53 protein-coding genes (1 of these 53 only partly in view) are annotated in these 57,294 nt (G+C 60.3%); 35 read left to right on the forward strand and 18 right to left on the reverse strand.

Features of this window, described 5'->3' with window-relative positions:
* A partial coding sequence (locus WC392_10770) for a DUF294 nucleotidyltransferase-like domain-containing protein (protein MFA5242842.1) occupies positions 1-1,061 on the forward strand: 1,061 nt, incomplete at its 5' end.
* A 72-nt stretch (positions 1,062-1,133) separates the two neighbouring features.
* Here the strand turns inward: WC392_10770 and WC392_10775 are convergent.
* Together WC392_10775 and WC392_10780 are read right to left on the reverse strand one after the other, a co-directional pair.
* On the reverse strand, positions 1,134-2,522 hold the full coding sequence (locus WC392_10775) for a sensor histidine kinase N-terminal domain-containing protein (GenBank protein MFA5242843.1): 1,389 nt from the start codon (positions 2,520-2,522) through the stop codon (positions 1,134-1,136).
* 52 nt (positions 2,523-2,574) lie between these two features.
* Positions 2,575-3,249 (reverse strand): response regulator transcription factor, encoded by a 675-nt coding sequence (locus WC392_10780; protein ID MFA5242844.1) that lies wholly within the window; start codon positions 3,247-3,249, stop codon positions 2,575-2,577.
* 108 nt (positions 3,250-3,357) lie between these two features.
* Here WC392_10780 and WC392_10785 point away from each other — a divergent pair, with 108 nt between their 5' ends.
* The 3 genes from WC392_10785 to WC392_10795 all read left to right on the forward strand — a co-directional run bounded on the left by WC392_10785 (position 3,358) and on the right by WC392_10795 (position 7,498).
* Entirely contained in the window at positions 3,358-3,678 is a 321-nt protein-coding gene (locus tag WC392_10785; protein ID MFA5242845.1) for a DUF485 domain-containing protein, read from the forward strand.
* A 1-nt stretch (position 3,679) separates the two neighbouring features.
* Positions 3,680-5,710, forward strand: a complete 2,031-nt coding sequence (locus WC392_10790; GenBank protein MFA5242846.1) for a cation acetate symporter — start codon at positions 3,680-3,682, stop codon at positions 5,708-5,710.
* A gap of 171 nt (positions 5,711-5,881) precedes the next feature.
* Positions 5,882-7,498 (forward strand): diguanylate cyclase, encoded by a 1,617-nt coding sequence (locus WC392_10795; protein ID MFA5242847.1) that lies wholly within the window; start codon positions 5,882-5,884, stop codon positions 7,496-7,498.
* A 40-nt stretch (positions 7,499-7,538) separates the two neighbouring features.
* On the opposite strand, the gene WC392_10800 is transcribed toward WC392_10795, so the two are convergent.
* Together WC392_10800 and dbpA are read right to left on the reverse strand one after the other, a co-directional pair.
* Positions 7,539-8,060 carry a TIGR00645 family protein gene (locus tag WC392_10800; GenBank protein MFA5242848.1) on the reverse strand — a complete coding sequence of 174 codons (522 nt, stop codon included), beginning with the start codon at positions 8,058-8,060 and terminating at the stop codon, positions 7,539-7,541.
* A 124-nt stretch (positions 8,061-8,184) separates the two neighbouring features.
* Positions 8,185-9,612, reverse strand: a complete 1,428-nt coding sequence (gene dbpA, locus WC392_10805) for an ATP-dependent RNA helicase DbpA (GenBank protein MFA5242849.1) — start codon at positions 9,610-9,612, stop codon at positions 8,185-8,187.
* A 109-nt stretch (positions 9,613-9,721) separates the two neighbouring features.
* Between dbpA and WC392_10810 the strand changes: the two genes are divergently transcribed.
* The 5 genes from WC392_10810 (at position 9,722) to WC392_10830 (ending at position 14,354) form a co-directional block, all read left to right on the forward strand.
* Positions 9,722-10,216 (forward strand): hypothetical protein, encoded by a 495-nt coding sequence (locus tag WC392_10810; protein MFA5242850.1) that lies wholly within the window; start codon positions 9,722-9,724, stop codon positions 10,214-10,216.
* Positions 10,217-10,279: 63 nt separating this feature from the next.
* Positions 10,280-11,104, forward strand: a complete 825-nt coding sequence (locus tag WC392_10815; GenBank protein ID MFA5242851.1) for an RMD1 family protein — start codon at positions 10,280-10,282, stop codon at positions 11,102-11,104.
* 51 nt (positions 11,105-11,155) lie between these two features.
* Complete coding sequence (locus WC392_10820) at positions 11,156-12,079, forward strand: DUF3616 domain-containing protein (protein MFA5242852.1); 924 nt, start codon at positions 11,156-11,158, stop codon at positions 12,077-12,079.
* Between the two features lie 48 nt (positions 12,080-12,127).
* Positions 12,128-13,723, forward strand: coding sequence for an MASE1 domain-containing protein (locus WC392_10825; protein ID MFA5242853.1), 1,596 nt, complete (start codon positions 12,128-12,130; stop codon positions 13,721-13,723).
* Complete coding sequence (locus WC392_10830) at positions 13,710-14,354, forward strand: response regulator (protein ID MFA5242854.1); 645 nt, start codon at positions 13,710-13,712, stop codon at positions 14,352-14,354. The genes WC392_10825 and WC392_10830 overlap by 14 nt, the downstream gene beginning before the upstream one ends.
* On the opposite strand, the gene WC392_10835 is transcribed toward WC392_10830, so the two are convergent.
* On the reverse strand, positions 14,326-16,413 hold the full coding sequence (locus WC392_10835) for a sodium:proton antiporter (GenBank protein ID MFA5242855.1): 2,088 nt from the start codon (positions 16,411-16,413) through the stop codon (positions 14,326-14,328). The genes WC392_10830 and WC392_10835 overlap by 29 nt on opposite strands.
* A 266-nt stretch (positions 16,414-16,679) precedes the next feature.
* Here WC392_10835 and WC392_10840 point away from each other — a divergent pair, with 266 nt between their 5' ends.
* The 9 genes from WC392_10840 (at position 16,680) to WC392_10880 (ending at position 26,278) form a co-directional block, all read left to right on the forward strand.
* Positions 16,680-17,072, forward strand: coding sequence for a hypothetical protein (locus tag WC392_10840; protein ID MFA5242856.1), 393 nt, complete (start codon positions 16,680-16,682; stop codon positions 17,070-17,072).
* Positions 17,073-17,101: 29 nt separating this feature from the next.
* Positions 17,102-17,557, forward strand: coding sequence for a CBS domain-containing protein (locus tag WC392_10845; GenBank protein ID MFA5242857.1), 456 nt, complete (start codon positions 17,102-17,104; stop codon positions 17,555-17,557).
* Position 17,558: 1 nt separating this feature from the next.
* Complete coding sequence (locus WC392_10850; protein MFA5242858.1) at positions 17,559-18,899, forward strand: ArsB/NhaD family transporter; 1,341 nt, start codon at positions 17,559-17,561, stop codon at positions 18,897-18,899.
* 14 nt (positions 18,900-18,913) lie between these two features.
* Positions 18,914-19,540 carry a pentapeptide repeat-containing protein gene (locus WC392_10855; protein MFA5242859.1) on the forward strand — a complete coding sequence of 209 codons (627 nt, stop codon included), beginning with the start codon at positions 18,914-18,916 and terminating at the stop codon, positions 19,538-19,540.
* 121 nt (positions 19,541-19,661) lie between these two features.
* Positions 19,662-20,915, forward strand: coding sequence for a sodium:proton antiporter (locus WC392_10860; protein MFA5242860.1), 1,254 nt, complete (start codon positions 19,662-19,664; stop codon positions 20,913-20,915).
* Positions 20,916-20,928: 13 nt separating this feature from the next.
* Positions 20,929-22,830 carry a DUF294 nucleotidyltransferase-like domain-containing protein gene (locus WC392_10865; GenBank protein MFA5242861.1) on the forward strand — a complete coding sequence of 634 codons (1,902 nt, stop codon included), beginning with the start codon at positions 20,929-20,931 and terminating at the stop codon, positions 22,828-22,830.
* A 170-nt stretch (positions 22,831-23,000) separates the two neighbouring features.
* The gene (locus WC392_10870; GenBank protein MFA5242862.1) at positions 23,001-23,705 is read left to right on the forward strand and encodes a 3'-5' exonuclease; all 705 of its coding nucleotides are present in this window, start codon (positions 23,001-23,003) and stop codon (positions 23,703-23,705) included.
* Positions 23,706-23,855: 150 nt separating this feature from the next.
* Positions 23,856-24,119: a DUF4212 domain-containing protein gene (locus WC392_10875; protein ID MFA5242863.1), complete on the forward strand. Its 264-nt coding sequence runs from the start codon at positions 23,856-23,858 to the stop codon at positions 24,117-24,119.
* A 2-nt stretch (positions 24,120-24,121) separates the two neighbouring features.
* Complete coding sequence (locus tag WC392_10880; GenBank protein ID MFA5242864.1) at positions 24,122-26,278, forward strand: sodium:solute symporter family protein; 2,157 nt, start codon at positions 24,122-24,124, stop codon at positions 26,276-26,278.
* Positions 26,279-26,345: 67 nt separating this feature from the next.
* On the opposite strand, the gene WC392_10885 is transcribed toward WC392_10880, so the two are convergent.
* Positions 26,346-26,936 carry a tetratricopeptide repeat protein gene (locus WC392_10885; protein MFA5242865.1) on the reverse strand — a complete coding sequence of 197 codons (591 nt, stop codon included), beginning with the start codon at positions 26,934-26,936 and terminating at the stop codon, positions 26,346-26,348.
* A gap of 59 nt (positions 26,937-26,995) precedes the next feature.
* On the opposite strand from WC392_10885, the gene WC392_10890 reads away from it, so the two are divergent.
* On the forward strand, positions 26,996-27,298 hold the full coding sequence (locus WC392_10890) for a hypothetical protein (GenBank protein ID MFA5242866.1): 303 nt from the start codon (positions 26,996-26,998) through the stop codon (positions 27,296-27,298).
* Here the strand turns inward: WC392_10890 and WC392_10895 are convergent.
* Positions 27,295-28,209: a TauD/TfdA family dioxygenase gene (locus tag WC392_10895; GenBank protein MFA5242867.1), complete on the reverse strand. Its 915-nt coding sequence runs from the start codon at positions 28,207-28,209 to the stop codon at positions 27,295-27,297. The two genes, WC392_10890 and WC392_10895, sit on opposite strands and share 4 nt — an antisense overlap.
* 190 nt (positions 28,210-28,399) lie before the next feature.
* On the opposite strand from WC392_10895, the gene WC392_10900 reads away from it, so the two are divergent.
* The gene (locus WC392_10900; protein MFA5242868.1) at positions 28,400-30,118 is read left to right on the forward strand and encodes a hypothetical protein; all 1,719 of its coding nucleotides are present in this window, start codon (positions 28,400-28,402) and stop codon (positions 30,116-30,118) included.
* Positions 30,119-30,273: 155 nt separating this feature from the next.
* On the opposite strand, the gene WC392_10905 is transcribed toward WC392_10900, so the two are convergent.
* From WC392_10905 to WC392_10940, 8 genes are all read right to left on the reverse strand, one after another.
* Positions 30,274-30,912 (reverse strand): response regulator transcription factor, encoded by a 639-nt coding sequence (locus tag WC392_10905; GenBank protein ID MFA5242869.1) that lies wholly within the window; start codon positions 30,910-30,912, stop codon positions 30,274-30,276.
* Between the two features lie 24 nt (positions 30,913-30,936).
* Positions 30,937-31,593 carry a thiol:disulfide interchange protein DsbA/DsbL gene (locus tag WC392_10910; GenBank protein ID MFA5242870.1) on the reverse strand — a complete coding sequence of 219 codons (657 nt, stop codon included), beginning with the start codon at positions 31,591-31,593 and terminating at the stop codon, positions 30,937-30,939.
* 34 nt (positions 31,594-31,627) lie between these two features.
* A complete protein-coding gene (locus WC392_10915) occupies positions 31,628-32,224 on the reverse strand; it encodes an SPOR domain-containing protein (GenBank protein MFA5242871.1) in 597 nt (198 codons plus the stop codon).
* A complete protein-coding gene (gene argS, locus WC392_10920; GenBank protein ID MFA5242872.1) occupies positions 32,224-33,972 on the reverse strand; it encodes an arginine--tRNA ligase in 1,749 nt (582 codons plus the stop codon). The genes WC392_10915 and argS overlap by 1 nt, the downstream gene beginning before the upstream one ends.
* Before the next feature lie 71 nt (positions 33,973-34,043).
* Positions 34,044-36,239 (reverse strand): primosomal protein N', encoded by a 2,196-nt coding sequence (locus tag WC392_10925; GenBank protein ID MFA5242873.1) that lies wholly within the window; start codon positions 36,237-36,239, stop codon positions 34,044-34,046.
* 312 nt (positions 36,240-36,551) lie between these two features.
* Positions 36,552-37,619 (reverse strand): uroporphyrinogen decarboxylase, encoded by a 1,068-nt coding sequence (gene hemE / locus WC392_10930; protein MFA5242874.1) that lies wholly within the window; start codon positions 37,617-37,619, stop codon positions 36,552-36,554.
* A 57-nt stretch (positions 37,620-37,676) separates the two neighbouring features.
* On the reverse strand, positions 37,677-39,113 hold the full coding sequence (locus WC392_10935) for a glutamate synthase subunit beta (protein MFA5242875.1): 1,437 nt from the start codon (positions 39,111-39,113) through the stop codon (positions 37,677-37,679).
* On the reverse strand, positions 39,114-43,796 hold the full coding sequence (locus tag WC392_10940) for a glutamate synthase-related protein (GenBank protein ID MFA5242876.1): 4,683 nt from the start codon (positions 43,794-43,796) through the stop codon (positions 39,114-39,116).
* A gap of 195 nt (positions 43,797-43,991) precedes the next feature.
* Between WC392_10940 and WC392_10945 the strand changes: the two genes are divergently transcribed.
* The 5 genes from WC392_10945 (at position 43,992) to WC392_10965 (ending at position 48,880) form a co-directional block, all read left to right on the forward strand.
* The gene (locus WC392_10945) at positions 43,992-44,447 is read left to right on the forward strand and encodes a DUF971 domain-containing protein (protein MFA5242877.1); all 456 of its coding nucleotides are present in this window, start codon (positions 43,992-43,994) and stop codon (positions 44,445-44,447) included.
* Between the two features lie 39 nt (positions 44,448-44,486).
* Complete coding sequence (gene ubiE / locus WC392_10950) at positions 44,487-45,224, forward strand: bifunctional demethylmenaquinone methyltransferase/2-methoxy-6-polyprenyl-1,4-benzoquinol methylase UbiE (protein ID MFA5242878.1); 738 nt, start codon at positions 44,487-44,489, stop codon at positions 45,222-45,224.
* A 62-nt stretch (positions 45,225-45,286) separates the two neighbouring features.
* On the forward strand, positions 45,287-45,829 hold the full coding sequence (locus WC392_10955) for an SCP2 sterol-binding domain-containing protein (GenBank protein ID MFA5242879.1): 543 nt from the start codon (positions 45,287-45,289) through the stop codon (positions 45,827-45,829).
* Position 45,830: 1 nt separating this feature from the next.
* Complete coding sequence (gene ubiB, locus WC392_10960) at positions 45,831-47,363, forward strand: ubiquinone biosynthesis regulatory protein kinase UbiB (protein MFA5242880.1); 1,533 nt, start codon at positions 45,831-45,833, stop codon at positions 47,361-47,363.
* A gap of 11 nt (positions 47,364-47,374) precedes the next feature.
* Positions 47,375-48,880, forward strand: a complete 1,506-nt coding sequence (locus tag WC392_10965) for a sodium:solute symporter family protein (GenBank protein ID MFA5242881.1) — start codon at positions 47,375-47,377, stop codon at positions 48,878-48,880.
* Between the two features lie 46 nt (positions 48,881-48,926).
* On the opposite strand, the gene WC392_10970 is transcribed toward WC392_10965, so the two are convergent.
* A complete protein-coding gene (locus tag WC392_10970) occupies positions 48,927-49,901 on the reverse strand; it encodes a DHH family phosphoesterase (GenBank protein MFA5242882.1) in 975 nt (324 codons plus the stop codon).
* A gap of 8 nt (positions 49,902-49,909) precedes the next feature.
* On the opposite strand from WC392_10970, the gene WC392_10975 reads away from it, so the two are divergent.
* The 7 genes from WC392_10975 to WC392_11005 all read left to right on the forward strand — a co-directional run bounded on the left by WC392_10975 (position 49,910) and on the right by WC392_11005 (position 54,714).
* Entirely contained in the window at positions 49,910-50,260 is a 351-nt protein-coding gene (locus tag WC392_10975) for a nucleotide pyrophosphohydrolase (protein ID MFA5242883.1), read from the forward strand.
* A 161-nt stretch (positions 50,261-50,421) separates the two neighbouring features.
* Entirely contained in the window at positions 50,422-50,730 is a 309-nt protein-coding gene (locus WC392_10980) for a (2Fe-2S) ferredoxin domain-containing protein (GenBank protein MFA5242884.1), read from the forward strand.
* 76 nt (positions 50,731-50,806) lie between these two features.
* The gene (locus WC392_10985) at positions 50,807-51,052 is read left to right on the forward strand and encodes a type II toxin-antitoxin system prevent-host-death family antitoxin (GenBank protein MFA5242885.1); all 246 of its coding nucleotides are present in this window, start codon (positions 50,807-50,809) and stop codon (positions 51,050-51,052) included.
* Positions 51,049-51,435 carry a type II toxin-antitoxin system VapC family toxin gene (locus WC392_10990; GenBank protein MFA5242886.1) on the forward strand — a complete coding sequence of 129 codons (387 nt, stop codon included), beginning with the start codon at positions 51,049-51,051 and terminating at the stop codon, positions 51,433-51,435. The genes WC392_10985 and WC392_10990 overlap by 4 nt, the downstream gene beginning before the upstream one ends.
* Positions 51,436-51,479: 44 nt before the next feature.
* Entirely contained in the window at positions 51,480-52,373 is an 894-nt protein-coding gene (locus tag WC392_10995; protein MFA5242887.1) for an ATP-binding cassette domain-containing protein, read from the forward strand.
* A complete protein-coding gene (locus WC392_11000) occupies positions 52,370-53,158 on the forward strand; it encodes an ABC transporter permease (protein MFA5242888.1) in 789 nt (262 codons plus the stop codon). Before WC392_10995 ends, WC392_11000 begins: the two co-directional genes overlap by 4 nt.
* A 218-nt stretch (positions 53,159-53,376) precedes the next feature.
* Complete coding sequence (locus tag WC392_11005) at positions 53,377-54,714, forward strand: DEAD/DEAH box helicase (GenBank protein MFA5242889.1); 1,338 nt, start codon at positions 53,377-53,379, stop codon at positions 54,712-54,714.
* A 44-nt stretch (positions 54,715-54,758) separates the two neighbouring features.
* On the opposite strand, the gene WC392_11010 is transcribed toward WC392_11005, so the two are convergent.
* Positions 54,759-55,142 (reverse strand): DUF2784 domain-containing protein, encoded by a 384-nt coding sequence (locus WC392_11010; GenBank protein MFA5242890.1) that lies wholly within the window; start codon positions 55,140-55,142, stop codon positions 54,759-54,761.
* 30 nt (positions 55,143-55,172) lie between these two features.
* Positions 55,173-55,850 carry a YceH family protein gene (locus WC392_11015; GenBank protein ID MFA5242891.1) on the reverse strand — a complete coding sequence of 226 codons (678 nt, stop codon included), beginning with the start codon at positions 55,848-55,850 and terminating at the stop codon, positions 55,173-55,175.
* Positions 55,851-55,972: 122 nt separating this feature from the next.
* Here WC392_11015 and WC392_11020 point away from each other — a divergent pair, with 122 nt between their 5' ends.
* The 3 genes in view from WC392_11020 to dapF are tightly spaced (at most 1 nt apart) and all read left to right on the forward strand, a layout consistent with a single transcriptional unit that may run on beyond the window.
* A complete protein-coding gene (locus tag WC392_11020) occupies positions 55,973-56,653 on the forward strand; it encodes a class I SAM-dependent methyltransferase (protein MFA5242892.1) in 681 nt (226 codons plus the stop codon).
* Positions 56,646-57,059, forward strand: coding sequence for a CoA-binding protein (locus WC392_11025; protein MFA5242893.1), 414 nt, complete (start codon positions 56,646-56,648; stop codon positions 57,057-57,059). The genes WC392_11020 and WC392_11025 overlap by 8 nt, the downstream gene beginning before the upstream one ends.
* Position 57,060: 1 nt before the next feature.
* Positions 57,061-57,294: the 5' portion of a diaminopimelate epimerase gene (gene dapF / locus WC392_11030; GenBank protein MFA5242894.1), read on the forward strand. 597 nt of this gene lie beyond the right edge of the window; the window shows 234 of its 831 coding nt (coding positions 1-234); its start codon is at positions 57,061-57,063; its stop codon lies off the right edge, out of view.

Genomic DNA, 57,294 nt, shown 5'->3' on the forward strand with positions numbered 1-57,294 from the left:
ACCTCTTCACCCTGCAACGGGTCGGCCTGAGACAAATCAGCAGCGCCATCCGCAACAGCCAGAACCACGACCAGCTCAAACAAAGCGCCCGGGACATCCGCCAGCTCGCCCACAACATGCTCGCCCAAGGGGTTGCCGCCGAACAGCTCACCCAATTCATCTCCACCCTCAACGACCTGCTCACCCAGCGGCTCATCGAACTCGAATGCCAGGCGCAAGGCATCAGCCACAGCGAGCTGTGCGAACTCGGCGTCTGCTGGCTCGCCCTCGGCAGCGAAGGGCGCTACGAACAGACCCTCAACACCGACCAGGATAACGGCATCATCTTCACGGTACCGGAGGGCAAGACGGCGGAGGAGATCAGAGCCACCCTGCTGCCGCTGGCGCAACGCATCAACGCCGCGCTGGACGCCTGCGGCTTCCCGCTGTGCAAGGGCGGGATCATGGCCTCCAATCCGAAGTGGTGCCTGAGTCTGGAAGAGTGGAAGGGGACGTTTGCGGAGTGGATACACCGCGGCGATACGCCGGTGTTGCTGAATGCCACCATATTTTTTGATTTCCGCCCCTTGTGGGGCAATCACGAGCTGGCGCACGAGTTGCGCGCGTGGCTCAATACCCGGATCAAGGATAACCGCCTGTTTCTCAGGCACATGGTGCAGAACGCCCTGGGCAACCGTCCGCCGCTGGGGCTGCTGCGCGACTTCGTGGTGGACGGCGGCACGCTGGACCTGAAGCTCAACGGCGTCTCGCCCTTCGTCGATGCGGCGCGCATCTTCAGCCTCGCCGCAGGCTGCGGAGAAACCTCGACCATCCGCCGCCTGCGCGCCGCTTGCGAAGCATGGAACATGAACAAAGGGGATGTGGAGGGCTGGATCGAGGCCTTTCTTTACCTCCAGCTGTTGCGCCTGCGCCTGCAGCACGAGCAGTGCGAGGCGGGCGCGGCATTGTCCAACCGGGTCAATCCGGATACCCTGAACAGCCTGGATCGGCGCATTCTCAAGGAAGCCTTCCGTCAGGCGCGCAAGCTGCAAGGGGTGATGGAGAAGTATTTCAGTTTTTGAATGGGGCGGGATTTGCCGGTTTCACGTGAAACACATGAAGCTGGGCTGGCGGTTGCGGCGGGTGTGGCCCATTTAAGTTCCGTGATGGGGAAAGCGAACCGTGATCAGCGTGCCTTTTCCGTCACACCCCTCATCCAGGCTGATGGTGGCGCCGTGGCGTTTCGCCACCTCCGCCACGATGGCGAGACCCAGCCCGCTGCCGCTCTGGCCGCTGCCGAGCACCCGGTAAAAGCGCTCGAACACCCGCTCGCGGTGCTCCGGCGTGATGCCGGGGCCGTTGTCTTCCACCCGCAGCACCGCCCCGCCGTGCTGGTAATCCACCCCGACGGTGATGTGCCCGCTGGGCTGGGTATAGCGAATGGCATTATCGAGCAGGTTGTTGAGCATTTCGGCGAGGCTGGCCGCATCGCCGCGCAGCGGCGCCAGCCGCGGAATATCCTCGAAACCCAGGTCGATGTTCTTTTCCAGCGCCTGGGGCACCCAGCGCAGGGTGCATTCCTGCGCCAGGCGGTTGAGGTCGAGCGGTGAGAAGCTTTCCACGCCCTGGCCGCCCGGCTCGTTGCGCGCCAGGGCCAGCAACTGGTTCACCAGATGGCTGCCGCGTTCGGCGCTGGTGAGAATTTGCGTCAGGGCATGCTGCTTGCGTTCCGCTTCCGTCTCGCGCAGCGCCAGCTCGGCCTGGGTGGTCAGCCCGGCGAAGGGGGTGCGCAACTGGTGGGCGGCGTCGGCAATGAAGCGCTGCTGGGCCAGCATCACCTGCTTGAGGCGCGCCAGCAGATCGTTGACGGCACGGATCAGGGGCCTGACTTCTTCCGGCGCCCGGGCTTCATCCAGTTCGCTCAGGTCGTCGCGCTGGCGGCGCGCCACCTCCCGGCGCAGGCGCTCGAGCGGCAACAAGCCCTGTTTCAGGGCGTACCACACTGCTGCCACGGCAATCACGATCAGCAGCAGCTGGGGGATCACGATGTTGGCGAAAATGCCGCGAATCAGCGCCTGGCGCTGGTGTATGGTCTCTGACATGTGGATCTGCAAGGGGCGGTCAGGAGTGGCGCCGGGATAAAGCAGGCTCACCATGCGGGTTTTTTCACCCCCCCGCTCGGTATTGCTGAATAGCGGTCCGCTTTTCCCTCCCCGGTGGGCGAGGGGGCGCCCGAGATCGGCGTTGCCGGCGAGCTGTTTGCCGTCCGCATCGCTGACGGCGTAATACACCCGGTCCGGCATGCCGGGATCGCTGCCATCCGGCAGGGCGGGATTGACATCGAGCCGTTCCTGGCCGCTTCCCAGCCGCATCTGCGCCGCCACCGATTGCGCCCGCTCCAGCAGCGCCAGGTCGTAGGGCTGGTTGGCGTAGTTAAGCGTGGCGACGTAGCCCGCCACGGTGCTGAACAGCCACAGCACGAACAGGGGCGTCAGCAGCCAGTTCATGAGGTGGTCGCGGAGGGAGAGGACGTCTTCTTCCATGAGGGTGTCCGTGTCTGATTAAATCATTCTGGAAAAAAGGCATTCCTGGCGATCAAGCTATTGCCTTGTCGATGATGTAACCCAGGCCGCGAATGGTGCGGATGGTGACGCCGGCCGGCTCGATTTTCTTGCGCAGGCGGTGAATATAGACCTCGATGGCGTTGCCGCTGGCTTCCTCGGAGTAGCTGTAGAGCCGCTCCAGCAGCTGCTCCTTGCTCACCACCCAGCCGATGCGCGACATCAGCGCCTCCAGCACCCCCAGTTCGCGCGGGGTGAGTTCCAGCGCCTCGCCGTTGATGGCGGCGCGCCGCGCGACGCTGTCGAAAACCAGGGTGCCGCAAGTCAATGCCGGGTTCACGCCGCACTGGCCGCGCCGCAACAGCGCCCGCACCCTTGCTTCCAGTTCCGGCAGGCTGAAGGGTTTGACCAGGTAGTCGTCCGCCCCCAGGTCGAGGCCCCTGACCCGGTCTTCCACCCCGTCGCGGGCGGTGATGATGATCACCGGCACCTGGCGGTTGCGCTCGCGCAGGCTGCGCAGCACCTGGAGCCCGTCCAGGCGCGGCAGGCCGAGGTCGAGGATGGCCAGGTCGAAGGGCTGCTCGCCCTTGAGCATCAGGTTGGCGTCCAGGCCGTCCGCGACATGATCCACCGCATAGCCCGCCTGGCGCATGGAGCGGCACAGGCCATCGGCCAGCACTTCATCGTCTTCGGCAATCAGGATGCGCATTGTAAGGTTTGTGTAAGGCCGGAAGGGTAGGGTTCGGCATAAGGTGGAAAGTGGCCTGTATTAAAGCCCATTGCCTGCTGGAAAACAATTTTAATTGGGGAACAAGAAATGTCAAAACGCGAGATGAACTGGGCCGCGATCGATGCCGATCCGCGCTTCCAGGCTTTGCACCGCAAGAAGACCACATTCCTGTGGGGACTGATGATTTTCTCGGTGATCTATTACTTCCTGCTGCCGATCGGCGCGGCCTATTACCAGGATCTGTTCAAGATCAAGGTATGGGGCGTGGTCAACGTCGGCATCCTGTTCGCGCTGTCCGAGTTTGTGGTGGCCTGGACCATTGCCTACTTCTATTCGAAGAAGGCCAATGCCGAATTCGACACCATGGCGCAGGAAATCATCAACGACGCGCACAAGATGGGAGCCTGACATGAGCCAAACCTATAACAAGCTCGCCCTTTCCGCCGCCGCCCTGCTGGCCAGCGGTTCCGCTTTCGCGGCGGGTGGTGGCGCGGTTGCCGACGAGTTCAAGTGGATGACCTTTGCGGTGTTCGGCGTGATCATCGCCATCACCATGGCGATCACCTTCTGGGCGGCGCGCACCACGCATACCACTTCCGAGTTCTACGCTGCCGGACGTTCGGTGTCCGGCATCCAGAACGGCTGGGCAATCGCCGGCGACTACCTGTCCGCCGCGTCCTTCCTCGGTATTGCCGGCCTGATCTCGCTCTACGGCTACGACGGCTTCATGTATTCGGTGGGCTGGCTGGTGGCCTACATTACGGTTCTATTGGTCATCGCCGAACCCTGCCGCAACATCGGCAAGTACACCATGGGCGACATCCTGGCGTTCCGCAACGATCCGAAGAAAACCAAGACCGTGGCGGCGCTGTCCACCATCACCGTGTCCACCTTCTACCTGACCGCGCAGATGGTTGGCGGCGGTGTGCTGATCAAGACCCTGATCGGTATCGACTACGAAATCTCGGTGATTGGCGTCGGCGTGCTGATGCTGGTCTACGTGGTATTCGGCGGCATGAAGGCCACCACCTGGGTGCAGATCATCAAGGCGGTGCTGCTGGTGGTTGCTTCCATCCTGCTGGTGGCGCTGGTGTGGGCGCCGTATGGCTTCAGCCTGCCGGGTTATTTGCAGGCAGTGGTGAGCGATCCTGACGTACAGGGACAGGTCGCCAAGCTGCTGGGCGACAAGGCTACCAACATGACGCCGGAAGAACTGGGCCAGCGCTTCCTCGAACCCGGCCTGTTCCTCAAGAGCCCGATCGACCAGATCTCCCTGGGCATGGCGCTGGTGCTTGGCACAGCCGGGATGCCGCACATCCTGATGCGCTTCTTCACCGTGCCCACGGCACAGGCCGCGCGCCTGTCCGTGATCTGGGCCATGGGAATCATCGGCGGCTTCTACGTGCTGACCCTGTTCCTCGGCACCGGCGCCGCAATGCTGGTCGGCCCGGCCAAGATCGCCTCGATCGATGCCGGCGGCAACATGGCTGGGCCGCTGCTGGCGCAGTTCCTGGGCGGCGGTGAAAACTCCATGCTCGGCAACCTCTTCCTCGCCTTTGTCGCCGCCGTGGCTTTTGCCACCATCGTCGCCGTGGTCGCGGGCCTGGTGCTGGCAGCCGCTTCCGCGATGGCGCACGACATCTACGTCGGCGTGATCCGTGGCGAACACGCCACGCCGCAGGAGCAGGTGACCGCGGCACGCGTGTCCTCCGTGATTGTCGGCATCATGGCGATCACCGTCGGTATTCTTGCCAAGGGCCAGAACGTGGCCCACCTGGTGGCGCTGGCCTTTGCCGTGGCCGCTTCTTCCAACCTCCCAGCGGTGTTCCTCACCCTGTACTGGAAGAAGTGCAACACCACCGGCATCATCATGGGCATGCTGGTTGGTGCCATCACCGCCATCGCGCTGGTGATGATTTCCCCCAACATGACCTATCCCAAGGCCGTGATCAGCGGCGCCAAGAAGGTGCTGGAAGGCGAAGCCGCCCAGCCGGCCAAATTGGCCCAGGCGGCCGAGGGCGGTTTCATCTGCGACCTGTTTGCCGTATCCGGTTGCAAGAAAGCCGAACCGGCCAAGCCCGAACAGGCCGCCAAACCCGGCGCGCCGGAGAAGCTGGCCAGGTTGCAGGAAAAGTTGCCAGCCCTGACCGATGCGAAGGAACTGGAGAAGGCGAAGAAGGACATCGCCGGCCTGGAGAAATCCATCAAGAAGGCCGAGGAAGACCTGAAGAAAATGGAAGGCCAGTCCACCAGCATGATGGGCCTGGAGAAGCCATTCTTCCAGCTCAAGAATCCGGGCCTGATCTCCATCCCGCTCGGCTTCCTGATGGTCATTCTTGGCTCCCTGCTGACGCGTGACAAACGTGCCGAAGACATGTGGGACGAACTCTACGTGCGCCAGAACACCGGCATTAACGCGGAAGCTGCCAGCGCGCACTAAACGGGTTTCTGTATTGCCCTCCTTAGCCCCGGCCTCGACCGGGGCTTTTTTTGGGTGGCGCCCCCAGCCCATTAAGGTCTTGGGTGAGCCAAAAATCAGGCTTTTCCCGATTGACCCAATTCGCCCTGATGGTAGTTTCCAGGTCATATCAATCACTTATTTCTGGATCATATGATTGCTGCCAGAACGCTGCTTAGCAAAAATTCCATCATCGCCCTGTCCCCAAGAAAATTTATTTGGCTGAGTTTGGTGTTTGCCCTTGTTTTCTGGTTTGCAGGTAGCTGGATGGACACGCTTTTTTCCAGCCATGAGCCCTTGCTGGAAAGTTTTCAGCCGTCCGGCATGGGGCTTTATCTGGGCTTGCTGGTTTTTCTCCAGATTGTTACCTTTGGCTATCTGGCTTCGCTCCATGTGGAAACGAATGAACATCCTGATCCTGCACTGAGTCAGGATAAGGATCGCAGGCAAGCCGAAAATGCGTTAAAGGAGAGTGAATTCCGCTGGAAATTCGCCATCGAGGGTTCGGGCGACGGCGTATGGGATTGGAATATTCTGACCGGCGAAAAAATATTTTCGAAGCGCTGGAAAGAAATTCTTGGCTATGCTGAATCAGACCCCTTGCCTGTTGGCCAGGAATGGGAAAATCGTTTCCATCCCGATGATAAATCGTATGTGGCAGATGCAATGCAAGCCTACCTGGATGGCCGGTCGGCAATTTATGTGGTTGAGTGCCGCATGAGGTGCAAGGACAGGAGCTATAAATGGATACTTGGCCGAGGCATGATTGTTAGCCGCAGCGAGGACGGAAAATCCTTGCGCATGATCGGCACGAGCACCGACATCAGTTTTCGCAAAGAGGCCGAGGCTGAACTTCGTATCGCCGCCACAGCCTTTGAATCCCATGAAGGCATGATGGTTACCGATGCCAACAGTGTGATCCTTCGTGTCAATCGGGCCTTTACCGAGATCACCGGCTACACGGAAGATGAGGTCGTGGGGGAGACACCGCGGCTGTTCAAGTCCGGCCATCACGACGCCGGCTTTTATCGAGATATGTGGGAAAGCCTCAATCGCACGGGTGGATGGCAGGGGGAAATCTGGGATCGGCGCAAAAACGGCGAGGTGTATCCAAAATGGACCACCATTACGGCGGTGAAGGACGCCAATGGCATCGTTACCCATTACGTCGGTGCGCATTACGACATCACCAAACGCAAACAGACGGAAGAGCAAGTGCGTCTACTGGCGTTCCATGACCCGCTGACCCGGTTGCCGAACCGGCATCTGCTCAATGATCGCTTGAGCCAGAGCATAGCCGCCAGTACGCGCAGTGTTCGCTATGGCGCGTTGATGTTCCTTGATCTGGACAATTTCAAGCCACTTAATGACACGCATGGGCATGTGGTTGGCGATTTACTGTTGATTGAGGTGGCGGAACGGCTTAAAAATTGTGTGCGTGAGCTGGATACGGTGGCGCGCTTCGGCGGTGATGAGTTTGTGGTGATACTGAGCAATTTGGATGAGGATAAATCCGAATCGACTGCGCAGGCCGCGATCGTGGCGGAAAAAATCCGTAACACCTTATCGGAACCTTACCTGTTGACCGTCAAGCACGAGGGGAAGGCGGAGGGCACCGTCGAACATCATTGCACGGCGAGTATCGGCGTGGTGTTGTTTGTCAATCATGAAGCCAGCCAGGACGATATCCTCAAGTGGGCTGATGCGGCAATGTATCAAGCCAAAGCGGCCGGGCGCAATTTGATCCGGTTTTATGATTCGGGGGCTTGAGCGGGCGCACCCGGGGCGGTGTCTTGCCCCGGGCGATTGCTCAGTGTGCGCTGGCTTCCATCAGCCGGTTGGTATAGGCCATGGCCATGGCCGACAGCACGAAGGTCATATGGATGATGACCTGCCACATCATGGTCTGCTGGCTCAGATTGGGCGCCTCGATAAAGGTCTTCAGCAGGTGGATGGAGGAAATGCCGATCAGTGCCATGGATAGCTTGACCTTCATGGTGCCGGCGTTGACGTGCTCCAGCCATTCCGGCTGGTCGGGATTGCCTTCCAGATACAGGCGCGAGACGAAAGTTTCATAGCCACCGACAATAACCATCAGCAACAGGTTGGCGATCATGACCACGTCGATCAGTCCCAGCACGACCAGCATGATTTCGGTTTCGGTAACGGTCACGGTGTGCTGGACCAGATGCGTCAGCTCGACGCCGAAATGGTAGACATAGACCGCCTGCGCGATGATCAGGCCGAGGTAGAGCGGCGCCTGCAGCCAGCGGCTGGCGAATACCACCTTCGCCATCAGTTTGAGAATGTTGTTTTGATACTTCGTTTCCATGGATTTCCTTTGTTCTTTCATATTCGGTCAGACGGCTGTCTTGCGTGTCTTCGACAGGCCTGGGCTAGCGGAAGTTGCGGTATTTTACGGCAATTTTCCGGTTATCAAGCACCAGAAAGGCGAATCAATCCTCCAGCGCGCGCACTTTCACCGTCTTGCCCTTGACCTTGCCGGCCGACAGTTTGCGCACGGCGTCACGCGCGATGCCGCGCGCCACGGCAACATAGGTTGACTGATCCGTCACCGTGATCTTGCCGATCTGCTCGCGCGTGAATCCTGCTTCGCCGGTAAGCGCGCCCAGCACGTCGCCGGGGCGAATCTTGTCCTTGCGCCCGCCGAGAATCTGTAGCGTCACCATCGGCGGTACCAGTGGCGTGTTATTGTCGTTTTCAAGTTCGCTCAGCGAATGCCATTCCGGCTCGCTGCCCATCATCTGTGCAATGGCGTTGACACGGCGCTTGTCGGCCGTGCTGCAGAGGGAGAGCGCCCAGCCTTCCTGATCGGCGCGGCCGGTGCGGCCGATGCGATGGATGTGGATTTCCGGGTCGGGCGTGACATCGACATTGATGACCGCTTCGAGTTGCGTGATATCCAGGCCGCGCGCCGCCAGATCGGTTGCCACCAGCACCGAGCAACTGCGGTTGGCAAACTGGATCAGTACCTGGTCGCGCTCGCGTTGTTCCAGATCGCCATTCAGGGTCAGCGCGTGAATGCCTTGTGCATGCAGCACTTCCAGCAGGTCGCGGCATTGCTGCTTGGTGTTGCAGAAGGCCAGCGTGCTGACCGGATGATAGTGCTTGAGCAGAATGCCAACAGCCTGCAAACGCTCCTCGTGCTTCACCTCGTAGAAGCGCTGGCGGATCTTGCTGTCCTCGTGCTGTTCCAGCAGCTTCACTTCCCGCGGATTGCGCAGGAACTGGCGTGCCAGGCGTGCGATGCCCTCGGGATAGGTCGCCGAGAACAGCAGGGTCTGGCGCGCTGCCGGGCAGTGCGTCGCCACGTAGGCGATGTCGTCGTAAAAACCCATGTCCAGCATGCGGTCGGCTTCGTCCAGCACCAGGGTGTTGAGCGCGTCCAGATTCAGGCTGCCGCGCCCGAGGTGATCAATGATGCGGCCCGGCGTGCCGACGACGATGTGCGCGCCGTGCTCCAGGCTGTTTATCTGCGGGCGCATGGGCGTGCCGCCGCACAGGGCAACGATCTTGATGTTGTCCGCGAAGCGCGCCAGGCGGCGGATTTCCTGCGTCACCTGCTCAGCCAGTTCACGCGTCGGACACAGCACCATGGCCTGCACCGCAAAGCGGCGCGGGTTCAGATTGGTGAGCAGGGTCAGGGCGAACGCAGCCGTCTTGCCACTGCCGGTCTTCGCTTGCGCGATCAGGTCATGCCCGGCGAGCGCAAGCGGCAGGCTGGCAGCCTGGATTGGCGTCATGATCAGGTATTCGAGCTGCCGCAAGGTCGCCTGTATGCCGGGAGGCAGCGGCAGTTCGTTGAAAGAGCGCCCAGCAGCGCTTGCCGTGGGCGGGGAGGAGGGGAGGGTAAGTTCGGTCATGCGCAATTATCCCCGCCTGCGGCATGGCGTGCTTGTAAAAATTTTAAGCACCCCATTCCAGTAACCGTATAAACTGTTTAAACCATTAATTTTGATTAAAGGATTTGCCATGACCAATAACGCGGCTTCGGGTAAGAAGCAACAGAGCAACGCAGCAACGACTGCCACCAGTTCTGCCGTACCAGAAACATCAACTGCAGCCGAAAAATCCTCGGCCAAACCCACCCCCAGGCGTCCCGCAAAGTCCGCGGTGAAGCCCGCAGCCGCCAACGCGGCACCCAAGGCAGCCGCTCCCGCTGCTGACGTTACTACGGCAAAGGCCGAAAATAAGCCCGCTGCCAAACCTGCCGCCAAGGCTGACAAGAACGCCAAGCCGAAGAATGCCAAGCTGGTTCGGGATGGTTTCACCATGCCAGAGTCCGAGTACGACCTGATCGCCGCAGTGAAAAAACGTTGTGTCGCCAATGGATTGGCCGTGAAAAAGAGCGAGGTGCTGCGAGCCGCCATCATCGTCTTTGCCGCCCAGAGCGACGCCGCCGTCACGGCAGCCATGCTGGCCCTGGACGTCATCAAGACTGGCCGCCCGCCCAAAGGGCATAAGTAAGGATTGTTTTTAATAGGAAAGCCACGTGCTCAACCGCTTAAATCTTCATCCGGGGCGCGGAAAATGACCGTTCCCACCGGTTCAGCTGGCCTGCGGCTCAAGATCCGCCCGGACCTTAAAGCCCGTGCGCTGTTGCTGGCTGACCGGCTGGACCTGAAATCCTTCAAGATCGACGATTGCCTGGCCACCACGCCGCTGACGCTGGAAGTGGATGCCGAGGGCGGTGTGGCGGTGCTGTTCCGTTATGGGGTAGTGGTGTTTTTTGGGGTGGGGACGCCGGACGAGGTCAGGTTCGTCGACTCCCTCGGGCCGCTGCTGACCAATCCCTATGAGATACCGGAACAAGAGGAGCTGGAAATCCACTGCGGCATGAGCAGCATCGGCGTGCAGAGCGGCGCCGTTTCGCTGGACGAAATTTCGCTGGAGAAGTTGCAGGTGATCGCCGATGCCCTGAGCAAGAACCTGGTGCTTTCCCTTTACGAGAAAAAGGTGGCCGGCGAATTCGACAAGATCGAGCCGCTGGCGCAGGAGCTGGCGCTACGCGGCAGGGTGAGCGCGGATTCCAGGAAGCTGCTGTCAAAAATCGGCAGCATGTTGCTGATCGAGCACCGCATGGTCGGGCGGGCAGAAATCGGGGACAAGCCGGAAACGCTGTGGTATTTCCCGCAGCTGGAAGGCTTGTATGCCGGGCTGGAGGACGAGTTCGAGCTGAAGGAGCGGCAATCGGCGCTGGAGCGCAAGCTGGGCCTGATTTCGGATACTGCGCAAACACTCGCCGACGTCTGGGACAACAAACAGCTGCACAAGCTGGAATGGTATGTGATCGGATTGATCCTGTTCGAGGTCTTCATCAGCCTGTTCGAACTGGGCAACAAGTACCTGCGGTGACTTTGACTTGCCGGATACCCAAAATTCTTGCAGCAGGAGACAATGGCAGTCATGACGCTAAACAACATTCTCATGTTTCTGGCCTTGACCGGCATCTATGAGCCCTCCGCCATCCAGCAGCTTCCGGACGGGCGTTTCCTGGTCGTCGAAGATGAAAAGCAGCATCCGTTCAGCCTGGTCACGGTCCGCTCCGATGGGAGCGTCAGCAGCACCCCGCTGAGCACGGGACCGCTGGAAGCCGGCGATGCCTTCCGCAAGCTGGACGATCTTGAAGGGGTCGCTCTCGACCGGTCGGGATATCTCTACGCCATCACATCGCATTCGCGCGACAGCGACGGCGACGAGAAGAAGTCTCGTGAAAAACTGGTCCGCTTCCGCATCGAGGGCGACCGCGTGGCCGCGCCCATGGTGGTCAGCGGGCTGAAGGCCGCCTTGCTGGCGGCGCACCCGGTGCTGGCCCGTGCGGCCGGGATACGAGACGTCAAGGCCGGCGGCGGGCTCAATATCGAGGCGCTGGAGATTAGCCCAGACCAGCAGCGCCTGCTGATCGGCTTGCGCAGTCCGGTGCTCGACAATCGCGCCATCATCGTTAGCGTCGAGAACCCCTCCGCCATCTTCGCGGCAGGCGAGCCTCCCCGGATCTCGCCCGCCCTGGAAACGCTGGACCTCGGCGGTAACGGGATTCGCGGCCTGTCCTACCATCCCGCCCTCGGCGGGTATCTTGTTCTCAGTGGCCCCGTCGCACGCGAGCAGGTTCAATTCCAGCTCTGGTTCTGGAGCGGCCGTCGAGGTGAGCCGGCACGCCGTGTTACCGTTCCCGGCTTGCAGGGCTTCGAACACGCCGAAGGGGTCAGCCCCGCCGTGATCGACGGCCAGCAGCGAATCATTATTGTCAGCGATGACGGCAGCAGGGAAGAAGGGCGCTTCGCCCGCTTTCTGCTGCTGGACCCCGGGCAACTGCAGATTGCGCCTTGATCCAGCGACAGAATGCCGAAGGCCTTGCAGCAACCTGACAATTGGCGCATGAAAAACCTGGCCTGCCTTGCGGGCTATTTTGCCCTTTATGTCTTTCTTGACTGGGTGAGCTATATTCACCCGGTGTTGCCGCTCGCGATTACGCCCTGGAATCCACCGCCCGGATTAAGCCTCGCCTTGCTTTTATTGCTTGGTTTGCGCTACTGGCCGGCGTTGTTCTTCGCGGCGCTGCTCGCTGAATTGCTGGTACGGGGGTTGCCGGCGCCATTTCCATATACCGTGCTTTCCTCGCTTTCCCTGACGCTCTGCTATGCCGGAGCCGTTGCCCTGCTGAGAGGGCCCCTGCACTTTGATGCGGGTTTCGGAACGCTGCGCGACCTCTTTGTTTTTCTGCTGGTGGCGTCTGGTGGAGCGTTTCTGGCTGCCCTCGGCTATGTGTCGATTTATACCTACGCGGGCATCGCGCCGCAGGAAACTTACCTGGCCAATCTGTTGCGCTTCTGGGTGGGCGACATGATCGGCATCATGGTGGTTACGCCCCTGATTCTGGCCCATGCGGGAAAAGGATTTTCATTATCGAAGCCCGGCAGGGAAACCCTTGCCCAGGGCGTGAGTATATTGCTTGCGCTATGGCTCATTTTTGGCCTGGAATTCACCGATGAATTCAAGTTTTTCTATCTGCTGTTTCTGCCCCTGATCTGGATCGCCATGCGGCATGGCATCCAGGGCACAACGCTGGCCTTGCTGGTGAGCCAGCTGGGGTTGATTGGCGCGGTACTTCTGGGAAGCCACCACACGACGGCCGTGGTTGAGCTGCAACTGCTCATGCTGGCCCTGGCAATTACCGGGCTGTTTCTGGGAATGGCCGTTACCAGCCGTCGTATGATTGAGGAAAAACTGCAGGCCCAGGCGGCAGAGCTTAATCATGCCCTGCGCCTGGCGGCGGCGGGTGAAATGGCTGCCGCGCTGGCTCATGAGCTGAATCAACCCTTGTCGGCGCTGGGCAGCTACGCCCGTTCCTGCCAGCTGATGCTGACCATGAACCCCGCGGATCTGGAACGGATCAACGAGACCATGGATAAAATGGGACGGGAAGTCGGCCGAGCCGGCGAGGTGGTGCGCCGGCTGAGAGATTTCTTTCGTGACGGTACGCTGCGGCTGGAAAGCATGGATGTGAAGCAGCTGGCCGGTGAAGGACTGGAGCCGTTAATCAGGAAGATCGAGAGCAAGGGAATAGCGCTTCACGTCCGATTACAGGAAAATCTGCCTGCGGTGCAGGTCGACCGGGTGCAAATCGCAACAGTGTTGCGAAATCTGGTTTACAACGCGATGGAGGCATTTGCCGATACCCCGGAAAGACCATGCGATATCCATGTGACCGCAACATCAAGCGGAAATGATTGGGTAAAATTCTGTGTCGAGGACAATGGCCCGGGCGTATCTGGCGAAATGATCGATAACCTCTTTTCTCCCTTCTCCACCAGCAAGGCCCAGGGCATGGGGCTGGGGCTTTCCATCAGCCGGGCGCTGGTGGAAGCACACGGCGGCAAGCTATGGGCGGAAGCGCCCGTGGCGGGCGGCGCCAGATTCTGTTTTACCTTGCCGGCTGGAACAGCACTCCAGGAGCAGCATGATCCCCACTGATTCAATTGTATTTATCGTTGACGACGACGAGGCGGTGCGGGATTCCCTGGCGCTGCTGCTAAGTCTGAATGGCTTTGCAACACGGGTCTTCGATTCGGCCGAGCATTTTCTCGCCGCCTGTCAGCCGGAATGGGCGGGCTGCCTGGTGCTGGATATTCGCATGCAAGGCATGGATGGGCTGGAACTGCAGAGAACGCTCAATGCCAGAAATGTCCGGCTGCCCATTATTGTCATCACCGCTCATGGGGATGTGGCGATGGCCAGGGAGGCGCTGAAAGCCGGTGCGGTGGACTTCCTGGAAAAACCGATAGACGACCAGTTGCTGATTGCCAATGTTTCCATCGCCCTTGATCGCAACCTCCAGGAGCGAAGTGTTGCCGCCCGCAGCGCCGAACGCGAGCAGAAAATGGCCCGCCTGACCACGCGCGAACGGGAAGTGATGCTGCTGGTTGCCGCAGGCAAGCACGCCCGGGAAATCGCTGCCGAGCTGAACATCAGCCCGCGCACGGTCGAGGTTTACAAGGCGCGCATGATGGAAAAGCTGCAGGTGCGCAATGTTCCCGAACTGATTCGGGTTGTTCTGGATGCGGAAAATGCTTTTGCTAAGGTTCAGGTGCGCACTGCTGTCTAAGTTCTCCGTAAAGTACCGACTTCACGGCAGGCGTGATGACCTCCTCGCGCTCCAGTTCTTCCAGCAACAGGGTTTGCGACTGCAGGAGCTCCTGTTCCAGCATCTGCAACTGCCGTTGCACAAGGGCAGGAAATTGCTTCAGCAGAATCGTCGTCTTTTCCAGCGCCTGGCTTTTATGTTCATGATATTCATTCAGAATTTTTGAAAACACGGCATCTGCCTCAAATACCCTGAGCCCCTCGTGTGTCGCCAGCCGCGACAACACGGTGATCACCTCCTGCGAGCTGATGGCCATGGCGCGATAGTAAAGATACTTTTCCGCAGGATCTGTCAGCTTGTCCGTGGATATGCCAAGCAATTGCCGCAGACGCAGCCAGCGGCGTCTCCCGCGCAGGGTCTTGAAATCCTGGGCAACCGGCGAGCCCTGTTCAAGCAAACCCAATTGTTGTTCGAGCTTGCCCAGCACTCTGCGGTAAGCGGGTTCGGAGAGCTCCGCGCTGGCATACAGTGCTTTCAGCACGCGCTTCTCGATCCCGATGGCATGAATGCGCAAGACCCGCGCGAACATCACCTCAAAATTACGGTCACGCTGTGAAAGCTCGCTGTAAGCCTCCTGGTAAAGACGGGTATATTTTGTCTGCAGAGCCTGCAGGACACCGCTGTCGACATGTGCTTGTCCATGCACCGACAATAGCCGCAACAGGGTCTGCGCATAGACATACATCTTGCCCTCGATGTATTCCATCGGCTCCAGCCCGCGTAATACGTTGATACGGAAGTGGCGGATTGCGGCATTGATGGTGGTCGCCTTGATGAACAGCGTGAAATAGATACACCCGATCGTGAGCGCCAGAATGAATTCCTTGATGGAGTAAGCCTGTTTCCACTCCGGGTGGCTCAGGGTATCGGGAATGATGAGCACCATGGTGACCGCGAGCGCGCCGCGCAGACTGCCCCATGCCATGAGATGCTGCCAGGCAAGCGGGATGCGCTGCTCCAGGCGCAGCGCATTCATCGCGCCTATGACCGGGTACACCGAAAGAGCGCGTGCCACCACCACCACAATGATGATGACCACCAGGGCGGGCAGGATATCCAGCACCCTGACCGACAGGGTGTTGAAGAGCAGACCCAGCAGGATGAAGACCAGCGAATTGGCGACAAAAGCCGCATAGCCCCAGAAATGGTCCATAAAAGCCTGGACTCTGGACAGGATTTTGAAGCGGCCATAGCTGCCGATAACCAGCGAGGCAACCACGGTGGCGAGAATGGAGGAAACATGGACTGGCTTGTCCAGCAAGGTGAGCGAATGGGAGAGGAACTCGGCCAGCAGGAAAGTCGCGTGCGCGGCAAGCAGGGTAAGGGTAATCTGCAAATGTTCGTGGCGGGCAAATTGCAGCAGCCTGGAAAATATCCCGCCCATCACGAAGCCAAACACCGTGCCGCCAAGCAGCATGGAAATAAAAATGAAAAGACCCTGCAGCAGGGAGGAGGCGCCCTGAAAGCCCGCGCTTACCGACTCCAGCACAATCAGGAAAAGGGCCAGCGAGGTCGCATCGTTGAACAGGCTTTCCCCCTCGAAGATAAGCGCCAGGCGCCGTGGCACGCCGAAATCCTTGAACAGCGCCAGGATGGCGACCGGGTCGGTGGCGGAGATCAGCGCGCCGAACAGCAACACGACAATGAAGGGCGCCTCCAGGCCAATCGCCCACAAGCCCCAGTAGCCAGCGAAGGCAATAAAAAATGCCGAAACCAGCAGGCCGGCGATGGCAAGCGCGGAAATGGCGCCGATATTTTCGCTGATCCTGCGGATGTTCATGTTGAAGGCGGATTCAAAAATCAGGATGGGCAGAAAAATGAAAAACAGGATTTCCGGCGTCAGCTGGAAACTGGTGATATAGGAAAAGGCCGGCACCTTGCTCAGGGGGATGAGCAGGAGGCCGACCACCACCAGCAGCACGGAATAGGGTACGCGCATTTTCGGCGCGGCCAGATGGGTCAGGATGGACAGAAACAGCAGGGTGACGAGGGACAGGATGATCTGGACGGTCGAACTCATCTTTGGCGTGCCCTGAATTTTGTAATGGTGTTTCGCCCGGAAGGAAGCCTCCGTAACACATTCTACCTTGATGCTGCCTGTGTCCAATACAGGCCTTCCATGGTTTTCTGATCCAATCGTGTCTGTATGTAAAAACACGTACGTAAATCAACGAATTCCCCTGTTCCTCTGCATTCTCTACCATAGGCCCACGCCTATTCCATGAAGCTGCGCGTGCTGCGACATGAGGCTCCAGGATGCGCATCTGCATTTGACTGCGCGAAAAAATGGACAAAACCGGAACCATTCAAGCCGAAAAAACCAGGGAAATCTGGCTCGCCAGCCTGCCGCCGCACCAGGTGGAGAGCGCGCTGGCGCTCATGGAATCGCTGCCGGATTTGACTGTGAGGCGGCACCCCTCGGGGCATTGCGTCATTGTCACCTACGACATTCTTGATTATTCCCTCGAGGCGCTGGAAAGCCTGCTTGTTGCCACGGGGCATCGCCTGGAGATGGCTTTGCTGATCAAGATCAAACGTGCGATGGCCTATTACGGCGAAGCCTGTCTGCGCAGCAATCTGAATGTACCGGGCCGGGAGCGGCATTTACGCGATATCTATTCCAGCAAGCATACCCGTTCAAGCGATATGCGGAGAACGGGAAAAATCTATTACCAGTAGGGCTCCGCGCCCCTGAAGGAACACCAGCAATGTCGATCAAATCCCTGCCCATCATGAGGGCGGCAACCACCATCACGCCGCAAGCCAGCGTCGCCGAGGCATTGCAAATCATGCTCGCCAACCGGGTCAACCATGTCCCGATATGCGATGGCGAGCACTATCTTGGCTTGATCAGTGTTAACGACATCCTGCGGAAGCTGCTGCCAGCCGGGGTGCAAATGCCTCACGGCGTGCCCGATCTCAAGTTCGCGGGTGATGCCTCGCGCCTGCTGGGCTCTCACTTCCGCCACCTGCGCGAACAGAAAGCGACAGAAATTCTCAATCACACACCGCCGCTGGAGGACAGTTGTCCCCTGCTGGAGGCCGCGCTGTTGCTGAGCAAGAGCCCGACGCCCCTGCCGGTGGTGGATTCCACTGGAAAACTGCTGGGCATGCTGAGCCGTCGTGGCCTGCTTGAATATCTGCTCGGGGAGGCGGGGAAATAGCATGCACGCTGTGACGCCTTCCGTCAGCCAGGTGATATTCGGCCTGAGCCCGCTGCTGATTTCCGTGGCGGTTTTTCTGTTCACCTACGCCATCATCATCACCGAGAAGATCAATCGTTCCATTGTGGCCCTGCTGGGCGCGGGTTTGATGATTTTTACCGGGGTGCTACAGCAGAGCGAAGCCTTTGCCGGTATCGACTTCAATACCCTGGGCTTGCTCACCGGCATGATGGTGATGGTGGCGATCACGCAGAAAAGCGGCATATTCCAGTACGTCGCGATCATTGCAGCCAAAAAGGTCAAGGCCGAGCCTTGGGGCTTGCTGGTGATGTTGTCCATCGTTACCGCTGTGTTCTCGGCCCTGCTGGACAACGTCACCACGGTGCTGTTGATTGCGCCGGTGGCCTTGCTGATCACTGACGCGCTGCGCATCAATCCCTATCCCTTCCTCTTTTCCATCATTTTCGCCTCCAATATCGGCGGCACCGCCACGCTGATCGGCGACCCGCCCAACATCATGATCGGCTCGGCGGTGAAGCTGACGTTCAACGATTTTCTTTTCAACCTGGCCCCCATTGCAGCGGTGGTTTTCGCGCTCACCATGATTCCCATCTATTTCATCTGGGGGCGGAAGTTGTATGCGGCGCCCGAGGACCGCGAACAGGTGATGGCCTTTGACGAACGCGAAGCCATCACCGATGTGCGCCTGCTGAAAAAATCCCTTGCCGTGCTGTTTCTGGTCATCGTGGGATTCGTGTTTGCGCATGCCATTCATCAGGAGCCGGGCACCATCGCCATGTTCGGCGGCGCCCTGTTGCTGCTGCTCAATGCCATCGGCAAAAACTCCGAGGAGCAAGCCCATGAAACGCACAAGGTTTTCAGTGAAGTGGAATGGATCACCATCTTCTTCTTCGTGGGCCTGTTCGTGGTCGTGGCGGGGATAGAAAAGGCCGGCGTGATGGACATACTGGCGCACAAATTAATCGAATTGACCGGCGGCGACTTCGCCGCCACCGCCTTAACCATCCTATGGGTTTCGGCGGTGGCCTCGGCGCTGGTGGACAACATTCCCTTTGTCGCCACCATGATTCCGGTGATCCAGAACCTGGCGCCGGTCTTCGGCGCTGAAAACCTCGCCCCGCTGTGGTGGTCCCTCGCGCTCGGTGCCTGCCTGGGCGGCAACGGCAGCCTGGTCGGCGCCAGCGCCAACCTGGTGGTGGCCGGATTCGCCGAGCGCGCCGGCCAGCCAATCCGTTTCCTGCCCTTCATGCTGATGGCCTTCCCGCTGATGCTGGCGAGCATCGCCGTGGCCAGCCTGTACCTTTACCTGCGCTACCTCTAAACCGGATTGTAATCATGAGCAAACCGCTTTTCCTTGCCGCTCTTCTCGGGATCGGCCTAATTCAATTACCCGCCATAGCCTCGGCGTGCGAACTCGCTCCGGGTGCACAGTGCGAGGATGCCAAGCTGGTAGGGGCCAAGCTCCGGGGGAAAAACCTTGAGAAGGCGAATTTTGCCGGCGCCAACCTGAGTTTCGCCGCGCTTGCCAATGCCAATCTGAGCGGCGCCAATCTGAGCGGCGCCAATCTGAAACACGCCCGCCTGCGCGGCGCCAATCTCACCGGGGCCAATCTGGAAGGGGCGATCATGGATTACGCTGATCTGCGCGATGTACTCATGGAAGGAGCCAATTTGCGCAATGCCAGAATGACCAGAGTGGATCTCAAGCTGGCCGACCTGGAGAAAGCTGACTTTACTGGAGCCAATATGGGCCACGCCGACCTGAGCGGAGCCGATCTCGAAAGTGCGGTTTTGCGCTCAGTTTCCCTGGTTTCGGCCCATATCGTTCTGGCCAACCTGAAGCACGCGGATTTCACTGGCGCCAACATGAGCGACGCCTATTTGCACGGCTCTCTGCTGAAAGGTGTCATCTGGATTGATGGGCGGAGCTGCAAGGCCGGCTCAATCGGCATGTGCCGATAATTTTCGCGCCCCTGGGAGCGCTCAATACAGGCTTTATCCTTCATCTGGACGGAAAAACTTGCCTGTTTGATTTCAATCATGTAAATCTTGCCTTCTCTGTTCATTGTAGAAGGCTCAAGTCGTGGAATCCTCCGCTTCGATCGAACTCGCCAAACACGTCCTGCTGGTATTCGGCATCATCCTTGCCCTGGGCACGTTTTCCGGGCTGTTGGCGCGGCTGGTGCGGGTGCCGGATGTGGTGGTGTTCCTGCTGGTGGGGATGCTGCTGGGCCCCGGCGTTATCGGGCTGGTCGACATCAAGGCCGACTCCGCCGTCAACCAGCTGATCCTGATCTTCGGCTCCAGCTATATCCTGTTCGACGGCGGCGCCTCGATCCGGCTCAAGGTGCTGAAGGAGGTCTGGATTACTGTTGTCGTCATTGCAACCATCGGTATCCTGATCTCTGCCGTCATCACCGGTGTGGCCGCTTACTACATTCTGGGCGTGCCGGCGATCGTGGCGCTGTTGCTGGGGGCGGTCATCGCTTCCACCGATCCCGCCACGCTGGTGCCGGTATTCAAGCAGATCCGGATCAAGGAGCGGGTGGCGCAAACGGTGATGACCGAATCCGCCTTCAACGATGCGATGGGCGCCATCATTACCTTTACCATCCTGGGCGTGGCGATGGGGGCGGGCGAGTTCTCCGCCGGCGACGCCCTGCTCGACCTGCTCAAGCAATCCGTGCTGGGTATCCTGATCGGCGGCATCCTGGGCTATCTTGCCATCCTGCTGATTGCGCATGAAAAATACGGCTTCCTCGCCGAATACGCCCCGGTGGTCACCCTGATGGCGGTGATCGGCGCCTACATGAGCGCGGACGGGCTGCATTCGAGCGGCTTCATGGCGGTATTCGTGTTCGGCATCATGATCGGCAACCAGGAAACATTCGGCTTGCAGCGCGCGCATCATGATGAAAAGATTCTCGAAGACTACATCATGACCACGGCGCTGATCATGCGCATGTTCATCTTCATTCTGCTCGGCGCGCAGGTCGATTTCGCCCTGATGAACCAGTATTTGCTGGGCGGCGCGGCGGTGGTGGCGATCTTCATGCTGGTGGGGCGGCCGGTGACGGTGTTCCTGTGCGCTGGCCCGGACCGGCGCGCCAAGTGGAGCCGCAACGAGTTGCTGTTCATGTGCTGGACGCGGGAAACGGGTGTGATTCCCGGCGCCCTGGCCGGCCTGCTGCTGGGCATGAAGGCGCCGGGAGCGGAAATCATCGCCTCGGTGACCTTCATCGCCATTCTCATGACCATCCTGATCCAGGCCACCACCACCAAGTGGCTGGCCGGGAAGCTGGGGCTGCTGCTGGAACAGGACGCCGCCGCCAAATAAAGGAGCTGGTACCATGGCTGCACCCAATTCGCTGATTCAAGCCACGGCCGACCACCTCCGCCGCCACGCCCCATTCGACCGGATGGAGCGATCCGACCTGGAGTGGCTATCCACCCGTCTCGAAATCGGCTACTACGCCCAGGGCGAAGTCGTCCTCTCACCCGACCAGGGCGAAGCCCCCACCTTCTACATCATCAAACAAGGCGTGGTCCAAGGCGAACAAGGCGTCGTCCAGGCCCAGGACGACAGCGCCTGGCTCGAACTGCACGAAGGCGAATGCTTCCCGCTCGGTGCCCTGCTCTCCAAACGGCCCGTCACCAGCACCTACCGCGCCCGGGACGACCTCTTCTGCTACCAGCTCAGCGCGGCCGACTTCCACCAGCTCACCCGCCAAAGCGCCGCCTTCCACGACTTCTGCACCCGACGCATCGCCAACCTGCTCGAACAATCCAAACACATCATCCAGGCCCAATACGCCCAGACCAGCAGCACCCAGCAATCCATGAACAGCCCGCTGTCCGCCATCATCCGGCGCCAACCCGTCACCTGCACCCCCGCCACCCCCATCCGGGCAGTCCTGCAAACCCTGCACGACCAAGGCATCGGCGCCATGATCGCCGTAGACAACGGCACCCCGGCCGGCATCCTCACCCTGCACGACGTCCTCAACCGCATCGCCCTCCCCGGCATCGACCTCGACCAACCCATCCTCGGCATCATGAGCACCCAGCTCACCACCCTCCCGCCCCAGGCCCTCGCCTACGAAGCCGCCCTCGCCATGGCCCGGCACGGCATCCGGCACGTCCTCGTCACCGAACAGAACCAACTCATCGGCATCATCTCGGAAAAAGACCTCTTCACCCTGCAACGGGTCGGCCTGAGACAAATCAGCAGCGCCATCCGCAACAGCCAGAACCACGACCAGCTCAAACAAAGCGCCCGGGACATCCGCCAGCTCGCCCACAACATGCTCGCCCAGGGCGTAGCCGCCGAACAGCTCACCCAATTCATCTCCACCCTCAACGATCTCCTCACCCAGCGGCTCATCGAACTCGAATGCCAGGCGCAAGGCCTCGAACAGAGCGAACTATGCGAACTCGGCGTCTGCTGGCTCGCCCTGGGCAGCGAAGGGCGCTACGAACAGACCCTCAACACCGACCAGGACAACGGCATCATCTTCACGGTACCGGAGGGCAAGACGGCGGACGAAATCCGAAACACGCTATTGCCGCTGGCGGCACGCATCAACGTCGCGCTGGACGCCTGCGGCTTCCCCCTGTGCCAGGGCGGGATCATGGCCTCCAATCCGAAGTGGTGTCTGAGTCTGGAGGAGTGGAAGGGGACCTTCTCGGAGTGGATCGAGCACGGTGACCCGGATGCCCTGCTGAACAGCACGATCTTCTTCGATTTCCGCCCCTTGTGGGGCAACACAGCGCTGGCCGAAGCCCTGCGCGCCTGGCTGATGCCGCATGCCGCAGCCAACCCCCGTTTCCTCCACCAGATGGCGGCCAATGCCTTGCGCAACCGTCCGCCGCTGGGGATAGTGCGCGACTTCGTGGTGGACGGCGGCACGCTGGACCTGAAGCTCAACGGCGTCTCGCCCTTCGTCGACGCCGCGCGCATCTTCAGCCTGGCGGCCGGTGCTGCTGCGACCAATACGGCGCAGCGGCTCCGGCTTGCCGCGCCTGCATTGAAGATTCCTGCCGCCGAAGTGGAGGGCTGGATCGTTGCGCTGCATTTCATCCAGTTGCTGCGCCTGCGCCGTCAGCACGAGTTCTCCGGCACGGCAGAGGAGGGGGCGGGCAACCGCATCAACCCGGACCAGCTCAACGATCTCGACCGGCGCATCCTGAAAGAAGCTTTCCGCCAGGCGCGCAAGCTGCAGGCGAGACTGGCGATGGACTATCATCTGTGAAGCGGAAAAACACGATTAACCACGGAGAACACGGAGGGCACGGAGAAAGGCGGCATGTGTTTTTTTATGGCTCCACCCCAAGAGGGAATGCAAAACATTACGCAAGCCATAGCGATGGTTTTTACTCCGTGTTCTCCGTGCCCTCCGTGGTTACCGAAGTAAGGTTTTAGATGAACTGGCTGAGCGGAATTTTTGGTGGCAAACCCCAGCTGACTCCCGATCAGGCATCCCGCCTGGCGGCCTGGCGGGCCCTGCCGGAAAAGCTGGCGGCGGCGGAACTGGACAGCGCGCGCCTGGTGGTGGTGGACGTGGAAACCAGCGGGCTTATCCTGAGCCGGGACTGGCTGATCGCCATCGGCGCGGTGGCGGTGCAGGGCGGCCGGATAGCGGTCGGCGACAGTTTCGAGGTGGTGTTGCAGCAGGAAGCGGCCAGCCACAAGGAAAATATCCTGATCCACGGCATTGGCGGCAGCGCCCAGACCGGCGGCATGCCGCCGCGGGAGGCCCTGCTGGCTTTCCTGGAATTTCTTGGCAAGGACCCGCTGGTGGCCTTTCACGTGACTTTCGACGAAACCATGATCAAGCGTGCCATGAAGCGGTTTCTCGGACTCGACTTCAAACTTCCCTGGCTCGACCTTGCCTATGCCATGCCGGGGCTCAATCCGCCCTTGGCCAAAAAGTATCGCGCGCTTGACCACTGGCTGAACCATTTTCATATCCACAACTATGCGCGCCACAATGCCATGGCCGATGCGCTATGCACCGCGCAGCTGTTGCTGATCGCCATGGAGCAGGCGCGCCGGCAGCGCATTACCCATTATCGCGGCATGATGGATCTGGAGAAGGCCCAGCGCTGGGTGAGCTGGGAAGGCTGAGTGCGCAAGGTTACAAAATCTTTACCAATGCGAGCATTCGGTCCTATACTCGATCCGGCAAGTCCGATGTAAACAGGTAGCAAGGCAGTCCGGGGGATTCAATAAAACCAATAGCGCCCCAGTCCTAAATTAAAACAATAGGAGGCTTTCATGGAGTTGACCGAAAAACACAAGGAGTATTGGCAAAGAAACCTGCGTGTGACGGCGATACTGCTGTCGATCTGGTTTGTCGTGACCTTCGTCTTCAGCTATTACGCCCGGGAGATGAACGAAATCTCCTTTCTGGGCTTTCCGCTGGGGTTCTACTTTGGGGCACAGGGGTCATTGATCATTTACGTCCTGATCATCTGGTTTTACGCCCGCTACATGAACAAGCTCGACACCGAATACGGCGTCCATGAAGGGGAGGAGTGATCATGGCGACCCAAAGCCAATCCGCATTCAACGCGCAGCTGAAGAAGTTCTACGGTTTCTACACCGGCGGCTTCATCGGTTTTGTCGTCATCCTGGCCATCCTTGAACAGATGGGCGTGCCCAACAAGTATCTCGGTTACATCTTCCTGGTTGCCACCATCGGCCTCTATGCCGGCATCGGCATCATGTCCCGCACCGCCGACGTGTCCGAATATTACGTCGCGGGCCGCCGCGTACCGGCCTTTTTCAATGGCATGGCGACCGGCGCGGACTGGATGTCGGCGGCCAGCTTCATCGGTATGGCCGGCACCCTGTATGCCTCCGGCTACGACGGCCTGGCCTTCGTCATGGGCTGGACCGGCGGCTACTGCCTGGTGGCCCTGTTCCTCGCGCCCTACCTGCGAAAATTTGGCCAGTTCACCATTCCGGACTTTCTCGGCGCGCGCTACGGCGGCAACATTCCGCGCACCATCGGCGTGATCGCCGCGATTATCTGCTCCTTCACCTACGTGATCGCGCAGATCTACGGCGTGGGGCTGATCACCAGCCGCTTCACCGGGCTGGAGTTCCAGATCGGGGTGTTTGTCGGCCTCGCCGGCATCCTGGTGTGCTCCTTCCTCGGCGGCATGCGCGCGGTGACCTGGACCCAGGTGGCGCAGTACATCATCCTCATCGTCGCCTACATGATCCCGGTGGTGTGGCTGTCGGTGCAGCATACCGGCAACCCGATCCCGCAGATCGCCTACGGCCAGGCGCTGCAGAAGGTGACGGAGAAGGAAAAGGAGCTGAACGACCCCAACACCGTGCTGGGCAAGGCCGAGGCCGAAGTCCGCGCCATTTACAAGCAGAAGCAGGAAGATGCGGAAGGCAAGCTGAAATCACTGGAAGCCGGTGGCGCAGCTTACCTGGCGGAAGAGAAAGCCAGGGTCGAAATGAAACTGGCCGGCCTCAAGTCCGATCCGGCGCCTGATGCCAAGGCAATCGAGGCAGCGGAAAAAGCCGTCAAGGATTTCCCTGCCGACCCGGTCAAGGCCAAGGAAGCATGGAAGAAAGCGGCGGATGGCGCCAAGGCCAAGGCGGCTCCGGTCAAGGCCCATGCCGAGCCGTTCGCGGGCAAGGGTGCCGAGGCGAAGCTGCGTAAGAGCAACCCCGAAGCCACGCCGGAAGAAATCGCCAAGGCCCGGGCCGAGGATGACGCGGAGAGCAACAAGAAGCGCAAGAACTTCCTCGCCCTGGTGTTGTGCCTGATGGTAGGCACCGCCGCGTTGCCGCACATCCTGATGCGCTACTACACCACGCCAAGCGTGAAGGAAGCGCGCCAGTCGGTGTTCTGGTCGCTGTTCTTCATCTTCCTGCTGTACTTCACCGCACCGGCCCTGGCGGTGCTGGCGAAATTCGACATTTACCACCTGCTGGTCGGTTCGAAATTCTCTGAACTGCCGGGCTGGGTCAGTGCCTGGGCGGCGGTGGACAAAACCCTGATGAGCATTACCGACCTCAACAAGGACGGCCTGGTGCAACTGGCGGAAATCACTATCGGCAACGACCTGATCGTGCTGGCCACCCCGGAAATCGCTGGCCTGCCCTATGTGATCACGGGCCTGGTGGCGGCGGGCGGTCTGGCGGCGGCGCTTTCCACGGCCGACGGTCTGCTGCTGACCATTGCCAACGCCCTGTCGCATGATGTCTATTACAAGATGATCGACCCGCATGCGCCGACCACTCGCCGTCTGGCGGTGTCCAAGGGCCTGTTGCTGGTGGTGGCGATCTGCGCGGCCTGGGTGACTTCGCTCAAACCGGGCGACATCCTGTTCCTGGTCGGCGCGGCATTCTCGCTGGCGGCATCCGGCTTCTTCCCGGCGCTGGTGCTGGGTGTGTTCTGGAAGCGCGCCAACCAGCTGGGGGCGATTATCGGCATGCTGGGTGGCCTGGGGGTGTGCATGTACTACATGTACATGACTTACCCATTCTTTGGCGTGAATGCTGCCAAGTGGTGGGACATCGACCCGATCGCCGCCGGGGTATTCGGCATCCCGCTCGGCATCATCGGCGTGATCGTGGGCAGCCTGATCAGCCCGGCGCCAAGCAAGGAAGTGCAGGAACTGGTGGATCACGTGCGCTACCCCAACCTGGAAGGGCATGCTGCCAAGGCAGCGTGAGTTTCCCTTTCACGGTAATGAACAAGGCCCGCGCAAGCGGGCCTTGTTCATTTGGGCGGGAGATAAGCTAAACGGCCAAATCCTGCACCAGGTGCGCGAGGTCAGCCCGCTCCGCTTCCTGGATCAGGCGCCGCGTCATGACGGGGTCGAAGCGCAGCAGGTGGTGCACGACTTCCTTTACCTTGCCGGGCTGGCGGCAGTGGTGATAGGCCATGCCGAGCGCGTACCAGGCGTGGCCGTTCATGGGCTGTAGTTCCGCCGCGCGGGCGAGCGCGGTGGCGGCTTCCTCGTGCTGGCCAAGGGTGGCATGCGCCATGCCCATGCCATACCAGGCCCGGTCGAGCGTGGGCTTGAGGCGCGCGGCTTCGCGGAATGCCTCGATGGCAGCAGGCTTGTCATGGGCCTGATCGCGGATGAAACCGAGGTTGAACCAGCTCTCGGCATCGCCAGGCTTGAGGCGCAGCACGTGCAGGTAATAGCCGGCCGCCTGCTCGTGTTCATGCCGTGCCGCATGGAGGTAAGCCAGGCATTTTGCGGCCTGGGCGAAATCCGGATCGGCGCGCAAGGCCTCACGGTATGCTTCAATGGCGGGCTGCGGACGCTTCAGGATTTCAAACAGGAGTCCGCGCAGATAATGGCGCCACGGGTCAAATTTCATGCAGGGTGACTCCTCTATCCGATACAATCCGGAACGGTTGGCCAGGGGGAAATTCAGGCATGGTTCAAATGGATCTGTTTTTGCTGAGCGCGCTGCGGGCGATTGTCGAAGTCGCCGGATTCGCGCTGCTGGGCCAGGGGTTGCTGGCCGTGCTGGCCGGCAAGGCGCGCCAGCAGAATTTCGTTTACCAGCTGTTTCAGGTGGTGACGCGCCCGGTTATCAGGGTGGTGCGCTTCATCACGCCGCGCTTCATTCTCGACCAGCATATGCCCCTGGTAAGCTTTTTCGTGCTGATTTGGCTGTGGGTTGCGCTGGCGTTCGCCAAGCGCTATTTGTGCAACCTGCACGGCCTGAGTTGCTAGGTGGGGTACGCACTAGCCAGTTCAGTGCCCTTTATGCGGTCGTAGTAGCGGCCGCGGTAAAGCAGGCGGCGGCAGTTTTCGTCGTCGCTGAACGAGGCACGGTCGTGCAGCACGTTGTTGCAGATCAGGCCCATGCCTGGTTCCAGGCGGCCATGGAAGATGAAGGGCGAATCACTGTTCAATAGCTGGTCGAGGAAAGCGACAGCAGCCTCCACCATGGGTGTTTTTTTCCAGTGGATGCTGCGGGTGCGGGCGGTGTAGCGCATGTGCAGGTCGCCGCTGGCAGGATGCAGGGAAAACACCGGACCGGTTTCGTCCGCTCGCGCAATGCCGTCTTCATCCATGCGCGCGGGGATGGTCATGGCGTCAGGCTCCATCAGGGCGCGAATATAGTCTGGATTGGCATCGCGTAGCAGGATGTAGGCGATTTCATGATCCAGCAAGCCGTTTTCACCACCGCTGGCCGCGCTGCCTACGCAATGTAGCTGCAAGCCCCATATCTGGCGCTCGCGCGGGTTGTAATAGCCGTCTGTATGCCATTTGATGGGGCGATCCGTATAGGGGATGTAATGCTGGTGCTCGCCGCTGGCATGGACCGCGAGCGAGGTGATGCCGTCATCGTCCGCCAGCATGTTGCGGTCCAGTCGCTCGAGGCCGAACTGATGACCGAGCTGACGCGTGATTTCCTTATCCGCCACGCTTCCCAGCGGGCTGGCGTAAAGTGCCATGTTGGCCTTGCGGCAGCGTGCCAGTATGGCTTCATGCTCGTCCGGGGTCAGTTGGCGCGGATCGCTGACCTGCACCACCAGATCAGCGAGGCTGGCGGGGTAGTTTTCCAGCTTGCGGCTGCGCCAGTTCTGGTAATCAGCATCGTTGTCGAGCGCGAAGGGGTTGAAGCGGAGTGGATTCATGGCAACCTCGAATAGCGTGGAACTTGTCTGCCGGGCAGTATACCCGCCTTTATGGAAGCGTTAAAGAAACGCCAGGGGCACGCCGGGCTTGTGAAATATTCATAAAATTTATGGCATGTACGATAAAATCCGGCACTGGCATGATGGTTGCTATATATAACTGACTGAATAAGCGCTTACTGGAATCAGAATGCTCGACTTTCTGCCTTTTGGCCGGAAAAAACAGACGCCCGCCGACCCCTTGAGCAATCTCAAGGGCGCTACCGTATGGATGCATGAATTGCCCATGGGCGATACGTTTGCGGCGCACGAAAAAGTGGTGCAGGCGCTACACGAGTTTAACGAAAAAGCCGAACAGCCCAGCCTCGACCGCTTGCATGTTCTGATGCATATCGATGAAGGCACTCAGGAGTTGCAGCACAGCCTGGTCCGGCAATATCTACTTAATCCCCGCATGTCACGGCAGATGGAGAGCCGTCTGTGGAATGCGATATTCGCCTTCAACTGGCAGATGGCGCGGGGATATCATGTTTTCATCATGTCTTATGTAGGGGGGCCGAACAATAGCGAGATCCGGCGTGACATTCCGCTGATCACGGCCCGTGCTGTCCGGCACTTTGCGATGCAGGCCAAGTGGCATTATTTCCGTTATGAAGCGATTGGCGCCAAGCTGTGGAAGCATGTTCACAATCTATATCGGCTGGCCGAATATGAGGAGTTCGACCGCAAGCACATGCGTCTTTACCCTCAATGTCAGCGCGATACCAGCTGCGCCGAGGAGTATCTGCAAATGTTGAGCCTCGATGTGCTCAACACCAACAGCCTGTTTCCAAAACAGATCGAGATGGTGGATCTGTGGCTGGATAGCTGGGCAGCGACGCTGAAGCTGGAAAAAAATCCTGATCCTGTGCGGCAGGTTTTCTGCGTCAATCTGGGTGAGGACAAGGGCCCGCGCAGGTTGCGCAATCCCGTTACGGACAATATGTTGCGTTGCTGGGGTAGTGATGAGTTGATGGTGCGGGTGGAGCAGATCCGGGATGCGCTGCGGAATGGCGAAACTCCGGCGAAACTCGGTCTGGGTGAGGACTGCCGCTTGCCCGCGTGCCTTGAATTTATCGACCGGATCGCCCAGCAGTGGTCGCCTTCCGGCACGGGCCGCGCAAGACGAAAGCAGGAGCGGGTTGCTAGGGTCAAGCTGATGGATGTGCTCAAGGATTATCTCGAAATCTGCGCCATGGTGAAGCAGGACAATGAAGCGTTGTCCCCAGGGCAGCAGGAAGATGAGCAGAAAGTCAAAATAAGCTATGAAGAAATGCTCGATGTGCGTCTGTACGGTTTTGTTACCCAGCGCACCCAGGCCAAACTGGAGAAGGCAAGGCAACAACAAGGTGGTGCTGCGCCACCCCAGACCGTGGCGCATCATGAACGGTGGTTGATGGAAAATGAAAGCACGACCGGGTTTGGGGCAACCGTAGATGCTGTCGAGAAGGACTGGATTCGTCTCGGCAAACTGGTTGGACTGAAACCGGAACGCAGCCACAACTGGGTGATCGGCGTGGTGCGGCGTCTCTCGATGCTGGAATCAGGGCAGCGCAATGTCGGTATAGAGGTGTTGTCCGGCAAACCGGTCACGGTCACGCTCAGGGCGACGAAACCTCGTCATAGTGGTTATACCATCGACGGTGTGGATGCCGTGAATATTGTGCTGCCGGTCAGCGCGCTCTACCTGGCTGCCAGTAGCGATGGAAAAGGCGGCGCCAGTCTGATTCTCGACAGCGTGGAATATGCGCCAGGCCGGCATTTCGAGCTGAGCGCGCGCAGTCGCAGCTACGCAATCGCTTTAGGCGAGATGATAGAAAAAGGGGATGACTGGCTGATGGCGAGTTTCGAGGTGTTGAAAAAGAATTAGCACAGCGGAAGGCTACAAAAAGAAAGGCCCCGTTTCCGGGGCCTAAAAATATTGAACAGAAACAAGCATCACACTTGCGTCATGATTGTAGCATGACATGCCGGCAAAAATAGTCTTTCATGACTATGCGGGGCAGCCTTTTTCTACCAGTGGGTTCAGCGCCCATCGGTTCGTTTTGCCAGGCCATGCTCCAGCGCAAAAGTCGCCACCTGAACCCGGTTATCAAATTCCAGTTTTTCCAGAATACTGCGCAGGTGATTGCGCACCGTGTTCTCGGAAAGGCCCAGCGTGTCGCCGATGGCGCGGTTGCTCAGGCCTCGCGCAACATGGCTGACTATTTCCAGTTCGCGCTGGGAAAGCCTGCGGGCAATGCTCGGGCCCAGTTCTCCGCGAGCGATTTTTTGCAAAATCTGCGCAGGGAAAACACTGTTCCCCTGTGAAACGGCAATAATGGAGCGAATGATCTGATCCGGCTCGCTTGATTTGAGCAGGTAGCCATCCACCCCTTTTTCCATCGCGTCACGAATCTCGTGGTCTTCCTCCGCCATGGTCAGCATGATGATTTTGATGTTGTGCTGATGAAGCTCGGGTACAAGATCGAGGCCATTCACCTCGCCCAGGGTGCGGTCGAGCAGGGCAACATCGGCATCTCCGCCTTGCTGCAACCATTCGCGGACATCGGCGGCGCTGGCGAATTGTGCGGAAACGGTAATTTCCGGATGATCTTCCAGCAGGTGCAGCAGTCCCTTGCGAAACAGGGGGTGGTCATCCACCAGAATGATCGAGAGGGGCATGGTCCGCCTTCCGCAATATCAGGCCTAGTTCTTGCCGCCGCGTTCCTGGCGGGCCTTTTTAATCAGATCATCAAGCACGGGCAGCAGCTTTTCATTGCTCCCGGTCTGGGAGGCGGAGGTCAGATATTTACCTTCGACCACCAGGGCTGGCACACCCGAAATGGCATAAGCGCGGGTAAGCTGCTTGGCGCGCTGGGCTTTGCCCTGCACGGCGAAGGAGTTATAGGTCTCCATGAATTTCTTGACATCCAGGCCGTTCTTTTCGACCCATTGCTGAAGGGTTTTTTCGTTGGTCAGGTCAAGGCGGTCGACATGCATGGCATTGAAAATGGCGGGATGCAGCCTGTCCAGCTGCCCCAGTGCTTCGGCAGCGTAAAAGAGGCGTGCAAGGATCAGCCATTTGTCGCTGAATACGGCGGGTATCCTGCGGAAGGTGACATCACCAGGCAGTTTCTTGACCCATGGAATCAATACCGGCTCCAGATCATGGCAATGCGGGCAGGCATAGGAGAAGAATTCCAGCACTTCGATATTCTTGCCGGTTTCAGTCGGCTGTGACGGCGAAACCAGAGTATATTGCTTGCCCAGTTCAAGTTCTGCCCGGGCCGATGCGCTCCACAGCAAGCCGATGCAAAGCGCGGCAAACATCATACGCAGAAATGCAAGATTCGTTTTCTTCACCAAAATTCTCCTAAAGTTTTATATGTGCGAGTAACTAGCGCGCCGTTGTCTGGTCATGCACTTTGACCAGGCTGGCGGTGATTCCATTTTGTGTCAGCGTGTCGCGTACCCGGTTCAAGCTCTCCACGTCGTCGTAGGGGCCGATCCGAACCCGGTGCCATACCCCCTTGTCCGGCACGGCCGCAGTCTGGATGCTGGCCTCGATTCCCATCAAGGCCAGCTTGGCCTTGAGGTTGTCGGCATCGGCTTCGTTCTGGAATGCCCCGGCTTGCAGGAAATACTGGCTTTTGGCCGCGCTTGCCGGATCCCGTTGTTTGATGTCTTTTTCAGTTGCGGGTTCCTCGGTGCCGGGCAGGATGGTATAAAAATCAAAGCGCGGCTTCTCGGCGTTCTTCGGTTTTTCGCTGAGGGTTTCCGCGGAAGGCCCCGGATCAGGCGTAACCTTTTCGCTGCCATTAATTGCCTGGGGTTGGCTGCGCTCCACGAACGGGCTTGGGCTTCCCTTGACGAAGATGGCCACGGCCAGCGCGATGGCAAGTCCGATAAACGTTCCGATGACGATGCCTGCCAGCATCGGGTTGCCTGGTTTTTTTGCTTGCCCTCTCGGGGTGGGTTTGTAGTCGCGGCTCACTACATTTTCTCCGGGCTGCTCACGCCGAGCAGTTTCAGACCGCTCCGGAACACCTCACGCGTTGCAGTGATCAGGGCCAGGCGCGCCAGCTTGACGGCCTCGTCCTCGACCAGGAATTGCTGGGCATTGTAGTAGCTGTGCAATTCACCGGCCAAATCCTTGAGGTAATAGGCGATCTGGTGCGGCGCGAACTCCCGCGCCGCATTTTCCAAAGTTTCCGGGTAAGCTTCCAGGCGCTGCAATAACGCCAGTTCGTGCGGAAGGCTGAGGCATGTCAAATCGGCCTGGGCGAGATCGTTGAGATCCCCATTCCACTGCTTGAGCACGCTGCAGATGCGGGCATGGGCATACTGGATATAGTAGACCGGGTTGTCGTTGCTCTGCGATTTGGCGAGTTCGAGATCGAAATCCAGGTGCTGGTCGCTCTTGCGCAATACATAAAAGAAGCGGCAGGCATCATTGCCCACTTCGTGGCGCAGTTCGCGCAAGGTGACGAAATCGCCGCTGCGCGTCGACATGGAAACCTTTTGCTCGCCGCGGTAAAGCACCGCAAATTGCACCAGCGCCACTTCCAGGCGCGATTCGTCCAGCCCCAGGGCTTGCAGCGCGCCATTGACGCGCGGGATGTAGCCGTGATGGTCAGCACCCCAGACGTTGATGATATGGTCGAAGCCGCGCTCGAATTTATTGAGGTGGTAGGCGATATCGGAAGCGAAATAGGTGTATTGGCCATTCTCGCGCTGCACTACACGGTCTTTTTCGTCACCAAAGGCCGTGGAGCGGAACCATAGCGCGCCGTCTTGCGGGTAGAGGTGACCGTTTTTTTTCAGCGTCTCGATTGCGCGCTGCACCAGGCCGCTGTCGAACAGCGATTTCTCAGAGAACCAGGTGTCGAAACTGACGCCGAATTCCATCAGGTCGTTGCGGCAGTCACCGAGCTGTTCGGTGAGAACGAAATCATGAATGTAGGCATAGTCGTCGCAGAGCAGCTTCTTGGCATTGGCGATCAGGCCATCGAGATGCGACTCGTTCTGCTGTTTGGCCCACTTCTCGTCCTGCTTCAGCTCTTCCTCGGTGGAGCGAGGCGGCACCCCTTCCAGCAAGGTCCAGGGTTGATGCACATAGCGGTCGCCATGCAGCCGCCTGATTTCACCTGCCATGTCGCGCACGTATTGGCCCTGATAGGCATTGGCAGGGAAGGGCACGTTGATGCCGTTAAATTCCAGGTAACGCAGCCAGGTGGACAGCGCCAGGATATCCATTTGCCGACCGGCATCGTTGATGTAGTACTCACGCTTGACCTCGAATCCTGCTGCCGCCAGCACATTGGAGAGGCTCATGCCAAAGGCGGCTCCGCGGCCATGGCCGACGTGGAGCGGGCCGGTCGGGTTGGCGGAAACGAATTCAACCTGGGTTTTTTTGCCTTTTCCCGCCTGGCTGCGGCCAAATTCAGGACCCTGTTGCAGGATCGTGCCAACAACGCGCTGCTTGGATGCCGCGCTGAGGTAAATATTGATGAATCCGGCGCCGGCTATTTCGGCTTTTTCGACCCAGGGCGAGGCGGGCAGCGCGTCCAGCAGAGCACTGGCGATTTCGCGCGGATTACGTTTAAGCGATCGCGCCAGTTGCATTGCCAGGTTGCAGGCGTAATCGCCATGCTGAACCTGCTTGGGGCGTTCAAGAACGATGTTGGCCTCGGTGGCCTCAGGAACAGCGATATGCAGTGCCTGGGTAAACAAATCAGTCAGATGCTGTTTCAAGTCAATATCCCAAGACAAGCGGTAAAGCCGCATATTCTAAAGCTTTCTTCGTGCAGCGGCTAGAAATCCAGCGGGTCCACATCCAGCGACCAGCGCACTTGGCGCGCCTTGATTTCCGTCAACGCCCCGTTCCAGTGATGCAGGAAGTGCTGCAAATCGCGGCGTGAGTCCGCCTGCACCAGCAACTGGGCGCGTTCGCGCCCGGCGAGGCGGGCCATGGGGGCGGGCACGGGGTCGTAAAGCGTGACCGCGCCGGAAACCGGCGCGGCCAGTTTTTTTGCCTGGCGCAGGAACGCCAGAGACGTTTCCAGCTGCGTTGCCTCGGCGCGCAGCAGGGCCTGGTGGCAGAAGGGGGGGAAGCCGGCCTGCTTGCGCTCCGCCAGCTGATCTTTGGCGAAGGCCTCGTAGTCCTGGCGGCGCAAGGCCTCGAACAGGGGATGATCGGGGAACTGGGTCTGGATCAGCACCGTGCCCGGCTCGGCGGCGCGCCCGGCGCGCCCTGCAACCTGCATCAGCTGGGCGAAGAGGCGCTCTGCCGCGCGGAAATCGGCACTGTACAGCGCGCCATCCACATTGAGTGCGCCGACCAGGGTGAGGCGCTTGAAATCATGGCCCTTGGCTAGGATCTGGGTGCCGACCAGAATATCCACGCGCTCCTCGTGCACTTCCTGCAGCATTTCCTTGAGGGCGTGCTTGCGTCGCGTGCTGTCGCGATCGATGCGCAGGATGCGGGCGGCGGGGAAATGCTGCGCCAGGGCGTCTTCCAGGCGCTGCGTGCCTTGCCCCAGGGGGGCAAGGTCGGGATTGCCGCAACCCGGGCAGGCGCGCGGAATGCGTTCTTCGTGGCCGCAGTGGTGGCAGCGCAGGTGCCGCTCGCGCAGATGCACCACCAGCCGGCTGGAGCAGCGCGGGCAGGGGGCCAGCCAGCCGCACTGGTTGCACATCAGAACCGGCGCATAGCCGCGCCGGTTGATGAATACCAGGCTTTGCCGGCCTTGTTCGAGGTTCTCGGCCAGTGCCAGAAGCAGCGTGGCAGACAGCCCATCCTGCGGTTTCTCGCTGCGCATGTCCACGCAACGAATGGCGGGCAGTTGTGCTTCTTCAACCGCGCGCCGGGTCAGGCGCAGCAGGCGGTAACGTCCTTCAAGGGCGTTATGGTAGCTTTCCAGCGCGGGCGTGGCGGAGCCGAGCAGGATGGGAATGTTGCGCTGCTTGGCGCGCGCCACCGCCATGTCACGCGCACTGTAGCGCAGTCCGTCCTGTTGTTTGAACGAGTTGTCGTGCTCTTCGTCCACGATGATGAGGCCCAGTTCCGGCAGGGGGGTGAACACGGACAGCCGTGTGCCGAGGACGATGCGAGCCTGTCCGGACTGGGCCAGCAGCCAGTGGTGCAGGCGCTCGCTGTTATTGAGACTGCTGTGCAGGCTGACCACGGGCACGCCGGGGAAGCGGGTCTGGAAGCGCGCTTCCAGTTGTGGCGTGAGGTTGATCTCCGGCACCAGCACCAGCACCTGCCGGCCTTGCTCCAGTTGCTTTGCGGTCAGGCGCAGATAGACCTCGGTTTTGCCGCTGCCGGTGATGCCCAGCAGCAAGGAGGCCGAGAAACCCGCAGGTGCGGACGCGAAGCCAGCAATCACGGCGGCCTGTTCCGGGTTGAGCGCGGGCAATTCCTGGGGCACACCCGGGATGGCTGGAATTGACTGACTGGTGCGGACTTCCTGCTGCTGTGCGATCCAGCCCGCCGCAAGCATTTCCTTGAGATGCTTGCTCGCACCGGGTGAGAGGGCAAGCAGTATTTCCCGTGCAGTAGCCGGGGCCAGGCTCAGTTGAATCAGCAGTTTGCGCTTTACTATTGAGCGCGAGGGCAGTGCGTCCGGCTTTGGCGCGGCTTCGCTCAATGCGTAGCTGATCTGGCTGGGCAGCGCGGCGGCCTTGCCGCAACGCAGGCGTTGCGGCAAGGCCGTGAAGATCACTTCGCCCAGCGGGTGATGGTAATAATCTGCGCAAAAATGCAGCAACTTGAGGATGTCCGGCGAAAGTGCCGGCACATCCCGGAACACTTCCAATACCGGCTTGATTTGCGCAGCGGGATAATCCGAATGGCTGGCAAGGGCGATAATCATGCCCACCATTTTTCTGCGCCCGAAGGACACCAGTACCCGCCGGCCCACATCCTCCGCACATATTCCATCTGCCCGGTAGTCAAACAGGGTATCGAGGGGAACATCAAGGGCGATTTTGAGTATGTGGGTCATTTGAAGACCCTAAATTGGCGTAAACATTTCAAGTCGAATATACAAATAAGGTAGTAACTTACTGTAGTGAGAGCGCTTTTTAAGTTGCCCACAGAGTCTGTGGATAACTCTGTGGGTAATGCGCTGCCAAGTAGAATAATTGCTTGGTAGAAAAGGACTTTTTACTTTCGTGCAGTCCATGGGCAGTTGTTATAAATCGATATATAACAAATGGTTAGAATAAATCCCCAATAATTTGGGGATTATTCTATTGACGAGGAGAGTTTTTTTAGGGCTGTGCATAAATCGGCACAAATAGCGCCCTGAACAAGCCTAGTTGTGGTATGGGCGGCTCAACTCGTGCACTGCTTCGACCAGCGCGGCTGCGTTCTCTGGCGGGGTGAACTGTGAAATGCCGTGGCCGAGGTTGAAGACGTGGCCGGAACCCTTGCCGTAGGAAGCCAGAATTTTGCCCGTTTCAGCACGAATAACTTCAGGGTTGGAGAACAGCACGGTAGGATCGATATTACCCTGCAGCGCTACCTTGTCACCCACGCGGCGGCGAGCTTCGCCAATATCTATCGGCCAGTCCAGGCCAACGGCATCGCAACCGGTATTGGCGATGCTTTCCAGCCATAAACCGCCGCCCTTGGTGAACACGATGACGGGAATCTTGACGCCATCTTTTTCGCGCGTCAGGCCGCTGACGATTTTTTCCATGTAAGCCAGGGAGAACTCGTGGTAGGCCGCGTGGCTGAGCGCACCGCCCCAGGAATCGAAAATCATCACTGCCTGGGCGCCGGCCTCGATCTGGGCGTTGAGGTAGGTGGTGACAGCCTGGGCGTTGATGTCGAGGATGCGATGCAGCAGGTCGGGGCGGCTGTAGAGCATGGTCTTGATCAGCGTGAAATCGCTGCTGCTGCCGCCCTCCACCATGTAGCAGGCCAGCGTCCACGGGCTTCCGGAGAATCCGATGAGCGGCACGGAGCCATCCAGCGCCTTGCGGATCTGCGTTACCGCGTCCATCACGTAGCGCAGATGCACGTTGGGATCGGGCACGCTGAGATCACGGATTTCCCACTCATCGCGCAGCGGGCGCTCGAATTTCGGGCCTTCGCCCTGGGAAAAATACAGGCCCAGGCCCATGGCATCGGGGATGGTGAGAATGTCGGAAAACAGGATCGCGGCGTCGAGGGGAAAGCGCGCCAGCGGTTGCAGCGTCACTTCGGTGGCCAGGTCGGGGTTTTTGCACAGCGACATGAAGTCGCCGGCCCGCTCGCGGGTCTTGTTGTATTCCGGCAGATAGCGCCCGGCCTGGCGCATCATCCAGACCGGGGTGTATTCGGTCGGCTGGCGCAGCAGGGCGCGCAGGAAAGTGTCGTTTTTCAGTTTGCTGGGCATCTTGTAACCTTTTAAAGTCCCCAAGCCATCGCCCGCAAGCGATTCGAGGGGGGTAAATTACTTGGGCAAATCAGAGCAACCCATCAGGTATTCATCGACGGCCCGTGCGGTCTGGCGCCCTTCGCGTATGGCCCATACCACCAGCGACTGGCCGCGGCGCATGTCGCCCGCGGCAAATACCTTGTCCACCGAGGTCTGGTAGCAGCCAGCACCCTCCGTTGCGGCCCTGGCGTTGCCGCGGCCGTCCTTTTCCACGCCGAAGGCATCCAGCACTTTTTGCACCGGGCTGACGAAGCCCATTGCCAGCAGCACCAGATCGGCCTGCAGCTCGAATTCGCTGCCGGGGATTTCGAGCATCTTGCCGGCACTCCATTCCACGCGCACGCAGCTCAACTTCTCGACCTTGCCATTGGCGCCGAGGAAAGCCTTGGTGGTGACCGACCAGTCGCGCGTGCAGCCTTCTTCCTGCGAGCTGGAAGTGCGCAGCCTGAGCGGCCAGTTGGGCCAGGTCAGCGCCTTGTCTTCCTGCTCGGCAGGGCGCGGCATCACCTCGATCTGGGTGACCGAGAGTGCTCCCTGGCGGATCGAGGTGCCCACGCAGTCGGAGCCGGTATCGCCGCCGCCGATCACCACCACATGCTTGCCGGTAGCCAATATCTGCTGGGACAGCACATCGCCGGCAACCACCTTGTTCTGCTGTGGCAGGAATTCCATGGCGAAATGCACGCCCGGCAGTTCCCGTCCCGGCACAGGCAAGTCGCGGGCCTGCTCGGCGCCGCCGCTCAGCACCACGGCGTCGAAGCCGTCCATGAGCTGCTGCGCGGGCACCTGTTCGCCGGCCTGCTGATTGACGCGGAATTCCACGCCCTCCGCGCGCATCTGTTCGATACGGCGGTCGATGTGCGATTTCTCGAATTTGAAATCGGGGATGCCGTAGCGCAACAGTCCGCCGATGCGGTCGTTCTTTTCGAACACCACCACGTCATGTCCGGCGCGCGCCAATTGCTGCGCACAGGCCAGTCCGGCGGGACCGGAGCCGACGATGGCGACTTTCCTGCCGCTTTTCTTCGCGGCCGGTTGTGGCACGACCCAGCCTTGCTCCCATCCCTTGTCGATGATCGCGTGCTCGATGGACTTGATGCCCACCGCATCGTTGTTGATGTTCAGCGTGCAGGCTGCCTCGCAGGGTGCGGGGCAGACGCGGCCGGTGAATTCGGGGAAGTTGTTGGTGGAATGCAGCACGTCCAGCGCCCTTCTCCAGTCATCTCCCTTGCCCCGGTACACCAGGTCATTCCAGTCCGGAATGATGTTGTTGACCGGGCAGCCGCTGGTGCAGAAGGGGATGCCGCAGTCCATGCAGCGCGCGCCCTGGATGGCGGCCTGCTCGTCCGTCAGGTGTTGCACGAATTCGCGGTAGTTTTTCACGCGCTCCGCGACCGGAAGGCTCGCCTCGTCCTGGCGCTGCAATTCCATGAATCCGGTAGGCTTGCCCATTTATGCAACCTCCTTTGCCTTGGCCTGCTGCGTTGCGATTCCCTGCAAGGCGCGGCGATATTCGGTGGGCATGACCTTGACGAACTTCGGCAGATAGCTTGCCCAGTTGTCGAGGATTTCCTTCGCGCGCGCGCTGCCGGTGTAGCGCAGGTGTTTTTCGATTTTTCCGCGCAGCGCCGCTGCGTCGGCCTTGCCCAGGTGATTGAAGTGCACCCGGCCATGCGTCCCCACGTCGCCGGTTTCGCTGGCGGCCGCCTCTTCCGGGATCGGCTCCAGCTGTACCATGGACAGGTTGCAGCGGCGTTCGAAGCTGCCGTCCTCGTCGAGCACGTAAGCCACGCCGCCCGACATGCCGGCGGCAAAATTGCGGCCGGTCTGGCCCAGCACGATGATCATGCCGCCGGTCATGTATTCGCAGCCGTGGTCGCCCAGGCCTTCCACTACAGCGACGGCTCCTGAATTGCGTACCGCGAAGCGCTCGCCCGCCACGCCGCGGAAATAGCATTCCCCGCTGGTCGCGCCGTACAGCACGGTGTTGCCGACGATGATGTTGTCTTCCGCCACGATCGGGCAATCCGCGGGCGGCATCACCACGATGCGGCCGCCGCACAGGCCCTTGCCGACATAGTCGTTGCCCTCGCCGGTCAGCTCGAAGGTGACGCCATGGGCGAGGAAGGCGCCGAAGCTCTGCCCTGCCGTGCCGGTCAGTTTTACCGTGATGGTGTCGTCAGGCAGCCCGGCCTGGCCGTAGCGTTTCGCCACCTCGTGCGACAGCATGGTGCCGGCGGTGCGGTTGGCGTTGCCGATAATGCTGTTGATCACCACTGCCTGGCGGTTTTCCAGGGCGGCCGTGGCTTGGGCGATGAGCTGGTGGTCCAGCGCCTTGTCCAGGCCGTGGTCTTGTGCCTCGGCGTGGAGGCGCGCCACGCTGGCCGGCATGGCCGGCTGATGGAAGATTTTGGAGAAGTCCAGCCCCTGGGCTTTCCAGTGCGCGATGCCGTGTTTCATGTCGAGCAGGTCGCTGCGGCCGATCAACTCATCGAACTTGCGGATGCCCATCTGCGCCATGAGCTCGCGCACTTCCTCGGCAACGAAGAAGAAGTAGTTCACCACGTGCTCGGGCTGGCCGGTGAATTTCCTGCGCAGCGCCGGGTCCTGGGTTGCCACGCCCACCGGGCAGGTGTTGAGGTGGCACTTGCGCATCATGATGCAGCCTTCCACCACCAGCGGCGCGGTGGCGAAGCCGAATTCGTCCGCGCCCAGCAAGGCGCCGATCAGCACGTCGCGTCCGGTCTTGAGCTGCCCGTCCACCTGCACGGCTACGCGCCCGCGCAGCTGGTTCAGCACCAGGGTCTGCTGGGTTTCCGCCAGGCCGAGTTCCCACGAGGTGCCGGCATGCTTGATGGAAGACAGCGGCGATGCGCCGGTGCCGCCGTCGAAGCCGGACACCACGATGTGGTCGGCCTTGGCCTTGGAGACGCCGGCCGCCACCGTGCCCACGCCCACTTCGGAGACCAGCTTGACCGAGATGGTGGCGCCGGGATTGGCGTTTTTCAGGTCATGGATCAGTTGCGCGAGATCCTCGATCGAGTAGATGTCGTGGTGCGGCGGCGGGGAAATCAGGCCCACGCCGGGTACCGAGAAACGCAACTGGGCGATGTATTCGGACACCTTGTGGCCCGGAAGCTGGCCGCCCTCGCCGGGCTTGGCGCCTTGCGCCATCTTGATCTGGATCTGGTCGGCGCTCGACAGGTATTCCGCCGTCACGCCAAAGCGGCCGGAGGCCACCTGCTTGATGCGCGAGCGCAGCGAATCGCCTTCCTGCATCACCAGGTCGCGCTCGATGCGGCCCTTGCCGATAATTTCGGAAAGTTTTTCGCCTGCTTTTACCGTTCTGAAGCGGGCGGCGTCCTCTCCACCTTCGCCGGTATTGGATTTGCCGCCGATGCGGTTCATCGCGATGGCCAGCGTGGTATGGGCCTCGGTGGAAATGGAACCGAGCGACATCGCGCCGGTAACGAAACGCTTGACGATTTCCTTCGCCGGCTCGACTTCGTCCAGCGGCACTGGCGCGTTCGCTGGCCTGATTTCGAACAGTCCGCGCAAGGTTTTCAACTGCGTGCCCTGATCGTTGATCAGCTTGGCGTATTCCTTGTAACTCTGAGCATTGTTGGCGCGCGTGGCGTGTTGCAGCTTGGCAATGCTTTCCGGCGTCCACATGTGGGCTTCGCCGCGCACGCGGTAGGCGTATTCTCCGCCCGCTTCCAGCGCGTTGGAGAGTACCGGGTCGTTGCCGAAGGCGGACTGGTGGGTGCGCACGGCTTCCTCGGCGATCTCGCCGATGCCGACGCCTTCGATCTGGGTGGCCGTGCCGGTGAAATAGCGCGCGACAAAACCGGCGTTGAGGCCGACCGCCTCGAAAATCTGGGCGCCGCAATAGGACTGGTAAGTGGAGATGCCCATTTTGGACATGACTTTCAGCAGCCCCTTGTTGATGGCCTTGATGTAGCGCTTGTTGGTTTCCTTGCTGCTCAGCCCGGCAGGCAGGGAGCCGGTCAGGGCATCAACGGTTTCAAAGGCCAGCCAGGGGCATACCGCCTCCGCGCCATAGCCGGCGAGCAGGGCGAAATGGTGTGTTTCGCGGGCGGAACCGGTGTCCACCACCAACCCGGCGCTGGTGCGCAGGCCTTCGCGCACCAGGTGATGGTGCACGCCCGCGCAAGCCAGCAGTGCCGGGATGGCCACACGGTCACGCGCTATTGCCCGGTCGGACAGGATCAGCACGTTATAACCGCCCGTCACCGCATCATGCGCAGCTTCACAAAGAGCCGCGATCGCGGCTTCGCAGCCCGCCGCGCCGTGCGCGACCGGATAGGTGATATCCAGCACCTGGGCCTTGTAGCGCCCCTGGGTGAGCTGGCCGATATCGCGCAGCTTCGCCAGGTCCTCGCTGGACAGCACCGGCTGGTGGACTTCCAGGCGCAGCGGCGGATTGGTCTCGTCGATGCCGAGCAGATTGGGTTTCGGCCCGATGAACGAAGTCAGCGACATCACGATCTCTTCGCGGATCGGATCGATCGGCGGGTTGGTGACCTGGGCGAAGAGCTGCTGGAAATAATCGTACAGCGAGCGGTTCTTGTTGGAGAGCACCGGCAGGGCGGAGTCGCTGCCCATGGAGCCGGTCGCTTCCTCGCCTGCCGCGGCCATGGGCGCGAGGATGAATTTGAGGTCTTCCTGCGAATAGCCGAAGGCCTGCTGGGTGTCGAGCAGGCTTTCCTGGCGCGCGGGCTTGCCGTCCACGGCGGGCAGATCGCCGAGGAAATAGCGCGATTTCTCGATCCATTCGCGGTAGGGCTTGGCGGTGGCGAGCTGCTGTTTCAGTTCGGCGTCGTCCACGATACGACCCGCCACGAGGTCGATCAGGAACATCTTGCCCGGCTGCAGGCGCCATTTTTTCACGATCCTGTGCTGCGGGATGTCGAGCACGCCCATTTCGGACGCCATCAGCACCACATCGTCGTCGGTAATCAGGTAACGCGCCGGGCGCAGGCCATTGCGATCCAGCGTGGCGCCGATCTGGCGGCCATCGGTGAAGGCCACGGCGGCGGGGCCGTCCCAGGGTTCCATCAGGGCGGCGTGGTATTCGTAGAAGGCGCGGCGCTCCTCGTCCATCAGGGGGTTGCCCGCCCAGGCTTCGGGGATCAGCAGCATCATCGCGTGAGGCAGCGAGTAGCCGCCCGCCACCAGCAGTTCGAGGGCGTTGTCGAAGCAGGCCGAGTCGGACTGGCCGTCCACGATCAGGGGCCACAGCTTTTCCAGGTCAGCGCCCAGCAGCTTCGAGGACATCGCCGCATGGCGCGCCGCCATCCAGTTCACGTTGCCGCGCATGGTGTTGATTTCGCCGTTGTGGGCGATCATGCGGAAAGGGTGAGCCAGGTCCCAGGTGGGGAAGGTGTTGGTGGAGAAACGCTGATGAACCAGCGCCAGCGCGCTGATGACGTTCTCGTTCTGCAGGTCGAGGTAATATTTGCCGACCTGGTCGGCCAGTAGCATGCCCTTGTACACGATGGTGCGCGCGGACAGGGAGGGGATATAGAAGCCCTTGCCCATCTCGCCGGGCAGCTTGCGCACGGCGTGCTCGGCGGTCTTGCGGATGACGAACAGCTTGCGTTCGAAGCTGTCGGCATCCGGACAGTTGGCGCCGCGGCCGATGAATACCTGGCGTACCACCGGTTCCACTGCCTTGACGCTCTCGCCCAGGCTGGCGTTGTCCACCGGCACGTCGCGCCAGCCCAGCAGGGTCTGGCCTTCCGCGGCGATTTTTCCGGCGATTGCACCTTCGCAGGCGGCGCGCGCGGCGGCATCACGCGGCAGGAAGATCATGCCGGCGCCGTATTCGCCCGTCGCGGGCAGGGTCACGCCCTGGGCGGCACAGGCGGCGCGCAGGAATGCATCGGGAATCTGGATCAGGATACCGGCGCCATCGCCCTCCAGCGGGTCGGCGCCCACCGCGCCGCGATGGGTGAGGTTTTCCAGAATCTGCAAGCCCTGGCGAACCATGCTGTGGCTCTGTTTACCCTTGATATGTGCGACAAAGCCCACGCCGCATGCGTCGCGCTCCTGGCGCGGATCATACAAGCCCTGTTGTGCCGGCAACGAAAGATGGCTCACGTCGTTCCTCATCAAATCATGTACAGTTGTTTGAAATCGTTGACCTCAAAGCGCCAGGATACCCATGTAAAATCAGCGCGAAAGGGCGGAAATGTTACCCCGTCTCGAACCGGATGGCAACCATGTAGCAGTGCATGATGCCCCGCATGATTGGCGCGGCACCGGTTCTCGGTTATGATTTACCCCAAATTTTTGAGGAATGTTTAAATGAGCGGTCTCGATCAAAACACCCCCCGCCCTACCGAAATCAAGTTGCACCAGAAATCCCGCGAACTGGAAATCGCCTTTTCCGACGGTAAAATTTTTCATCTGCCTTGTGAGTTTCTGCGTGTTTACTCGCCTTCCGCCGAAGTGCGTGGTCACGGACCGGGGCAGGAAACCTTGCAGACCGGCAAGCGGGAAGTGGAAATCAATGGCATCGAACCGGTGGGCAATTACGCCGTGGTGTTGCGTTTTTCCGATGGGCACGACAGCGGGATTTACTCCTGGGACTACCTCCATGATCTGGGCATGAGCCAGGAAGCCCTGTGGCAGAATTATCTGGACCGCCTGCAGGCTGCCGGTGCCAGCCGGGAGTCACCGGTACACGAAGCCATTGCCAAGAAATCCGGCGGTTGCGGCTCCGGGGGCTGTGGTTCGGGTGGTTGCGGCAGCAAGGGATAATTCGCAATAGCAAGAGATAATCAAGGGAACGGGTTAGTAATGAGCGATAAAACCACACACTTCGGCTTCGCGACGGTCGCCGAGGAAGAAAAGGCAAGCAAGGTCGCGGAAGTTTTTCATTCTGTAGCCAGCCGCTATGACCTTATGAATGATGTGATGTCGGGTGGCCTGCATCGCCTGTGGAAAATTTTCACCATCGAGCAAAGCGGTGTTCGCACTGGCGGCAAGGTGCTGGATGTCGCTGGTGGCAGTGCCGATCTGTCGCTGCAGTTTGCGAAAAAAGTCGGCCCCACCGGCCAGGTCATTCTCACCGACATCAACAGTTCCATGCTGACCGTGGGCCGCGACCGGCTGATGGATGGCGGATTCAATCCCACCGCGGCACAGTGCGATGGCGAGAAACTGCCTTTCCCGAGTAACTATTTCGACTGTGTGACGGTGGCTTTCGGCCTGCGCAACATGACCCACAAGGATGCGGCGCTGAAGGAAATGTACCGCGTCATCAAGCCCGGCGGACGGGTGCTGGTGCTGGAGTTTTCCCGGATTGCCGCGCCGTTGCGCCCTTTTTATGATTTTTATTCCTTCAAACTGCTGCCGGTCATGGGTAAATTGATCGCCAACGATGAAGCGAGTTATCGTTACCTGGCCGAATCCATCCGCATGCACCCGGATCAGGACACCCTCAAGCAGATGATGGAAGAGGCCGGCCTTGAGCGGGTGGAATACTTCAATCTCACTGGCGGCGTGGTGGCCCTGCACAAGGGTTTCAAGCTCTGAGCCCTGCCGAACCACCCCTTCTTCTGACGGCCCAGGCTTTCGCGGCGACCTTCAACCATCTGCTGCAAAGTCAGCCCTGGTCGCAGGAGCGCCTGCAGCGTCACGCCGGCAAAACCCTCCGGGTCAACCTGCCACCCCTGCTGCTGCTTGTCAGTATTGAGCCGGACGGCATGATTGCCGCCGCCCCGGAAGGGGCGGAACCCGACGCCATCCTTGGCGTTTCCCCGCTTGCATTGCTGCACATGCTGTCTTCGCGGCCTACGCCGCAGGAGTTGGTGCACACCGCGGGAGACGCAACCCTGGCGGTGGATTTCGGCAATATCCTGCAGAATCTGCGCTGGGATGCGGAAGAGGATTTGAGCAAGGTATTCGGCGATGTGCTGGGCCATCGCATGGCCAGCACCGGCGCGAGCCTGCTGCTGCAAACGCGGCAGGCGGCGGAGAGCCTGGCTGCCAATCTGGTCGAATACTGGAGCGAGGAAAAGCCGCTATTGGCCAGACGCATGGATATAGAAGACTTTATCAGGGAAGTGGACACTGTGCGCGATGCGGCGGAGCGGCTGGAAAAACGGGTGGAGCGGTTGATGCAAAGGGCGGAATCGTAGAATGCGGTTACTGCGCCTGATCAAAATATTGCACGTGGTATTCCGCTTTGGCCTGGAGGAGTTTTTCCTCGGCCACGAACGCTTTCGCATTCTGCGCCCGTTGGTCAAGCTGGCACTGTTCTGGCGGCCAATCAAAGCGCCGCGCGCCGAACGTTTGCGTCTGGCGCTGGAGGCGCTGGGGCCGATTTTCGTCAAATTCGGCCAGTTGCTCTCGACCCGGCGCGACCTGGTCCCCCTCGATATTGCCAACGAGCTGGCCAAATTGCAGGACCGGGTGCCGCCTTTCCCCACGGCACAAGCGCTGGAAGTGTTGTACAAGGTTTATGGCAGGCCGGTAAGCGAGGTGTTTTCCGAGTTCGACGAAGTTCCCATCGCGTCCGCTTCGGTGGCTCAGGTTCACCTTGCCGTGCTCAAAAATGGCCGCCGTGCGGCGGTAAAAATCCTGCGCCCCGGCATTGCGCCCCTGATCGACAAGGATATTGACCTGCTGTATGTCGGCGGCGGTCTGATCGAAACCCTGTGGGCTGACGGAAAACGCCTCAAGCCACGCGAGGTGGTGGCGGAATTCGAAAAACATCTGCACGACGAGCTTGACCTGATGCGCGAGGCTGCCAGCGCTTCCCAGCTGCGGCGCAACTTCGATGGATCGGATCTGCTGGTGGTGCCGGAAGTGTTCTGGGATTACTGCCATACCGGGGTGATGGTGATGGAGTGGATGGACGGCACGCCCATCAGCCAGGTCGACAAGCTGCGCGAGCTGGGGGTGAATATTCCCAAGCTGGCCTGCGCCGGTGTGGAAATTTTCTTCACCCAGGTATTCCGCGACGGCTTTTTTCATGCCGACATGCACCCCGGCAACATCCTGGTGGCACCCGACGGGCGCTATATCGCCCTCGACTTCGGCATCATGGGCACCCTTACCGATGTTGACAGAAACTATCTGGCGCAGAATTTTCTCGCCTTCTTCCGCCGCGATTACAAACGCGTTGCACAGGCTCATATCGAGTCTGGCTGGGCGCCGAAGGGCACCCGGGTGGACGAGTTCGAAGCGGCGATCCGCGCCGTGTGCGAACCGGCTTTCGACCGCCCGCTCAAGGAAATCTCCTTCGGACGCGTATTGCTGGGGCTGTTCCAGGCCTCGCGCCGCTTCAACGTGGAAATCCAGCCGCAGCTGGTGCTGCTGCAGAAAACCCTGCTCAATATCGAGGGCCTGGGGCGCGAGCTCGATCCCGATCTCGACCTGTGGCAGACCGCCAAGCCTTACCTGGAACGCTGGATGTCGGAGCAGATCGGCTGGCGCGGGCTGGTGAATGCGCTCAAGACCGAGGCGCCGAACTGGGCCGGCATCCTGCCGCAACTGCCGCGTCTCGCCCATGCCTGGCTGGGGCGGGACCATGAAAGCGATGTCCTGCGTCTGCGCATCGAGATGGAGGCCCGCGAACGCCGCGAGCAGCGCCGTTTCTGGCTGCTGGCCGTGCTTCTGACCCTGGTCCTGCTGACACAGGTGTTGCCGTGGACCACGCTGCTGGAATAGAGTCTCAAGGCATGCTGCTCTGGTATCTGGTTCTCTACCTGCTGGTTTCCATCGGCATCGGCCTGTATGCCGCCACCCGGGTTCACAGCGCGCGGGATTACGTGGTCGCCGGCCGTCACCTGCCGCTGTATATCGTCACCGCCACGGTATTTGCCACCTGGTTCGGCTCGGAAGCGGTGCTGGGCATTTCCGCCAAATTCGTTCAGGACGGTCTCAAGGGCATCGTGGAAGATCCTTTTGGCGCCAGCATGTGCCTGATTCTGGTGGGCATGTTTTTTGCCGCCAAACTCTACAAACTGAATTTGCTGACCATCGGCGATTACTACCGCCAGCGCTACAATCGCACGGTTGAAATACTGACCAGCACGGCGATCGTGATTTCCTATCTGGGCTGGGTTTCGGCCCAGATTATCGCCCTGGGGCTGGTCTTTTCCATTGTTTCGGGCGGCGCCATCTCAAACAGCGACGGCATGATCATCGGTGCCGCGATCGTGCTGATTTATACCTTGTTCGGCGGCATGTGGTCGGTGGCGCTGACGGACTTCTTCCAGATGAGCATTATCGTGGTGGGCCTGCTGTATATCGCCTATCTGGTCAGCGACATGGCGGGTGGCGTTGGCAGGGTGGTGGCGCACGCGCACACGGCGGGAAAATTCGAGTTCTGGCCGGCACTTGAGACCCGGGACGTGCTGGCATTCGTCGCCGCGTGGGTCACCATGATGTTCGGCTCCATTCCCCAGCAGGACGTATTTCAGCGCGTCATGTCGGCGCGCAGCGGGAAGATTGCCGTGACGGGGGCGATTCTGGGCGGCATCCTGTATTTCGTGTTCGCCTTCATTCCCCTGTTCCTGGCCTACTCCGCCAGCCTGGTGGATCCGGTCATGGTGACCGGGCTGATCGAGAAAGATCCGCAACTGATCCTGCCCAGCCTGATTCTCAACCACATGCCAATTCTTGCCCAGGTGATGTTTTTCGGCGCGTTGTTGTCCGCCATCATGAGCACGGCGAGCGGCACCCTGCTTGCTCCATCGGTAACCTTCACCGAAAACATTCTGAAAAACATCATTGGTCATCAGAGCGATCGCCGTTTTTTATGGACCATGCGCCTGGTAGTGGTTTGCTTTGCGGTGATCGTCACCTTGTTTGCGCTCAATTCCAACGCGAGTATCTACGACATGGTGAGCAATGCCTACAAGGTGACGCTGGTCATGGCTTTCGTGCCCCTGGTGTTCGGGCTGTACTGGAAGCGCGCCAATACCCAGGGCGCCCTGTTCGCCATTACTGCCGGGTTGACAAGCTGGCTGCTGTTGGAAGTTTTCAATCCGGATGGCCTGTGGCCGCCGCAACTGGTCGGGCTGCTTGCCAGTGTGGCCGGCATGCTGGCCGGCTCGCTGCTGCCCCATTTCGCCGGCAAACCCACGCCGCTCGAACCCGATCACGCCGCATTGCATCACCATGCGGCGGCGCAGACAGGCCATGTGGTTGAACGCCTGAACCCGCCGCACAGCAAGCTTTAAGCCCAGGCTTCGGACCTTGGCGTGAAACTCGCGAAGCGAGCCTTCGTTAGGTCGTGCTCCCGGTTTGCTGGAAAGCGCCCGCAAAGCAGGTCAGGAAACGTTCCAGCTTCTTTTCTGGCAGGTGGTTGATCCCGGCCGCCCCCTTGCGCCCGCCGCCGCTCTCGAACTGGCGGCACAGCTCGTCCGCACCGGTCGGCTTGACGCGCGGTGCGCGCACGCTGACCAGATAGCCGCCGCCGGCTTTTTGTGTCAGCACTGCATGGGCGAAGGCGGGTTCGTCCTGCGCCAGCAGGTTGCCGAATACCCCGCTGACGCGCCGCGCCCAAGGCTGGCCGGGGAGCAGGTAGACGCTGCCGGACGGGTAGTCCCGCTCTGGCTGGAGCGCGCGGGCCAGCTTCATGTCCGCCGTATAGCCCTGTTTCAGGGTGGCAAAGATGGTTTCCCCGGCGATGAAAGAGAAAGGGTCTGCATAGGCGTGCAGGCGGCGGTACAGTTCGGCGGGGTGAAAAAAGAGATCGTCAACGCTTTCGCCATAGGCATTGTAGTTGAGGTATTCGCCCAGTTCGCGTAGCGCGGTCAGTTGATCTTCGGACAGGTTCAGGGGTGCGGCGGCAAGCCGGGCGCTGTCCGGCAGGCCGTCGCCGAACGCTGCGGCCACCGCCCAGGCGCGGAAGCGGCCCGCCAGCATGGCATCCACCAGCAGGCTGGTGCAGGTAGCGGGGGAGGGATCGATTGTCGCGCGTAGCGCAGGGTGCGCCGGAATCTCGCCGGCAAAGTGGTGATCAAGGTAAACCACTTCAACACCATGATCAAGCAGGGATTTCAGCGCCGCACGGTTTTTGTCGAGCGAAATATCGAGTGCGGTGACCCGGTCGCCCGCCTGTGCATGAACCTGTTTCAACAGGTCGATATCACGCTTTATCCCGGTAATGAGCAGGCTGTCGCAAGGCTCGGCCAGACGCAGCTGATGCAGCGCGCAGATGCCGTCGGCATCGCCATTGAAGACGTCGTAATGGGTCATGGGCTGATATGATACACATTTTTGGCGGGGGTTCTGCGATGGAGGGGCATGGTCTGGATAGCTTGCGCGACGAGTTGCGGAAATTTGCCGCTGCGCGCGACTGGGAACAGTTTCACACCCCGAAGAATCTCGCCATGGCCCTGATTGTCGAGGCGGCGGAACTGGTCGAGCCGTTCCAGTGGCTGACGCCCGAACAGAGCCAGGAACTTTCGCCGGAAAAGCTGGAAGCCGTGCGCCAGGAATGTGCCGACATCCTGATTTACCTCACCCGCTTTGCCGACATGCTGGGCATCGACCTGCTCGATGCCGCGCGCGACAAGCTGGTGATCAATGCCGCCAAGTATCCGGCGCCGAAATGAGCTGAAAAGCGATTAACCACGGAGAACACGGAGCAAAACCGAATTGCATGGCGTTGGCTCTATCCGCTAGGTTAATCCCTGTATGGCCCTAATGGCCTTTCTCCGTGCTCTCCGTGTTCTCCGTGGTTAAAATACCTTTTTTAGAGAGAATTAAATAATCCATGAGCTATTTCGAAAAACACGTATTTTTCTGCACCAACCAGCGCGAGGACGGCCAGTCGTGCTGCGCCAACCATGATGCCCAGGCAATGCGCGACCATGCCAAGGGGCGGATCAAGAAACTGGATATGAACGGCCCGGGCAAGGTGCGCATCAACAGCGCCGGCTGCCTCGACCGCTGCGGTGAGGGGCCGGTGCTGGTGGTGTACCCGGAAGCGGTGTGGTACACCTACGTCGACCAGTCGGACATCGATGAAATCGTCGACAGCCATCTGGTCGGCAACCAGGTGGTGGAACGGCTCAAGATCTGAAGTAGCCATCGGCTTCTTGAACTTGCACGTTATCATGATAAACTAAGTCCATTAAACTAAGTTAAACTGGATTGCCATGCAAACAGTCAATATCCACGAAGCCAAAACCCAGCTTTCGCGCCTGGTCGAGCAGGCGGTAGAGGGGGATTCCTTCATCATCGCCAAGGCCGGAAAACCACTGGTCAAGGTGACCCGGCTGGATGCGCCTTCAGCCGGACAAGTCCGCAGGCTGGGCTTCATGGCGGGCCAGATCAGGGTGCCTGATGATTTTGACCGCATGGGCAGCGGAGAAATCGAGCGGCTCTTCGGAGGGGAAGAATGAAGCTGTTGCTGGATACCCACTTGCTGCTATGGGCGGCCGGTTCGCCCGAGCAGTTGCCTGCAGCGGCGCGCCCCCTGCTGGAAGACCCGCAGAATGAATTGCTCTTCAGCGCGGCCAGCCTTTGGGAAATTGCCATCAAACGCGGCCTTGGGCGCTCCGATTTTCAGGTGGATGCAAGGGTGCTGCGCCGGGGGCTGCTGGACAATGGCTATCAGGAATTGGCCATCGGCAGCGAGCACGCCGTTTCCATTGATAGTTTGCCGCCACTCCATAAAGACCCGTTCGACCGGATGCTGGTTGCGCAAGCAACCGTCGAAGGCATTACATTGCTGACGGCGGATACCTGGGTGGCGCAATACCCGGGTCCGATACGGCAGGTCTGATTCTGAATCCGCTGATTTCAACGGGAAGAAAGGCGTTGTCGCCAGTGCTTTCCGCAACGGGCCTTTTCAAGCGCTATGGCGCCAGCGAAGTGGTCGCGGGCCTCGATCTGGCGCTGGCGCCGGGCGAGTGCTTCGGCCTGCTCGGCCCCAACGGCGCGGGCAAGACCACCACGCTGCGGCTGCTGCTGGGCCTGACCCGGCCGGATGGCGGCACGATTTCGCTGCTGGGTCTGCCGGTGCCCGAGAAAGCGCGCGAAGCGCGGCTCAAGGTCGGGGTGGTGCCGCAGGTGGATAGTCTCGACCCGGATTTCACGGTGACCGAAAACCTGCTGGTTTATGGCCGGTACTTCGGCCTCAAGGATCACGAGATCCGGGCGCGCATTCCGGCCCTGCTTGAATTCGCCGAACTGGAGAGCAAGGCGGAGGCCAGCATCGAATCTCTCTCCGGCGGCATGAAGCGGCGCCTGACCCTGGCGCGCGCGCTGGTCAACGATCCCGACGTGATCTTTCTCGACGAGCCCACCACTGGCCTCGACCCGCAGGCACGCCATATGATGTGGCAGCGCCTGAGAAGATTGCTGAGCGAAGGCAAAACCATCCTGCTCACCACCCATTTCATGGAAGAAGCCGAGCGCCTGTGCGACCGCCTGCTGATCATGGACAAGGGCGTGGCGGTCACCACCGGCGCGCCACGCGACCTGATCGCGGAGCATATCGAGCCGCATGTGGTGGAAATCTACGGCGATGAAGGGACGTCGCACTGCGCCGGCTTCTGCCAGCGCCAGGAGCAGGTGGGAGAAACCCTGTTTTGCTACGCCGCCGACCCGCATGAACTGCTGGCCCAGTTGCAGCAGCAGTGCGAATTGCGCTATCTGCATCGCCCGTCCAACTTGGAGGACGTATTTCTGAAACTGACCGGCCGGGAGTTGCGGGAGTGACCAGCAAAACCGACTACCGGCTGCCCAACTTGAGCTGGCGCTTCATTTCCGTGTGGCGGCGCAATTTCCTGGTATGGCGCAAGCTGGCGATTCCCTCCATCCTGGGCAATCTCGCCGACCCGGCGTTCTACATGCTGGGTCTGGGCTACGGCCTGGGCAGCCTGCTGCCGCAGGTGGCCGGTGTTCCCTACATGACTTTTCTCGCCGCCGGCACGCTGTGCTACAGCACCATGAACAGTGCCACCTTCGAAAGCCTGTATTCCGCCTTTTCGCGCATGCACGTGCAGAAAACCTGGGACGCGATGCTCAACGCGCCGCTGGAGCTGGACGACGTGATGCTCGGCGAACTGGTGTGGGCGACGAGCAAGAGCGTGCTTTCCGGCGTGGCGATCCTGGTCATCATCCTGGCGCTGGGCCTGGCGGATTCCTGGCTGCTGCTGTGGACCCTGCCGCTCCTGGTGCTGATCGGCTTCTGTTTCACCGGGCTGGCGCTGGTGATGAACGCGCTTTCGCCCAATTACGATTTCTTCATGTATTACTTCACCCTGGCAATCACGCCCATGGTGCTGCTGTGCGGCGTGTTCTACCCGGTCGAGCAGCTGCCGGCCTTCCTGCAGACCGCCGCGAACTGGCTGCCGCTAACCCATGCCATCGCGCTGGCGCGGCCGCTGGTGCAAGGGGAATGGCCGCAGCAGGTGCTTGTTCATGCCGGCGTATTGCTGGCCTATGGGAGCGGCGGTTTTTATCTGGCATTGGTGCTGGTGCGGCGCAGGCTATTAAAATAGCCTGCTGAAATTATTACGCTTCGATTTTTCAGTCTGGCCCCCCAGGTTCTTCGGGCGCCGCAAAATTAGCCGCCAGCTTCATGCATCTGTTAAGATACCGCCCTGCGGCATTTGTCTCCAGTCCTTGCGCCGCGGCCCTTCCGGCTCATCAAACCCCCCATTCGTCCTAAGACTGGCGCCCAAAGCGGCGACAGGCCGATATTATTTTCAGGAATTCCATGTCTTTTTCTTCCCTCGGCCTGTCCGATGAAATCGTTCGTGCCGTCACCGAGCACGGCTACACCGTTCCCACCCCGATCCAGTTGCAGGCGATTCCCACCGTATTGATGGGTGGCGACCTGATGGGTGGCGCGCAGACCGGCACCGGCAAGACCGCCGGCTTTACCTTGCCGATTCTGCATCGCCTTTCGGTTGGCGGCGACAAGACACCACCCGGCGGCCATGCCCATATCCGGGCGCTGATGCTCACCCCGACGCGCGAACTTGCCGCGCAGGTGGAGGAAAGCGTGCGCACCTATGGCAAATATTTGAAACTCAAATCCATGGTGATGTTTGGCGGCGTCAATATCAACCCGCAGATTCAGCGCCTGCGCAGCCGCGTCGATATTCTGGTGGCCACGCCGGGCCGCCTGCTCGACCATCTGCAACAGAGAACGGTCGATCTTTCGCATGTCGAGATTCTGGTGCTGGACGAGGCCGACCGCATGCTGGACATGGGTTTCATCCGCGACATCAAGCGCGTGCTCGCGGTGCTGCCCAAGCATCGCCAGAACCTGCTGTTCTCCGCCACCTTCTCCGACGAGATCAAGGCGCTGGCGGACGGCTTGCTCAACAAACCGGTGCTGATCGAAGTGGCGCGCCGCAATGTCACCGCCGACACGGTGGCGCAGAAGGTTTACAAGGTCGACCGCGAAAGAAAGCGCGAGCTGCTCACCCTCCTGATCAAGGAGCACAACTGGCATCAGGTGCTGGTGTTCACGCGCACCAAGCACGGCGCCAACAAGCTGTCCGAGCAACTGACCAAGGAAGGTATCCCGGCTCTTGCCATTCACGGCAACAAGAGCCAGGCGGCGCGCACTCGCGCCCTGTCCGAATTCAAGAGCGGCAGCCTGCAGGTTCTGGTTGCCACCGATATCGCCGCCCGCGGCATCGACATCAGCGAACTGCCGCACGTGGTCAACTTCGAGCTTCCCAATGTGCCGGAAGATTACGTCCACCGCATCGGCCGCACCGGCCGCGCCGGATCGGAAGGTGAAGCCGTTTCGCTGGTGTGCATTGACGAAAAGAAACTGCTGTCGGATATCGAAAGGCTGATCAAGCGCGAGATACCCGAAGTGCTGGTGCCGGGCTTCGAACCCGATCCGTCGATCAAGGCCGAGCCGATCCTGAACGGGCAGAACCGGGGTGGCGGACAGCAACGCACAGGCGGCAGAAGTCAGCCTGGCGCTCGTTCCGGAAACCGCTCAGCAGCGCCATCCGCAGCCAGGCCCAAGGGGCCGGCAGGCAGTGGCGCCGGCAAGCCGCCGCTGCACCGCACCGGTGGGCGTGGCCGCTGATCGCGGCTAGCTCCTCTCCCCTGACAAGGGGAGGCCGGGAGGGGTTAGGGGGGCGAATTGCCCCCCTTTTTTTTACGCCGCGCAAACCAGAGCGAATAAACCAGCGCATTCAGGATCACCACGCCCAGCCCCAGAGCAAACTGCAACTCGCGCGTCAGACCGGCCGGGTAAATCAGGGGAAGGAGATAGTGTTCGATGAAGCCGCTGGCATAGCCCCGGCCGCCGCTTGCCTGCCGCAGCAGGTTTTCCAGCGGCGTGAGCGGACAGATCCAGCCGGTGAATTCGATCAGCGCCCCCCAGAGGGCTGCCGGCAGGTGCAGCCAGACCAGCCAGCGCCATTTGAGGGCAAAAAAGCCGCCCAGCACCACGAACAGGATGAAGGCGAAGTGGAGCAGGACGACCAGATCGGCGGCGATTTCATGCAACATCCCGAGGCGCGCTCCAGAATTTAGAACATGCTAGGCCGAGACGCCCAGTTCCGCATACAGCCGGGCCACCAGCGCCCGCAACTCGCCAACGTCAGCCTCGAGCCTCGTCACCTTGGCTTTCAGCGCAGAAATTTCGCCCAGTGAAATATCATTTGCCATGCCTGGCCCGGATGGCGTCGCCTGCGCGGACTCAGTGAGGGCCGGTTCCCCGCTCAACAGGTGCGCCCAGCGGTTCTCGCGCGCGCCGGGCTGGCGCGGCAATTCCACCACCAGCGCCCCTGCTTGCCGTTCGGCCAGTTCATGCAGAAACGCTTCGACCGCCGAGATGTCGGAAAATTTATGCAGCCGCTCGCTATTGAGGCGCAGTTCGCCCGCCGTTTGCGGGCCGCGCAGCATCAGCGTGACCAGCAGGGCCACCGACTGCGATGGCACCTGCAATACCCGCTCGATATTGTGGGCATAGCGCTGCACCCGCCCGCCGCTCGACTCCACCACCAGCGTCAGCGCCCTGAGGCTGTCGATCGCTATCAGCACGTCCGCTTCGCTGGCCTCGATCACCGGGTCGCGGCTGGTTTTCTGGTTGCAGCCTGAGATCATCGCATTCAGCGTCAGGGGATAAGTGTCCGGCACGGTATGCTGCTTCTCGGCGAGCACGCCAAGAACGCGCGTTTCAAGCAGGGAAAGGATGGGCAGGCTGGAGCTGGTCATGATTGGCGTTTCACAAAAGGATTATTATGCACGCCGACCGTTGTCGTGAATATGAATCATCGCGAGTTATACTCTCGGCATAGACGTTAGCGCGTAGTCAGCAACATTCAGAAATCACGAGCATGGACCCATTACTGCGTCACCGTATCCCCGAACCCGAGCTGATGAATGACCCTATGCAGGCACGCGCCTATGCCGAGGCGGATTTTTCCGAGCCTCATCAGGCATTCGTCACCCATTTCCAGCGGCTGTTTCCTGATTTCTCCCCGTCACAGGCCATCGACCTGGGATGCGGTCCGGCGGACGTGACCCTGCGTTTTGCACGGGCATTTCCGGAATCCATCATTCTCGGCGTCGATGGCGCAAGCGCGATGCTTGCGTTGGGGCGCCAGGCCGTGGAGGCAGAGGGGCTTGCCCGACGCCTGAGACTGCAACAATCTTATCTGCCCGATACATTATTGCCGGCCAGCAACTTCGATGCTGTCATCAGCAACAGCCTGCTCCATCATCTCGACGATCCTGCCGTGCTGTGGCAGACTGTCCGGCACGTTGCCAGGCCCGGCGCGGCAGTACTGGTCATGGACCTGAAACGGCCGGCAAGCATTCAGGAAGCTCGGGGCCTGGCTATCCACTACGCAGCGGATGCGCCGCCCATATTGCAACATGATTTTTACCACTCGCTGCTTGCCGCCTATCGTCCCGACGAAGTGCGCCTGCAACTGGATGGGGCAGGACTATCGCAGCTGCGGGTCGAAGCTGTGAGCGATCGCCATGTGCTGATTTGGGGAATAATGGATGTTTGAAAACCCGGCGCCGGATGAAACCCGCGCCCTGCTGAAAAAAGTCCGCACCATTGCGGTGGTTGGCCTGTCTCCCCAGGCGGCTCGTCCCAGCTATTTTGTGTCCAGGGCGATGCAGGGCTTCGGCTACCGCATCATTCCGGTGCGCCCGGCAGTAAGCGAAGTGCTGGGAGAGAAAGCTTATGCCACTCTGGCCGACGTGCCCGAGCAAATCGACCTGGTGGACGTGTTCCGGGCGGCGGAGCATGTGGATGCCATCGTGGATGAATGTCTGCGCCTGAACATTCCTGCCATCTGGATCCAGGAAGGCATCGTCAACGAAGCCGCGGCGCAGAAGGCTCGTAATGCGGGCATGAGTGTGGTCATGGACCGCTGCATTTACAAGGATTACGTGGAGCTGTTTGCCTGACATGATGCTCAAATTCACCAAAATGCACGGACTGGGCAACGATTTTGTCGTCATTGACGCCATTTCGCAGCCTGTTTCCCTGAGCTCCGAGCAATTCCGCTTTCTTGCCGATCGCCATTTCGGCATCGGCTGCGACCAGATTTTGCTGGTGGAAAAATCCTCCGGCAGCGCCGCCGATTTCCGCTACCGCATTTTCAACGCCGATGGCGGCGAGGTCGAACAGTGCGGCAACGGG

Origin of the sequence: Sulfuricella sp. (assembly GCA_041651995.1) — a bacterium.
Classification (GTDB): domain Bacteria; phylum Pseudomonadota; class Gammaproteobacteria; order Burkholderiales; family Sulfuricellaceae; genus Sulfurimicrobium.

What these genes read in the sequence shown, in the direction of transcription:
- WC392_10775 (MFA5242843.1), bottom strand. Translation starts at nt 2,522, where the DNA reads ATGGAAGAAGACGTCCTCTCCCTCCGCGACCACCTCATGAACTGGCTG.
- WC392_10780 (MFA5242844.1), bottom strand. Translation starts at nt 3,249, where the DNA reads ATGCGCATCCTGATTGCCGAAGACGATGAAGTGCTGGCCGATGGCCTG.
- WC392_10785 (MFA5242845.1), top strand. Translation starts at nt 3,358, where the DNA reads ATGTCAAAACGCGAGATGAACTGGGCCGCGATCGATGCCGATCCGCGC.
- WC392_10790 (MFA5242846.1), top strand. Translation starts at nt 3,680, where the DNA reads ATGAGCCAAACCTATAACAAGCTCGCCCTTTCCGCCGCCGCCCTGCTG.
- WC392_10795 (MFA5242847.1), top strand. Translation starts at nt 5,882, where the DNA reads ATGATTGCTGCCAGAACGCTGCTTAGCAAAAATTCCATCATCGCCCTG.
- WC392_10800 (MFA5242848.1), bottom strand. Translation starts at nt 8,060, where the DNA reads ATGGAAACGAAGTATCAAAACAACATTCTCAAACTGATGGCGAAGGTG.
- dbpA (MFA5242849.1), bottom strand. Translation starts at nt 9,612, where the DNA reads ATGACCGAACTTACCCTCCCCTCCTCCCCGCCCACGGCAAGCGCTGCT.
- WC392_10810 (MFA5242850.1), top strand. Translation starts at nt 9,722, where the DNA reads ATGACCAATAACGCGGCTTCGGGTAAGAAGCAACAGAGCAACGCAGCA.
- WC392_10815 (MFA5242851.1), top strand. Translation starts at nt 10,280, where the DNA reads ATGACCGTTCCCACCGGTTCAGCTGGCCTGCGGCTCAAGATCCGCCCG.
- WC392_10820 (MFA5242852.1), top strand. Translation starts at nt 11,156, where the DNA reads ATGACGCTAAACAACATTCTCATGTTTCTGGCCTTGACCGGCATCTAT.
- WC392_10825 (MFA5242853.1), top strand. Translation starts at nt 12,128, where the DNA reads ATGAAAAACCTGGCCTGCCTTGCGGGCTATTTTGCCCTTTATGTCTTT.
- WC392_10830 (MFA5242854.1), top strand. Translation starts at nt 13,710, where the DNA reads ATGATCCCCACTGATTCAATTGTATTTATCGTTGACGACGACGAGGCG.
- WC392_10835 (MFA5242855.1), bottom strand. Translation starts at nt 16,413, where the DNA reads ATGAGTTCGACCGTCCAGATCATCCTGTCCCTCGTCACCCTGCTGTTT.
- WC392_10840 (MFA5242856.1), top strand. Translation starts at nt 16,680, where the DNA reads ATGGACAAAACCGGAACCATTCAAGCCGAAAAAACCAGGGAAATCTGG.
- WC392_10845 (MFA5242857.1), top strand. Translation starts at nt 17,102, where the DNA reads ATGTCGATCAAATCCCTGCCCATCATGAGGGCGGCAACCACCATCACG.
- WC392_10850 (MFA5242858.1), top strand. Translation starts at nt 17,559, where the DNA reads ATGCACGCTGTGACGCCTTCCGTCAGCCAGGTGATATTCGGCCTGAGC.
- WC392_10855 (MFA5242859.1), top strand. Translation starts at nt 18,914, where the DNA reads ATGAGCAAACCGCTTTTCCTTGCCGCTCTTCTCGGGATCGGCCTAATT.
- WC392_10865 (MFA5242861.1), top strand. Translation starts at nt 20,929, where the DNA reads ATGGCTGCACCCAATTCGCTGATTCAAGCCACGGCCGACCACCTCCGC.
- WC392_10870 (MFA5242862.1), top strand. Translation starts at nt 23,001, where the DNA reads ATGAACTGGCTGAGCGGAATTTTTGGTGGCAAACCCCAGCTGACTCCC.
- WC392_10875 (MFA5242863.1), top strand. Translation starts at nt 23,856, where the DNA reads ATGGAGTTGACCGAAAAACACAAGGAGTATTGGCAAAGAAACCTGCGT.
- WC392_10880 (MFA5242864.1), top strand. Translation starts at nt 24,122, where the DNA reads ATGGCGACCCAAAGCCAATCCGCATTCAACGCGCAGCTGAAGAAGTTC.
- WC392_10885 (MFA5242865.1), bottom strand. Translation starts at nt 26,936, where the DNA reads ATGAAATTTGACCCGTGGCGCCATTATCTGCGCGGACTCCTGTTTGAA.
- WC392_10890 (MFA5242866.1), top strand. Translation starts at nt 26,996, where the DNA reads ATGGTTCAAATGGATCTGTTTTTGCTGAGCGCGCTGCGGGCGATTGTC.
- WC392_10895 (MFA5242867.1), bottom strand. Translation starts at nt 28,209, where the DNA reads ATGAATCCACTCCGCTTCAACCCCTTCGCGCTCGACAACGATGCTGAT.
- WC392_10900 (MFA5242868.1), top strand. Translation starts at nt 28,400, where the DNA reads ATGCTCGACTTTCTGCCTTTTGGCCGGAAAAAACAGACGCCCGCCGAC.
- WC392_10905 (MFA5242869.1), bottom strand. Translation starts at nt 30,912, where the DNA reads ATGCCCCTCTCGATCATTCTGGTGGATGACCACCCCCTGTTTCGCAAG.
- WC392_10925 (MFA5242873.1), bottom strand. Translation starts at nt 36,239, where the DNA reads ATGACCCACATACTCAAAATCGCCCTTGATGTTCCCCTCGATACCCTG.
- hemE (MFA5242874.1), bottom strand. Translation starts at nt 37,619, where the DNA reads ATGCCCAGCAAACTGAAAAACGACACTTTCCTGCGCGCCCTGCTGCGC.
- WC392_10935 (MFA5242875.1), bottom strand. Translation starts at nt 39,113, where the DNA reads ATGGGCAAGCCTACCGGATTCATGGAATTGCAGCGCCAGGACGAGGCG.
- WC392_10940 (MFA5242876.1), bottom strand. Translation starts at nt 43,796, where the DNA reads ATGAGGAACGACGTGAGCCATCTTTCGTTGCCGGCACAACAGGGCTTG.
- WC392_10945 (MFA5242877.1), top strand. Translation starts at nt 43,992, where the DNA reads ATGAGCGGTCTCGATCAAAACACCCCCCGCCCTACCGAAATCAAGTTG.
- ubiE (MFA5242878.1), top strand. Translation starts at nt 44,487, where the DNA reads ATGAGCGATAAAACCACACACTTCGGCTTCGCGACGGTCGCCGAGGAA.
- ubiB (MFA5242880.1), top strand. Translation starts at nt 45,831, where the DNA reads ATGCGGTTACTGCGCCTGATCAAAATATTGCACGTGGTATTCCGCTTT.
- WC392_10965 (MFA5242881.1), top strand. Translation starts at nt 47,375, where the DNA reads ATGCTGCTCTGGTATCTGGTTCTCTACCTGCTGGTTTCCATCGGCATC.
- WC392_10970 (MFA5242882.1), bottom strand. Translation starts at nt 49,901, where the DNA reads ATGACCCATTACGACGTCTTCAATGGCGATGCCGACGGCATCTGCGCG.
- WC392_10975 (MFA5242883.1), top strand. Translation starts at nt 49,910, where the DNA reads ATGATACACATTTTTGGCGGGGGTTCTGCGATGGAGGGGCATGGTCTG.
- WC392_10980 (MFA5242884.1), top strand. Translation starts at nt 50,422, where the DNA reads ATGAGCTATTTCGAAAAACACGTATTTTTCTGCACCAACCAGCGCGAG.
- WC392_10985 (MFA5242885.1), top strand. Translation starts at nt 50,807, where the DNA reads ATGCAAACAGTCAATATCCACGAAGCCAAAACCCAGCTTTCGCGCCTG.
- WC392_10990 (MFA5242886.1), top strand. Translation starts at nt 51,049, where the DNA reads ATGAAGCTGTTGCTGGATACCCACTTGCTGCTATGGGCGGCCGGTTCG.
- WC392_11005 (MFA5242889.1), top strand. Translation starts at nt 53,377, where the DNA reads ATGTCTTTTTCTTCCCTCGGCCTGTCCGATGAAATCGTTCGTGCCGTC.
- WC392_11010 (MFA5242890.1), bottom strand. Translation starts at nt 55,142, where the DNA reads ATGTTGCATGAAATCGCCGCCGATCTGGTCGTCCTGCTCCACTTCGCC.
- WC392_11015 (MFA5242891.1), bottom strand. Translation starts at nt 55,850, where the DNA reads ATGACCAGCTCCAGCCTGCCCATCCTTTCCCTGCTTGAAACGCGCGTT.
- WC392_11020 (MFA5242892.1), top strand. Translation starts at nt 55,973, where the DNA reads ATGGACCCATTACTGCGTCACCGTATCCCCGAACCCGAGCTGATGAAT.
- WC392_11025 (MFA5242893.1), top strand. Translation starts at nt 56,646, where the DNA reads ATGTTTGAAAACCCGGCGCCGGATGAAACCCGCGCCCTGCTGAAAAAA.